Raw genomic sequence first — 57,671 nt, 5'->3', positions numbered from 1 at the left:
ACTGAAAAGTGCCAAAAGGATGGTTATCAAACGGTGTTGGTTGGAACGGCGAACTCAAGTATCGATAATATCGCTTTTTATCAAAAAGCAGGTTTTCGCATGGAAGCTATTGAAAAGGACTTCTTCAGTCATTATCCAGAACCAATTTATGAAAATGGTATTCGTGCATTGGATATGATTTTCTTTTCAAAGCAATTATAAGCAACTTCATAAAAAATACCCGTTCAACAAATGTTGAGCGGGCATTTTTATTTACCGAGCAGTAGAGCCATTAATTTTTCCTTAGAATGAAGGAAATCGTCCAAGGTGTATTGATCTAACACGTTCAAATAGGCTTGCAAAGCTTCATACAGCACACCTTTTAATTGACATTCTGGAGCTATTTTACATAGGTTATTTTCTTTATCGAAACATTCTACAAGATGAAAATCCTCTTCTGTATGACGCACAATTTCACCAATGGTAATGGTTTTTGGATCGATAGCAAGGCGAATACCACCACCGCGTCCACGAATTGTTTCAATGTAACCTAATAACCCAAGCTGGTGTGTCACCTTCATTAAATGGTTTTTCGATATATTATAAGCATCTGAGATCTCTTGAATAGTTGATAATTGACCATCTTCCTTTGCGCCTAAATAGATAAGTGTGCGCAGAGAGTAGTCCGTGTATAAAGTTAAGCGCATCCGAACACCCTACTTTCTATAATTCAAAATAATTATAGCATTTTTACATTGAAGTATAATATCTTCAACCTATTTTTAAAGATGTATTTAAAATACATCAAATATGTCTATTTTGTTAAAGATGTATTTTATATATTGCTTTAAGAGAATGAAAGCGTTATATTGTAATCACGAAAGGATGGTAAGCGATATGTTAAAACAAGAAACAATTCAAATCATTAAAGCAACAGTACCTGTATTAGAAGTTCATGGTGTTGCAATCACAAAGACGTTTTATAAAAATATGTTTCAAGCTCATCCAGAACTACTGAATATTTTTAATCACACGAACCAAGAGCAAGGTCGTCAGCAAACAGCACTAGCTAATACTGTTTATGCTGCAGCAGTTCATATTGAAAACTTAGAAGCAATTTTACCAGCAGTAATGCTTATTGCACATAAACACCGTAGTTTAGGAATTCTACCTGAACATTACCCAATCGTTGGGGAAAACTTATTAAAAGCGATTAAAGAAGTACTTGGTGATGCAGCAACTGATGACATTATTGGTGCATGGGCCGAGGCATATGGCGTTATCGCAGATATTTTCATTCAAGTAGAAGAAGAGTTATACCAAAAAACTGTGAACAATGGTGGGTGGCGTCTATTTAAACCATTAAAAGTGGCGAAAAAAGTTGTGGAAAGTGACTTAGTAACTTCTGTCTATTTTGTAAATGAAGATGGTTCACCTCTACCAACTTATGAACCAGGTCAATACATCTCCATTCGAGTGAAAGTGCCAGGAGAAGAGTATTTAATGAACCGTCAATATACACTTTCACAAGCAAGTGCAGAAGATGGCTATCGTATTTCGGTGAAACGTGAAAGCGATCATACGCCAAATGGTAAAGTGTCGAATTATATTCACGATCACTTACAAGTTGGAGATTTAGTAGATGTAAGTGCTCCAGCTGGATTATTTGTGTTAGAAGAAACGGTTGCACCAATTACATTTGTAAGTGGCGGTATCGGTGTAACACCTTTAAACAGTATGTTGCAATCTTTAAATGATAATGCAGCGAATGAAGTGAACTTTATCCAATGTGCTCGTAATGAGAAAGTTGTAGCGTTCAGTGATGACATTCAAGAGAAAGTAAACGTATTACCGAATGCATCATATACAGCTTTATACTCAGATGAAGACAAGCTTATTACAAAAGAATTACTAGCTGAAAAAGTAGCTGATAATGCAGATGTTTATGTATGTGGCCCTGTAGGCTTTATGGAAGCGGTTATTAAAAATTTACAGGAAATTGGCGTGAAAGATGAAAAAATTCACTATGAATTCTTTGGACCAGCCATGCAATTAGCTAAATAAAAAATGAATTCCCTGCTATGAGTAATAACTCGTAGCAGGGTTTTTTTGTTGAAATAATAAGGAAGCAGATAGACGGGGTTAACGCAATGGGGAGAACATTGTACCCCGGAATTGTAGCACGATAAAAAAGTTTGAAGCTTTCATATTGACAATATACCTATAGGGGTATAATATGAATCTCGTAAGGAAATCCAATCAATCGTTCTGAAAGGGGGCGTAACAGAATGGCATATGGTCCAAACACTGCAAACCGTGTGAAGCGTATGGAAGGTCAAATGCGTGGTATTTTACGCATGATGGAAGAAGGTCAAAGTTGTAAAGATGTGATTACACAGCTATCTGCCGTGCGTTCTGCTGTTGACCGGACGATTGGTGTCATTGTTAGTGAAAATTTATTAGATTGTGTATCGACTGCTGAAGGTAATGCTGAAAAAATGAATGCTGCTATCCAAGAGGCAATGGATTTGGTCGTTAAAAGTCGATAACTTGGATATACCCATAATCGTATAAAAGGAGGACAGATCATATGGAAATATGGATTATTATTGCGCTTATCGCAGCCTTTTTCTTTTGGCGAATGAAGCCAATAAAGGGCGTTCAATCAATTTCTACAGCCCAATTAAAAGATATGCTGGATGATAAGGATAAGCTATTTATCGATGTACGCACGCCTGCTGAGTATAAAGGTCGGCATATCTCCCAATTTAAAAATGTTCCGCTTGGATCGAGCTTTGAAAAACTACCGAAGGATAAAGAAATCATAGTTATTTGTCAAAGTGGCATGCGAAGTAGTCAGGCTTGTAAGCAACTGAAAAAGCAAGGCTTTGAGCGTGTTTCCAATGTTCGTGGTGGAATGAGTGCATACTAGGAGGAGAAAAAATGAAAGAAATTACAGCCAAAGAAGTGCAGCAAACGATGGAGCAAGGAGGGAAGCTGAATCTTATTGATGTGCGAGAGGTAGATGAAGTAGAGGATGGTCACATTCCAGGCGTTCTTCATATCCCGCTAGGTTTAGTAGAGTTTCGGCTACATGAATTAAATAAGAGGGAGTCGTATATTATGGTTTGTCGATCAGGCGGACGAAGTGCTCGGGCTACTCAAATATTAGAAAGTAATGGCTTTAACGTAACTAACATGACTGGTGGTATGTTAGCTTGGGAGGGCAAAGTACAGTTATAGATTATATCTATTTTTTTTTGAATAAAATAATACCTGTGTAGGTATATGAAGGATGTGGGAAGTATGAAGGCGGATTTTCAGCTAGATGCCAAGGGTCTTTCTTGCCCAATGCCGATTGTGAAAACAAAAAAAGCGATGGCTGATTTAGTAGATGGTCAAATTTTAGAAGTAGCTGCGACAGATAAAGGGTCAAAAGCTGATATTGCAGCATGGGCTGAAACTGTAGGTCATCAGTATATTGGTACTTTAGAAGATGATGGTGTGCTAAAACATTATATTCGTAAATGTACAAATGACCAAATAGAAGAAATGACATTTGAACAAACAATTGATCTAGAGCAAATCACAAGTCGTAAAGGATTAATTCTTGATGTACGTGAGGAAGCGGAATTCGCTTTTGGGCATATTGCGGGAGCAAAATCGATACCAATGGGCGAACTGGAAGCACGACTTCCTGAGCTTGATAAAGAGCAGGAGATATACGTTATTTGTCGTACTGGAAAACGCAGTGACATGGCTGCGCAAAAGCTGGCTACACGTGGTTTTACGAAAGTATTTAACGTCTTACCAGGTATGATATCTTGGGCAGGCGATTTAACAAAAAACATTTAAATTGGAGGAATTTTATTATGTCGAACAAAGTAGCAATCATTGCAAGTAACGGTGGTTTATTTGATGCGTACAAGGTGTTCAATATCGCAACAGCTGCAGCAGCTTCTGAGAAAGAGGTAGCTATCTTCTTTACATTTGAAGGCCTGAATCTAATTCATAAGCAAGGTATGCATGCATTACCAATGCCAGCTGGAGCAGAACATTATGCAGAAGGCTTTACAAAAGCAAATGTGCCAGCTATTCCTCAACTAGTGGAGATGGCACAAGAATTAGGTGTGAAATTTATTGCTTGCCAGATGACGATGGATGTAATGGGTTTAACTACTGAAGATTTCATTGAGGGGATTGAAGTGGGAGGAGCTGTAACATTCCTTGAATTCGCGAAAGACGCAGCACCGTCACTTACATTCTAGTGACCTACTTATAAAAGCGGAGAGGACACCCCTCTCTGCTATAAAAAACATAAAAATAATACCGATGGGGGTAAAGAGATGTCAATTCGAAAATGGAGCGCATCACAAGTAGCTAAAAAGGTTATTCACAATGAAGAGTTGTTTATTTTAGATGTTCGTAATGCGGATGCATTCGAAGATTGGAAAATTGATGGACATCGTTTTGAGTACTTAAATATACCGTATTTTGAACTGTTAGATGGTATTGAGTTTATTTTACCGAAAATCCCAGCTGATAAAGAAGTATTAGTGGTTTGTGCTAAAGAGGGGTCATCATTGATGATTGCTGAGATGTTATCAACAGCAGGTCGTGATGTTGCTTACTTAGCTGGAGGTATGAAATCTTGGAGTGAGTATCTAGAGCCGATCAAAGTTGGCGATTTAACAGGTGGAGGCGAGCTTTATCAATTTGTTCGTTTAGGAAAGGGTTGTCTGTCTTATATGGTCCTTTCTGAAGGTGAAGCAGCTATTATTGATGCTGTACGTTTTATAGATGTATTTATAAACTTTGCAGAGCATAAAAACGTCCAAATTAAACATGTTTTTGATACACATTTACATGCTGATCACATTTCGGGTGGTCGCCATATCGCAGAGATGACAGGCGCAACTTATTATTTGCCACCTAAAGACGCTGAGGAAGTTGTGTTCCAATATACTCCGTTAGCTGATGGAACAAATGTTCAAATCGGAGCATCAAAAATAGACGTAGGAGCCATTTATTCTCCGGGCCATACAATTGGCTCTACTTCATTTGTTGTTGACAGCAAATATTTATTAACAGGAGATATTTTATTTATCGATTCAATCGGACGTCCTGATTTAGCTGGCCTTGCTGATGATTGGGTTGGGGATTTACGAGACACTCTTTACAAGCGTTATCGAGAATTGTCTGATGACCTTATTGTCTTACCAGCACATTTTATGATTATTGATGAGCTGAATGAAGATGGAACGGTTGCGAAACGACTAGGGGATTTATTTGTACAAAACCATGGTTTAAATATTCAACATGAAGAAGAATTTAGACGTGTGGTAACAGATGAATTACCTCCACAACCAAATGCCTATCAAGAAATCCGTCAGGTGAATATGGGGAAAATAACACCTGCGTTAGATGAGCAAACAGAGATGGAAATTGGACCAAATCGCTGTGCTGTACGATAAAGCATGCTAAAGTGCAATGAGTATGCATGTATGCTTGTTGCATGTAAATTTCGTGAATTGAAGGCGCTCATCCTTCATGGAGATATAGAACAAGAAGAACCGGCAAAATCGCTTACAACCTTTGCCGAGTCGAAGGAGATTATGATGAAATCAAGTTTACAACTAGATGCAAAAGGCCTTTCATGTCCAATGCCTATTGTGAAGACAAAAAAAGCAATAGATACCCTAATGCCAGGGGAAGTTTTAGAAGTTCAGGTGACGGATAAAGGAGCTTTAGCGGATATTCCTGCTTGGTCAAAAGCTGGAGGCCATATCATTTTAGATCAATCTGAAGAGGCTGGCGTCATTACATTTTTCATTCAGAAAGCATAGAGCTGATTGAGGGTTGTCTATTACAGTAGAACAACCCTTCTTTCCTTTTGTCGAATACAGCCAGAAAGAAGGAAAAATAAATGGATATTGCATGGATCTTAACCATTTTACTTATTGGTTTTCTCGGTTCATTTGTATCAGGGATGTTAGGTATTGGCGGTGCCATCATCAATTTCCCAATGCTACTCTATATACCGCCATTACTAGGATTTGCGGCCTTTTCGGCACATGAAGTGTCAGGGATTAGTGCGATTCAAGTACTTTTTGCTGCTCTTTCTGGTGTTTGGGTCTATCGCAAAGGCGGATATTTAAATAAATCACTTATTATTTATATGGGGAGTGCCATATTAACGGGAAGCTTTATAGGTAGCTTCGGTTCAAAATTTTTATCAGAGTCTGGCATTAACATTGTCTATGGAATTCTTGCGTTAATTGCAGCTGTGATGATGTTCATACCGAAAAAGCAAATTGATGATCAACCGATGCAGGCTGTTACATTTAATAAACCATGGGCGGTCCTATTAGCTTTCATTGTTGGGATCGGTTCCGGGATTGTGGGGGCAGCTGGTGGATTTTTATTAGTACCAATCATGCTTGTTGTCTTAGGCATTCCCACTCGAATGACCATTGCGTCAAGCCTTGCTATTACGTTTATCTCCTCAATAGGAGGTACCGTCGGGAAATTGATGACAGGACAAGTTGAATATTATCCAGCCCTCATTCTAATTGTATCTAGTCTAATAGCGGCTCCTCTAGGTGCGAAAGTAGGGGGCAAGTTAAATACAAAATTCCTACAAATTATTTTAGCCGTTCTTATATTAGCGACGGCTATTAAAATTTGGATGGATATATTATAAGGGGGTATGGTAATGAAAATTGAAGTCTTTTCCGATTTTACATGTCCATATTGTTATATTGGTAAGCGAGAGCTTGAACGGGCAATTGACATTGCAGGCTATACAGGACAAGTGGAAATAGAATATAAAGCATTTCAAATAGGCCTGGATACACCGAAATTGAATGCACCATCCTTTTATGAGGCGATGGCTAAAAAATATGATGTTGCGCTAGAAGAAGTGGAAAATATGGTCAAGGGTATAGCTATGAGAGCAACGGAAGTTGGTTTGCAGTATGATTTTGCTAAGATGACAACAGCGCATACAGAAAAGGCTCATCGTTTAGCGAAGTGGACGCAGCAATTTGGTAAAGCAGCCGCTTATACTGAAGCACTAATGGCTGGTTATTTTAAAGATGGTGAAGATTTAAATAACGATGAATTTTTATTAAATGTTATTGTGCAATTGGATTTGGCTAGAGAAGTTGCGGAGGGAATATTAGCTTCAACTGATTTTAGTGAAGAGCTAGACAAGGATCGCTATGATGCACAGCAACTTGGCGTGCGGAGTGTACCGTTCTTTGTATTTGAAAATCGTTACGGTATTAAAGGTGCTGAGCCGAATGAAGTGTTTGTGCGAACTTTGCATCAAACTGCTGAAATAGCTGGTATTCAGCCAACTGTAACGATAAATGGTAATGGAGAATCGGCATGTGCTAATGGCCAATGTAAACTATAAAAAACTTTAAAAAATGTCGAGTGCATATTTGTACTCGACATTTTTTGATTAGAAATAAATGTATACTGCAAGAGGTATTAAGTCTTGTTTTCTGTGTTATAGAACAAAATTAAATGTATAATTTAACCATTTTTATCATCTGAATGGTTCTATTTTATTGTAGTGTGAGAAAAATCACATCCAATAAATTGTTATGTTGCTAAAATATAAGTGAGAATACAAAGGGGGGTATTATAGATGAAACCTATAGTAGCGGGAGTAGCAGGAACAGTACTGTTAGCAGGCGCCATTTTTGTTGGGACGTTTGTCAGTGACAAAATTTCAGTTGATTCGAATGCGAGTGAGAAAGAAGCGACAGTGCAAACGCATGTACCAACAACAGCAGCTGCTCAGTCAGTGGTCTATGCTCCGCCGAGTATTGATGAAGTACCAGATGGTCCAATGAAAGAAGCAATATTATATGGCTATGAACTTGTTAATAACACGCATGTTGCGGCAGATGAGTATGTAGGAAACCAACTATCCTGCACAAGCTGTCATGCAGGTGCTGGCTATGACGAGCAAGCCTCATCATTAGTAGGTGTAATGGCAAATTATCCACAATACATTGGACGCTCAGGTGGTGTGGTTACAATAGAAGAGCGCATTAATGGCTGTATGGTTCGCAGTATGAATGGTAAAAAATTTGAAATGAATAGTGATGAGCTAGAGGCTATGGTAGCGTATTTCGCGTATATTTCTGAAGGTGTTCCAATTGGCGCAAAACGTGAATGGGCAGGCACTAGTGATATGAAAAATGTCCCGATTCCGAATGTTGCCGACGGTGAGGAGCTTTATGCACAGTCATGTATAGCCTGTCATGCAGCTGATGGCGCTGGTACAGGTGCCAATACTGGTCCAGCTTTATGGGGAGATAATTCCTTTAATGATGGAGCGGGTATGGCACGTATGTCAAAAATGGCTGGTTATATTCAAAATAATATGCCAGTAGGTGCAGCTGGGACTTTAACAGATCAAGAAGCTGCTGATTTAGCTGCCTTTATTTTATTGCAAGATCGTCCAGAGTGGGCAAACCATGAAAAAGACTGGCCAAAAGGCGGGCGTCCAAATGATATCATGAATAAAGAAAAACGCGAACAAATTAAAAATGGTACGATTGATTGGGAAAAAGTACTGTCTACAAATTAACGAAAAGGGATGCTGTGTGAATGGCATCCCTTTTCGCTTAATTAAAATTATAAGCTGTAACAATTTTATCTCTGTTCGTTGTGATATCTGTAAAATATTCATATAAGCAAATGCCAAGGAATGATCCACTTACATTAAAGACATTAGAAAAACCGCTATTCTGAAGGGCCATGACAGCATTATAGCTACGTTGACCGGATCGGCAATGTACATACACTGGTTGATCCTTCGGTATCTCATTCATTCTTTCCCGAAGTTCACTTAAAGGTATATTGTGCGCATTGATAAGATGACCACATTCAAATTCATTCTTTTCGCGTACGTCTAGGATGTAGGCATGATTTTCAATGAGTTTTCTTACTTCATCAACTTTTACCTGTTTGAAGTGTCCGTGTAATAGATTTTGAGCTACAAGAGCTGCCAAATTGACAATATCACGAGCGGTGCTAAACATTGGAGAATAGCTTAACTCTAGCTCCTTCAAATCTTCTAAAGTACCGCCCGTTGTGATGAGGGTAGCTATAACATCAATCCGTTTATCTGCATTACCTTTACCAATAGCTTGGGCTCCAAGGATTTTACCTGTTGGTGTTTCATAAACAAGCTTGAAGTGAAGTGGATTACTATTTGGCATTAAACCTACTTTATCGGGAGCTATCAAATAAACACTGTTTGCCTGGAATCCATTTGCTAGGGCTGTTTTTTCATTCAAACCCGTTGTGGCACATACAAGGTCGAAAATTTGTACACTTGAAGATCCGATGACTCCTTTGTTGTGATGAGGGATGTTATACATATGATTAGCTGCAGCACGTGCTTGTCGTTGAGCGGGACCAGCTAAAGCGAGGCGTGTCTGTTTATGGGTAAGCTGATGGAAAACTTCAATCGCATCTCCAACGGCGTATATGGAAGAATCAGATGTCACGTAATTAGCATCAACTTGAATACCTCCGAGTTCGCCGATTGTTAGCCCGGCCTCTTGAGCTAAGCGGATTTCAGGGCGAACACCAATTGCTAATACAACTGCTTGTGCTTTCAATTGTTTGCCCGAATTCAACGCCACATAATCTGGTGCAACTTTTGCAAGACCGTCATTGACAATGACTTGAACCCCTTTATCGGTCATTTCTTTGTGTAATATTTGAGCCATGTTATAATCAAAAGGGGCCATAATTTGTTGCCCGAATTCAACTAGAGATACATTATAGCCTGCTAGCTTCAAATTTTCCGCTACCTCTACACCAATGAAGCCCCCACCAATCACTGCAATATCTTGTACATTATCTGTTTGTAGATATCGATTTAAACGGTCAATATCCACCACATTTCGAATGGTAAAGACGTGCTTAGAATGAATGCCCTCTAAGTCAGGAACGATAGGACTTGCTCCTGGGGATAGCACTAACGTATCGTAACTTTCCTCATAATCTCTATTCGTTTTTAAATCCTTAATGGTGATGGTTTTTTGCTTTCGATTAATGTGTACAACTTCTTGCTGAACACGAGCCTCAATATTGTATTTTGTTTGAAAGCCTTGAGGTGTCATTAAAATTAATTTGTCGCTATTTTCAACAATCCCGCTTAAATGGAAGGGTAGAGAACAATTAGAGAATGAAACATTCGGCCCTTTTTCGAACATAATAATTTCTGCCTTTTCATCGAGACGGCGAATACGTGCTGCTGTGGAGGCACCACCTGCAACGCCACCAACTACTAAAAATTTTTTACTCAATTGTAAACACTCCTTTTCTTAGTAAATACATAATGGGGTATTTAAAAGCTATTAAATAAGGGTTTTGTTTCAAATTACTAATGAAATATGTAGTTTAATGCTACAAATAAATAATATACCCTTATAGGTATTTTATCAAGGTATAGACTTAATAAATTTTCCGAGGTGTTCCTTGTTAAAGAAAGTTGGTGCACAAATTTGCTATACTAGCGGTAGTAGGAAATGGAAATGGCACAGGGGGTGACACTGTTGATCTTTTTGAAGTTTTTAATCCAAATCCTTGTAGTATCGGGTTTGATTTATATTGTGAGTGGACGATTAATTGGCTCAAATATCAATTTTGTGCGAAGAGTGCTTTCAGTCGTTATTAGCGTGACATTAACCTCTTTTGTTTACTGGTATTCTTATCTGCGCCATACAGATTTTTTGTCAGAAACGATGATGCAAACAGTTACAGAGGTAAGCACACTGATTTGGATTGGAAGTATGCTACTCATTTCGATGTTGCTTTATTTGGTATTTGAGCTTTTTGACCCAAGTGGCATTACAAATGGAGATCGCCGTAACGGCCAAAAATCTTTATTATTGCGATTGCGTAGCTATTGGCGACAGCAGAAACGTCTGCGTCAGGTATTAAAAATTGCTGTTACAAACGGTGTCGTACAAACGATTAAATATGCGAGGCAACGGGAAAATGAAAAAGAGCTTGCGATTGCTTTGCGAGCAACACTAGAACAATGTGGTGGGATTTTTATCAAATTTGGCCAGGTGCTCTCCACACGAAAAGAACTTTTTTCACCTATTTTTATTGATGAGTTAGAAAGGCTTCAACACCGAGTAAAGCCTTTACCGGAGGAGCAAGTGAAACAAATTTTAGAGAGGTCTCTTCCACAATCCATGGACGAAATATTTAGTCAATTTCAAATGGAGCCCATTGCAGCAGCTTCTATTGGCCAGGTGCATAAAGCGCGGCTTAAAAATTATGAAGAGGTGGTAGTCAAGCTATTGCGTCCAGAAGTAAAGGGAATTATGCGCGATGATCTTGAAATTTTAGAGGAATTTGCTAATTGGCTATCTACAAAATCGACCTGGGCAGAATCATTAGGCTTTCGAGAGTTGGCTGGTGGATTTGCAGATGGACTACGTGAGGAGATTCATTTAGATATTGAAGTACGTAATACGCTACAGGTGAAGAATGCGCTAGCGAAAAGTGATTACAAGGTTCGAATTCCTAAAATATTTACGCCTTACAGTAATGAAAATATCATTGTGATGGAGTATATTCGCGGACAAAGTGTGGCAGATGGGGCATCTGAGTTCAATCGTTTGTCTATTGATCGTAGGTCGTTTGCAAGAACAGTACTGTATTCATTTTTTGAGCAAATGTTATTCTCAGGTATTTTTCATGCAGACCCACATCCAGGGAATATCCACATAGATGAAACAGATGGCACGCCAGTCTTGCTTGATTTTGGGGCAGTAGGACGCTTAGGTGCAACACAGCAAGAAGGCTTGAAGTTATTTTTAATGGGCATTCAGCTGAATGATTCAAGCGTTTTATATGATGGTTTAACATTATTAGTGGAAAATGCTGATCATGCAGAACGTGCTAGAATGGAGCAGGCAATCGATCAAATATTACTGAAAATTTCCTATGTTGACCGTATACCTACTGAAGAATTAATTCATGCGCTATTTACAGTGGTAAGAGATTTTGGACTTGCATTTTATCCAGCGGTGGGATTGGCTCTCCGCTCCTTAGTGACGCTAGATGGCACACTACGGGTAATTGATCCACGTTTTGATATTTTTACAGAGGCAAAGGATTTTTCTGCTACATATATGCGTGCCTCTTTCCTAAAGCCATTTAAAGAACCGATGGCAACTAAGGAGCGTCTGCAAGAAGAATTATCCATGCTGATACCAACTTTACGTAAAATGCCTAGAAGAGTCGATCAGCTCATTCAGCGGGTTGAAAGTGGAAAAATCATTTTACATCATGATGTTTTTTCGGATGAACATAATGCCCGTTTTATTACACATTTGTTCTCTCGATTTGTATTGCTGCTGGTGGGGATAACCTTTGGTATTATATCTGTCGCTCTCTTAGCTATTTCACAATTTATCCATGATTCTTATGCGGTATATTTGAACACAGCGGCTTATTTAGGTTTATTTTTATGTGCTATTTTGTTAGTGAGATTATCTATACAAGCATTAAGGTCAATGAAGCAGTAGGTAGGGAAATTTTTCCCCTACCTTTTTTTATTTGATACCATGAAATATTACAAAACCATTACAAACTATTAGCTGGGTCTAATGTCGAATTAGCTAATAGTTTCCTTGTGTAGAAGAAAACAGTGTTTTGTAGAATAATGTAGTTTAAGTGCGAATGTTACAGAAATATTTCGAGTTTTACTAATGTATTAAATAGACATGAAATAGTATAAAAGTTATGTAGAAAATGCTAAACTTTAAAAGGCTAAAATAAATATAAGAACATTTGATTAAAATAGAAATCGTTCAAGTGATTACATAGAATATCGAGAGCGAAATTGATAGATGAAGGGAAATGAAGGTAACGTGGCTAAGCGTAACAAATGGCGTAAGTCGATGGTGCTAGCATTGGCACTAGCTGGCGGCTTATTATTTAATACAATTCAACCAACAGAAGTACAAGCCGAAGAAACTTCTCAACAAATGATTGAGAAAAAGGCTGAGATAGATGCACAAATTAAAAAATTACAAGAAGAACTAACAAAATTACAACAAGAGATCGACGCAAAAGTAAAGGTATTTAAACAAGTGCAAGCTGATATTAAAGAAGTGGATGCTAGTATTGTTGAAACACAAAAACGCATTGAGCAACGTTCAAAAATTTTAAGTGAACGTATGGCTGCATACCAAGCACAAGACAACACTGTAGGTGTTTATTTAAACGTAGTTCTTGAAGCAAAAAGCTTTGCAGATTTAATGGACCGTGTCGTAGCGGTAAAAACATTAATGGATGCTGACCAAGAATTAGTGGATCAACAGGAAGCGGATAAAGCAAGCTTAGAGCAACAAAAAGCTACATTAGATGAAAAACAAAAAGAACTTCAAAAACAATTCCAAGAGCTTCAACAAAAGGAAAGCGAAATGGAAGTGAAGAAAGCTGAAAACGAAGCGAAATCACTTGCATTAAAAGCTGAAATTGCAACGAAACAAGAAGAAGAACGTTTAGAAGCAGAGCGTAAAGCAGCTGAAGAAGAAGCAGCTCGTTTACGTGCTCTTCAAGCAGCTACACCAGTAGTACAAGCAACTCAAAATAATGGTGGTGGCGAACCACAAAAAATTATTGTTGGGTCAGGAGCTGGTACTGTCTCTTCAGGAGATGCCATTTCAACAGCTAAACAATTTTTAGGACGTCCATATGTTTGGGGTGGTAGCAACCCATCAACAGGTTTTGACTGTTCAGGTCTTGTACAGTGGTCTTATAAACAAGCAGGTGTTTCTTTACCACGTACAGCATCACAACAATATTTAGCAACACAACGCGTTTCAGCAAGTGAAGCACGTGTTGGAGATCTAGTATTCTTCAGCTATGGTTCAGGTGTAGCACACGTAGGTATTTATTTAGGTAACAACACGATGATCGATGCTCAAAACAATGGTGTTGTAATTGAATCACTTGATTGGTGGAATCAATACTTAGTAGGCTTTGGTCGTATTCAATAAGCCTCACTATCATATAGACGATTGACATACGGAAAAGGTCATCTTTGTAGAGAAAAATATACAAAGATGACCTTTTTATGTTGATTTTGAAGAGAGACTTTCGAACATATAGATTGCTATCAAATTTTAAAATTTACTTTGATGACACCTGTCTCTTTTAAAGCAATAAAGAATATAATAACAAATGGGCCAACGAGTAAGCCGATAATACCAAATAACTGTAGGCCTATGAACATGGCAATTAATGTCGGCAAAGTAGATAAACCGATATGGTCTCCCATTAATTTAGGCTCGACTACTCGACGAATAATCAGTAAAATAGCAGCTAAGATGAATAATTTTACAGCTATAGATGTGTTTCCCATCAAAAGGTGATAGAGCCCCCATGGCGCTAAAATAATGATGGAGCCTAGGAATGGTACAATATCTATTAACCAGATAATAATCGTCATCGTTACCGCATATTTCGGTTGGATTAATAGCAGTCCAATGAGTGTGACGCCTCCAATGATAAAGCTTACAAATAAGTGCGCCTTCATATAGCCAAATGTTGCATCTTTTAAGCGATTTAAAATAATTTTTATCTTTTTTGCCGTATTTGGCTTTAAATATTTATAAGTGATTTGCTTTAACTTAGGCAAATCAAGCATAAATAGGAATAGAGCAATCATATAAACGAGAAGACTGATAAATAGGCTGGGAATCTCTGAAAAGAATGCTGAAACTTTGCTATAATTAAAGAAGCTTAAAAAGAATTCTTCAACTTTCTTAATGAAATCCATTGTGGTTTTTTGAAGCGAAGTACTTACTTCAGGTGGAAAGTCTTCTGTGTATTTAGAAATATTTTCTTGCATATGAAGCCACATATCTGATAGCTTGGAAATATAATAGGGAGCTTGCTTAGACAGTAAAATTATTTGCGTCATGATTTGTGTAATGGAAAGATAGCAAATAATAGATATAACAATAACACTCACTATGTAAATAAAAGCAACTGCTATTTTCCGTGACATTTTCCATTTCCGCTTAAAGAACATGACAATTGGTTCTAAGAAAAATGCACTAATCCCAGCGAATATTAAAGGCATGGACACAGGGATAACAAAATAGGCAGCTATAAGTAGGGATAAAATCACAATCAACCGAAAAATCAATTTCCTAGCATTAAATTTATTCATAAACTCACCTTCTTTGCGAAAAAAATTAAGTTAAGTGTACCATAAATCAAATTTTATTACGTTCTGAAACAATAAAGGTAGGGATAAATTATGGAAAAAGAGATTCTGCAACTTTTTAATAATCTAACAGAGCATGATCGCGATATTCAATATGAATCTTACGAGGAATTATTGAAGATTATGCAGGAACCCGTAGATTGGACATATGCAGTTTGGGAACAGCTAATAAAAGCACTTACATACAAAAATGGATATTCTCGTGCACGTGCTGCACAAATTTTATGCGCTTTAGCTGCAAAAAGTGATCCAGAAGAAAGGGTATTGGAGGATTTCTTAAAGATTTGGGCTGTGACTTATGACGAACAATCCGTCACAGCAAGGCATGCATTACAAGCAATTTGGAAAATTGGGCAAGCAGGACAGGTACAAAGAGATCTGGTTGTGTCATATCTAGCTAAAAGATTTCAAACATGTATAGATGAAAAGCAGCCATCTCTCATTCGACAGGATATTATTATGTCATTTAAAAAGCTATATGATCAAACAAATGACTCGAAATTATTAGACATTGCCCATCGTTTAATTAATGAAGAGCAAGATGCTAAATATAAAAAGAAGTATAAGTCAGCCATCCGTTCAAAGTAGCGAGATGGTGTTTTTTTGGGCAAATTCTTTGATGATCTGTTGACTAGTCAACTATAATAAACGAAAAACTATAAGGGGTTATGGCATGAGCATTTATAATTATCTAGTACGGAAGCCTAATGGTGAAATTTTATCGATGGAAACATATCGTGGAAAAACAATGTTAATTGTTAACACGGCAAATCAATGCCGATTTACATATCAATTTGAAGATTTACAAAAAATGTATGATAAATATGGGAAAGAAAATTTTGTAGTCCTTGGCTTCCCCTGTGATCAATTTGGTCATCAAAATCCTGAAGATGGGGAGGAAACTAAGCATCTTTGCAAGGTGAACTATGGAGTCACATTCCCGATTTTTGAGCTTGTACAGGTGAATGGTGAGGCTACACATCCACTCTTTAATTATTTAAAGCATGAAGCGAATTTTCGAGAATTTGGTAAGGCAAGTATGCAAGAGAAAATGCTTGCTGAAGCAATTGTTCAACTTGCCCCAAGCTTTTTAGATGGTCGTAATATTCGCTGGAACTTTACAAAGTTTCTAGTAGATGCTGGTGGTAAGACTGTCGCACGCTTTGAGCCAACAGATTCTCAGCTCGATATCGAACAGGCAATTGAAACACTATTATAGTCTATAAATTTTTTTAATAATGTAAAAACTTATAAAATGGTTTTAAATTTTCTCTTAAAGTAGAAATATTGCTGGATGTTTAAAGTTATCCATGCGCAGCACAACTATTTTTTCTGAATCATATATGATAAACTGCTTTACAAATGAATTATTCTTGCAGAATAAAGGTGCTAGTTAGCATAATCGGGAATCCGGTGAAAAACCGGAGCTGTTTCCGCAACTGTAAGTACAGCCATTATAAAGATTTACCACTGTCTCAAAGAAGATGGGAAGGTTCTTTATAACTCATTCGTTTCATGTAATGAACTGTACAAGCCAGGAGACCGACCTTTATTTGAACGTATAAAAACTTCTCGGAAGCTAGGAGGATATACGGCAAAAACATAGGCTAAGTCGAGCTTGATGGCGATCATTATGTTATTTTTGTCGTTCCTTTGCAAAAGGAGCGGCTTTTTTTATGCCTTTCATGTAAGAATTTTTCATTATAGAAAGTAGGGGGGACAGCAAGTGAAAAAAGATGCACGTTATTCTTGTTATCCATTTATGCGTGAGAAAGCTTCAACGGTCGATTTTGAAATTCGAACGGATAGCCTCACAACACATCTAGGAGTTGCATTAGCTGCAGTAAAAAAAGAGGATATTCAAGTTGTTGAAGAGGATTTAATGCTTATTTTACCTATGGCTTATCATGTCAATGGCTCAGTTCGTGGAAAACTAGCAGTAACTGAAGAGGATTTATCTTGGTTAAGTGAGCGTTATGACTTTTACGTTGGTCATGTGAAGGAAGAGATTCAAAGTTTTGTTTTACCTCAAGGAACTGAGGCCGCTGCTGCTTTACATCTTTGCCGCAGTGAAGCAAAAAAATCATATCGTACCTTACACAAAGTATCAGAAGAACGAGCGGTTCCTGCTATTCTTTTCGATTACCTTGGCTTATTAGCTAATGTATGTTTTGTCATGGCTGTTTTTATGAATCAGCAAACAGGAATAGCTGAAATACCATTTATTAGTAAATCATACCCAATGAAAAAGAAAAAGGAGAATAATAATGAAGAAAGTATTTAAATTCCAATGGCTATCAGTGCTCTTACTTGCACTGATGTTAGCAGGCTGTGGCACTGCTGAAGATACAAAAAACAAAGATGCTTCACAGGATACACAACACACAGAGAAAACAAGCTATAAAGTGACAGATGACCGTGGTGTTGAAATAGAATTTAATGAAGTTCCAAAAACAGTTGTATCATTACAACCAAGTAATACTGAAATCTTGTTTGCTCTAGGTGTTGGCGATAAAATTGTAGGGGCAACTGAGTACGATACTTACCCAGAGGAAGCACAAAAAATTGAACGTGTCTCTGATACTACGAATTTTAACAGTGAACGAATTTTAGCGTTAAAGCCAGATGTTGTCATTGCTTATACAATCGGTGATAAGGATGCACTAAAGCCGCTTGAAGATGCAGGAATTAAAGTGTTTGTTATTCAATCTGCGACTACTTTCGATGATGTTTATGGAGATATCGAACAAATTGCTGCTGTGATGGATGTTGCTGATCAAGGAAGTAAATTAAACGAAGAGATTAAAGCGAAAATTGCTGAAGTACAAACGAAGGTGAAAGACGTAAAGACGCCGAAAAATGTTTATTTAGAGGTTAGCCCTAAGCCAGACATTTATACAGCGGGCTCTAGCACTTTCCAACAAGAAATACTAGATGCAGCTAATGTTAATAATGTTTTTTCTGAATTGAATAGTTGGGCGCAAGTTTCTGAGGAAGATGTGATTGCGAAAAACCCAGACGTTATTTTAACGACAGTAAACTATACAGAAGATCCAATAGGAGAAATTCTTGCGCGTGATGGTTGGAATACTGTGACAGCTATTCAAAACAAAGCGGTATTATCTCTTGATACAGATATCTCGAATCGACCTGGTCCACGTATCGGTGAAGCTGTAGAATTAGTAGCGAAGGCTGTATATCCAGAGTTATTTAAATAAGAAATGTTTCCATGCTAGCTGTAAGCCTTTCAGCTAGCATTTTTGATGTGGTTTTAATTATTACCTAGCGTGAAAATTGGAATTAATTTAGTTTGTTCTTTAAAATAAAAGTAAGTATGCTCGATCATTTTAGGAGGTGTAGTGATTGGAACAATTAGAGACAAAGGCGATTCCATTTGAGGCAGTCTATAATTTCCGAGACATGGGTGGGTATAAGACAAGTGATGGACGTAGGGTAAAGAACGGTTTATTTTACCGCTCAGCAGCTCTTGGGAAAATGACACTGGCGGATAAAGAGCTATTTGAAACGTTAGGGATTAAAACCATTTTTGATTATCGTGATAACAGTGAGGCGTATCATAATCCTAACCCTGTGTTCTCACACGCTCAATATATTCAAATTCCAGCGAAGGGCAATCATTCTTTTGAAATGCCTACAAATGCTGGGGGGAGAGATTTCTATAAAGTAGTGAGCCCTGAAATGTTCCGGGATTTTTATGCACAAATGCCGTTTAATAATCCTTCATTTAAAGAGTTAATGCTAACTATTCAAAACCCTGATAATTTAGGACTTGTTCATCATTGTGCAGTCGGAAAAGACCGAACAGGGATAGGAGGGGCCCTTATATTGCTAGCTTTAGATGTCCCTGAGGAGACGATTATGGAAGACTATTTAGATACGAATATACATTTACGTCCAATGGTAGAAAGAATGGTTCAGGCTATTCAGCATCAGTATAATGACCAAGAGCTACAGCAATTTTATGCATTAATGTCCGCTCGCGAAGACTATTTACAAGCAGCATTGGAAGCTATGGATCGCCATTATGGTTCAAAGACTGGGTTTTTAGAGCAGGAGTTTGGCCTAACAATTGAAAAACGAGAGCAATTGCAATCCTATTGCTTAATTTAAAATGGCCCCTTTCACACTTAAGTGAAAGGGATTTTTTACGTGGAAGCGCTGTCTTCCTATAAACCTCTTTACAGTCTGAAAATTTGTGATAAGATACAATAGATTTTTAAGAAAATATAGGAGAAGTGAAAGTATTGGCAGACACAATTAAAGAGACAAATAAGTTAAGTCTATTCCATTTAACATGGCCTATCTTCTTAGAAGTATTTCTATTTATGTTGATGGGACTAGCCGATACTTTTATGCTCAGTGCTTTATCAGATAATGCTGTATCAGGAGTAGGTGCAGCCAATCAATATATCCATATAGCTATCTTGATACTGGAAGTAGTGGGCAATGGTGCATCTATTGTTGTTTCACAGTATTTAGGTTCAAGACGCTTTTTTGAAGCAGCGAAGATATCGGCGTTAGCGGTCACAATGAATTTGGTCGTTGGACTTTTAATGAGTATTTTATTTTTCTTCTTTGCGAGACATTTGATGACGATGATGAACTTGCAGGGAGAAGTACTCCACTATGCACAAAGTTACTTAGTCATCATTGGGAGTTTTATTTTCCTACAGGCAATTATTAATGCACTTGCTGCAATTATTCGTGTTCATGGTTGGACAAAACAAACTATGTACGTATCATTTGGCATGAACGTCTTACATGTTGTGCTAAACTACGGTCTTATATTTGGGAATTTAGGTTTACCAGAGCTTGGTGTGAAAGGAGCGGCTATTTCCTCTGTCATTAGCCGCGCTTTAGCTGTACTAGTATTTTTCTGGTTGCTATATCAGGTAATGGAAGTGCGCGTGAAGTTACAATATTATTTTGAGTATTCAAAGGAATATGTAAGGAAAATACTAAACATTGGTTTACCATCTGCATTTGAGCAGGTACTTTATCAGTTTTGTCAGATCATCTTTTTATATTATGCGACTTACTTAGGCGCAGAAACACTAGCAGCACGACAGTATGCTATGAATATTTCGATGTTTACGTATTTATTTGCAATTGCCATTGGTACAGGAACCGCCATTATTATTGGTCGTCATGTAGGTGCAGGAGAGAAAGATGAGGCGTATCATCAGCTATGGAAAAGTGTTCGTGCAGCATTTGTTTTTACGATTATTATGGTCGCGGTCGTTACGATTTTCCGTAAGCCCCTCATGCAAGTTTTTACTGATAATCCAGAGGTCATTAAGATTGGAGCGTCCGTGTTAGCTCTAAGTATTTTACTAGAGACTGGCCGCACGATGAATATCGTTGTTATTAACTCTTTACGTGCTTCTGGAGATGCCAGATTCCCTGTGAAAATTGGTTTTCTATCGATGGTTTGCATGAGTCTTCCGCTTGGCTATTTATTTGTATTTGTGTTGGATTGGGGCTTGGTCGGAATTTGGCTAGCGATTTCAGCAGATGAATGGGTACGTGCAATTATCGTATACTTTAGATGGAAAAGCCGTAAATGGGAGCGTTATGCTCTCGTTTCACCGAACGACGAGAAGGAGGCATAGAAATGGGCGCATTATCTAAACGTGCTATAGGAGCAGCATTAATGGATCAACATATCACACTTTTTGCTTGTCCTATATGTCAGCAATCAATGCATGTCTATGAGCAGGGGAGATTGGTTTGTTCTTCTAATCATTCTTTTGATATTGCGAAGCAGGGCTATGTCAACATGCTGACACATAACGCTGCTTCTAAATATAGTAAGGGTCTCTTTGAATCCCGCAAGGCTGTTATTGATAGTGGAATTTATGATGCTGTAGAAGCGCGAATCGGTGAGCTTATAACCTCTGCAAAAACGGTGCTAGATACTGGTTGTGGAGAGGGATCACATTTAGCTCGCATTATGAAAGATACAGATCATGGTGTTGGCATTGGTATCGACATAGCAAAGGAGGGTATTTTGGCTGCCGCACGTCATTATCCACAACAAATTTGGTGTGTAGGTGATTTAGCCAAAAGTCCATTTGCTAAAGCAAGCTTTGATGCGATTTTAAATATTTTATCGCCTGCAAATTATGAGGAGTTTAAACGACTTCTTACACCGAATGGCTGTCTTGTAAAGGTTGTACCGCAAAGTGGCTATTTGCAGGAGCTGCGTGCTCAATTATATGCAGATTCAAACAAGGAAACTTACTCCAATGAACAAATTGTGGCTCGTTTTCAGGCTAGCTTTCGGGAGGTAAATGTAGAACGTGTAACTTATACTTTACCGCTTGCAAAAGAACTAGTACCTGCGTTATTAGAGATGACACCAATGGGCTGGCATAAAAAAGAGGAAACAGCCATTGTCTTAAATGAAATTACGATTGATGTGGATCTGTTAGTAGGGAAGGGTTAAGTTGGTCACCTGCAATTGCAGTATACTGGTCTTTTCGATTACAATGGGAATAAACATTGAATAAGGTAGGAATGTAACAGTGTATAAACTAGCAGCAAATGTTGTCAAAGTAATATTAAAATTAATGGGTTCAAAGGCTCGTGTATATGGAGAAGAAAACTTGCCGAAAGAGGGCGGGTTTATTATCGCTTGTACACATACAGGCTATGTTGATATTTTAAACCTTGGTGTAGCCATGTACCCTCGTGAAATTCACTTTATGGCAAAGAAGCAATTATTTGAAATGAAAGGGCTTGGCTGGCTTGTTAAGCATTTAAATGCTTTTCCAGTAGACCGTGATAATCCTGGGCCGAGCGTGATTAAAATTCCTTCACAGTTATTGAAGGAAGGTAAAATTGTAGGGATTTTCCCCTCTGGTACACGCAGCACAGAAGGAACGGATTTAAAGCAAGGAGCCATTACCATTGCACAATTGGCAAAGGCGCAAATCGTTCCAGCTGCTTACGTTGGTGCGCGTAATGCTGGTGATGTGATGAAGCGTGGCAAAGGCTATTTAATTTATGGTGAGCCATTTTATGTAACAGGTAAGGGCAAAGAAGGTCGTGAGCAGTTTACTCAACACCTTGAGCATGAGCTAGTCGCGCTAACAGAAGAATTACAAAAACGTATTCCCGTAAAATAAAAGCAAATGGCACTCAGAATCAAATTGATTTTGAGTGCTTTGTTGTAGGAGGAAAATAAAATGATTCGAGTACTTTTCGTATGTTTAGGTAATATTTGTCGCTCTCCCATGGCAGAGGCGGTCATGCGTGACTTGGTGAAGAAAGAGCATTTAGAAGAAAAAATTGAAGTGGATTCTGCTGCCACTAGCTCATGGCATATCGGTGAACCTCCTCATCGGGGTACACAGGATAAGCTTAAGGAATACGGTATTTCCACAATAGGCATGCAAGGTCGACAATTACTAAAGGCTGATTTTGAAAAGTTCGCTTATATTATTGGTATGGATGAAAGCAATATTCGCAATATCCGAACGATGCTAGGTAACCCTCACTCACCAAAGGTTTTTCGTTTTTTAGATTTAACAGCGCATGGCAAAGATGTCCCTGACCCTTACTATACAGGTGATTTTCAGGAAACCTATGATTTAGTACAAGAAGGCTGTCAGGCATTACTAGCAAAAATTAAACAAGAGCTGTTGTAAGGTGGCGCTAAAAACGTAAATTTTAACAGCGATTTCTTCAGAAAAATGCTACCTTAAACATTGGTATATCTAGCTTTGTAAGCATCATTGTGTTATTATTTGCAGAGTAAAGATACGATAAGTATTTAATTACCATTTACAGATATGCAACTGTGTATCTATTATTTTTATAAATTATCTTTTGAAAGAGAGTGGAAACAATGGGTCGTAAGTGGAACAATATTAAAGAAAAGAAAGCGTCTAAAGATCAAAGCACAAGCCGTATTAATGCAAAATTTGGGCGAGAAATTTATGTGGCAGCTAAATCAGGCGAACCAGATCCAGAGTCAAACCGTGCACTTAAAGTAGTGCTTGAACGCGCAAAAACATACAGTGTTCCAAAACATATTATAGAAAAAGCCATCGATAAAGCAAAAGGTGGCGGTGATGAAAACTTTGATGAATTACGTTATGAAGGCTTTGGACCAGCTGGCACAATGATTATCGTGGATGCTTTAACAAACAATGTAAATCGTACAGCCTCTGATGTACGTGCAGCATTTGGTAAAAATAACGGGAATATGGGTGTTAGTGGATCTGTAGCTTATATGTTCGATTCAACAGCAGTTATCGGCTTAGAAGGTAAAACGGCTGATGAAGTACTAGAGATTTTAATGGAAGCGGATATTGATGCTCGCGATATTCTAGAAGAAGAAGAAGCGGTTATTATTTATGCAGAACCAGATCAATTCTTTGCGACACAAGAAGCATTGAAAGCTGCGGGCGTAGAAGAATTTACAGTAGCAGAGCTTTCTATGCTTCCTCAAACAGAAGTGACTTTAACTGGCGACGATGTAGCGAAGTTTGAAAAACTAATCGATGCATTAGAAGATTTAGAAGATGTACAAAACGTCTTCCACAATGCAGATTTAGGCGAATAAACAGATCAATAACTTGAGTAAACCAGTAGCATTTAAGCTACTGGTTTTTAATTAGGGGAGGAAAGGAAACGATGCAGACTGCTTTAGCTATTATTTTATTTTTAGTTACGTTATTTTTTGTCATAGTGCAACCACGAAAACTATCAATTGGCTGGTCGGCCTGTATAGGAGCAGCTATAGCACTATTAATAGGAGTAGTAACATGGCATGATGTGTTAGAGGTAACTGGAATCGTTTGGAATGCAACGCTATCATTTATTGGCATTATTTTAATTTCACTTATCTTAGATGAAATTGGCTTTTTTGAATGGGCGGCTCTACATATGGCACGACTTGCAAAGGGAAGCGGAATTCGCTTATTTGTTTATATTAGTTGCCTTGGAGCTGTTGTATCGGCTTTGTTTGCTAATGATGGAGGTGCTTTAATACTAACGCCGATCGTTTTAGCGATGGTGAGGAAACTGAACTTGACTGAAAAAATGATCTTTCCATTTATTATTGCAAGTGGTTTTATAGCAGACACAACCTCCTTACCTTTTGTTATTAGCAATTTAACGAATATCGTATCAGCTGATTTTTTTGACATCGGCTTTATAGATTATGCAGTTCATATGGTCGTACCGAATTTCTTTTCGTTAGTGGCAAGTATAGTAGTCCTTTCCATTGTTTTTCGTCGTTCCATTCCACGACACTATTCTCTTGAGGCAGTTGAGCAACCAAAGCTGGCAATCCGAGATCCCAAATTATTTTCGATCGCTTGGTTTGTCATTGCGATTCTGTTAGTGGGATTCGTAGCTGGTGAGATTTTACATATCCCTGTATCCTTTATTTTATGTGGGGTCGCTGCTATTTTCTTAGGGCTTGCACAGCGTAGTTCTGTTGTAGATACAAAGAGGGTTGTAAAAGGAGCGCCATGGAGTATTGTGTTCTTCTCAATTGGCATGTATGTGGTTGTCTATGGCTTGAAAAATGTAGGGATGACAGGATTGCTAGCAAATTTATTAGAGCAAGCTATACAGCAGGGGTTCGTAGTAGCAACGATGACGATGGGTTTTGTTGCTGCCATTTTGTCTGCTGTCATGAACAATTTACCTACTGTTATGATTGATGCATTAGCAATTTCCGAAACAAGTGCAACAGGCATGATGAAAGAGGGATTGATTTATGCCAATGTAATCGGTACGAATTTAGGTCCAAAAATGACACCGATTGGCTCACTGGCAACATTGCTATGGCTGCATATATTAGCCCAGAAAGGCATTAAAATTAGCTGGGGACAGTATTTTAAAATCGGTGTTATTCTTACCATTCCGACACTGTTCGCCACTTTACTTGCGTTAATTATGTGGATTTGCTTCATATCATAGATTGATTGTCGAAATAGTTAAAAAAATAGTACAATATGTACTATTCATGTTGTTGAAAAAAGATGATGTCAACGGCAGAAAAAGCAACTTTGCAAGGTGAGGGGTTGATTTCCGTTCCGCCAACGTCCTTTCCAGGGGGCGTCCGATGAGCCGCTTCACTCACTTCCGTTCGCTCCAGGGTCTCCTCTGTGACGCTAAATCCCCTAGGAGTGACGCTGGCTCCACTCCAATCAACCATGCTGCAAAGTGTCTTTACTTTTTTCATAGCAGCATAGCGATTAAATCGCCCATTAACTGTATTCTTAGAGGGGATGAGCTCTTATTTTCAATGTGAAGAAGTGAAGCGTGACAACACCCCTCTATAAAGAGTAGTAAACACTTTCACTTTATTTGAAAACCTTTGCTAAAAAGTCAGTGGGTTGAAGTGGAAGGCTACTTGACTCCCGTGGGATAGCGAGACAGGCGAAGCCCTGCACGGAGCGGTAGCGGAGGAAGCGATTCGGCGCTCGCCCACAGGAAAGCAAGTAGCCTGCAACGGAAATCCATTTCTACCTTTCAATTGACTGTTTTGTTTTTCAACACTATGAATAGTACAATATGTACTATTAAGATATTAATATATCAGTATATTAAAGGAGGAAAGTATGCGAGCGACAGGCAAATTAAGCAATAGAATAGTGTTAATGTCATTGGTAATGTTAGTGGCTTTGTTAACTTTTTTCATTATAACAACAATTTATACAGCAAAATCATCTGTTAATAAAACAATGGGAACGCAGGCAGTTGCAGTTGCTGAGAATATTGCAAAACATTTAAATGCAGCTGAATATGAGCAACTCTCAAAGGAACCAAAAGAATCTGAGTTATATTGGCGACTTCGGGAAGAGCTCAACGAATTACGTGAAATAAATGGTGTTCTCTATGCCTATACTTTCGCAGTACCACAGGAAGATAAAAAGGTACGGTTTTTAGTGGACGGTATGCCAGTAGATGACCAAGAAAATGCTGGAGCTATAGGAGACGAGTCTTCTTCCACATACTACAAAGATATTGAAAAAGTAAAAAATACAGGAAGTTACTACTCCGATATTTTACATAGTGATTTTGGAGATTATTTATCTGGTACTGTTCCATTAAAGGATGGGGCAGGGAATATCGTTGCCTTTGTTGGGGTTGATATAGACGCAACAGAGGTAAGCAGTGTTGCGAATGCAGTATTAACAGCCATTTTACCTGCTTTAATTGTTGTCATATTAGCTTTAACAGGTATTGTTATGTTTATCCTGTATCGTTATATAAATGGAGCATTAAAACCTTTAGCCCACTTAGGGATTGCAGCGCAAAGTTTTGCTCAAGGGGATATTGCTAAGGCAACGATAGAAGTAGAGAAAATACAGTTAAAAGGAACAAATGAAATTACTATATTTGCACAATCCTTTAGAGAATCACTACAAAAATTAAAAGAAACATTCCATACGATTCAACAACGCACATTTGCCTTACAAAATGTTGTTCAAAAAATTGATGAGACCTCTCAACATGTGGAAGCATCAAACGCTCAAATTGCTGATCGGATTATCGAAATAGCAGCTGGTAGTGAGCAACAGCAGCAAAACAATCAAGAGGTTGTATTGACTATGGATGAGATGTCGATTGGTATTCAACGACTAGCTGATACAACTTCAGAAATTGCAGAGTCATCATCAGCTATGACAGGGTTGGTTGAAACAAGTGTTAGCCATTCTCAAGAAGTTGTCTCTCAAATTCAGAATGTGGAATCTTCTGTTTTACGTACGGCTAATCATGTCGAGGAAATGGGTGAAAAGTTCCGATCGATTGAAGAGATGGTGTCGATCATTACGAGCATTGCGGATCAAACAAACTTACTTGCTTTAAATGCTGCGATTGAAGCAGCAAGAGCAGGAGAAGCTGGAAAAGGATTTGCAGTCGTAGCGGATGAAGTGCGTAAGCTTGCAGAGATGTCTAAAGCATCAGCTGACGAAATACACATGCATTTAGAAAGCTTTAAGAAGATAACTGATCGAGCGTTACAAGAGATGTCTAGCAGTACGATAGATGTACAAGCAGGCAATAAAGCAGTACAACATATAGGTGTAAGTCTAGAGAAAATATTGCAGTCTGTTCTTGAGGTGAATAATAAAATTCAAGATGATTCTGCTGTGATTGAAGAAATGTCAGCAGGCTCTGAGGAAGTATTAGCTACTACCGAGCAGATGAATGCTATTGCGAAGCATAGTGTACTAGGAACAAAGGAAGTAGCAACTGCCTCCGATTTACAAGTATCTATGGTTTCTGAATTAAATGAGGTTGTAACAATATTAGATCAAACAACGAAAGAGGTTATAGAAACGATTAATACATTTAAATTATGATAATCTTAAAACTATTTTTCTATAAGCGTACGCCTTGTGGAAAAATAGTTTTTAAAATTTTTGACCATTAAAATATTACTAGTGGTTAGCATAAAAGTATTGAAATGAACCAGATTAAGGGAAATTAGAAAATAATTTGTGCTTTACCCATTGTGAAAACTTCCAAACCATAACATAATATAAAGTAATATATTGTTGAACGAAGAAAATAAGGGGGTTAAAGTATGAGGTTTTTACGTTCAATACAGGGGAAATTGATTATTATATCATTAGCACTACTAATTATTCCAAGTTTGATTATTGGTATAGTTAGTTATAGTAAGGCGAAGAATGGTATGGAGGATATAGGGGAGCAGGTTCTTTACAATAGTGTTGAATCCGCTTTGCAATTAATCGAGCTTGCAAATGAGAGTGTTGAAAAAGGTGACGTTCCTTTAGCAGTTGCACAGGAACGAGTACGTGAAGCGTTTCTTGGTCCGAAAGGTAGTGATGGAAAACGGCCTATTAATTATCCTGGTGATTTAGGGGAATATGGCTATATCTACGTATTGGATGATAAGGGAACATTAACAACACATCCAACCCGAGAAGGGGATAATCTTTGGAACGATCAAGATAGTAGTGGGAATTACTTTATTCGAGAAGTAACTGAAAAGGCACTTGATGGTGGTGGTTTTACACAATATGAATTTGAACTACCAGGTCAGGATGTCTTAGCAGATAAAATTATTTATTCTGAGAAAGATCCACACTGGGGATGGATTATTGCATCAGGTACATACATGCAGGATTTTAATGCAGAGGCAAATTCTTTATTGTTAGTAATTGGTCTGACATTAGTCGGTGCCATCATTATTGGAACGATTGTTGTCATTCTAGTATCAAGACATCTGGCATTACCAGTTCAGAAATTATCAAAACGCGTGCGTGAAGTAGCGAAGGGAAATTTAACAGTAGATATTGAGCACTTACAGCGTTCAGATGAAATTGGACAGTTAAATGAGGGCTTTAATGAAATGGTAAATCAACTTAAAACGCTCATTTCAGATGTGGAGGAAGCAATTGTAGAAATACAATCGACATCAGCGAATTTAACTGCAGTAGCTGAAGAGACAAATGCCTATGGTGATGAAATCGTCAAAGCAATTAATGAAGTATCCAAAGGTGCAGTCAAGCAAGCATCTGATGCAGAGGATACAAACCGAACAGCTATCGAGTTTGCGCAGCAAATTGAAGGTTTGCATGATAAAAATGAATTAATGTCGGATGCATCACAGCATATGAAAAAATCAAATGAAGAAGGCCTAGTTAATCTAGACAGCTTAAAGGATAAATCACGGGAGTCTTCAAATCTTATTCAGAATATTCAGTCTGTGTTTGGTAGCTTAATTGTCAAGGTGCGTGAAATTGAAGGCATCGTGGGGACAATTACGGAGATTTCAGATCAAACGAATTTACTTGCACTTAACGCCTCTATTGAAGCAGCAAGAGCGGGTGAGCATGGTAAGGGATTCGCAGTTGTTGCGGAAGAAGTACGTAAACTTGCTGATCAAACATCTGTAGCGACTGAGCTAGTACGCACGACGCTAAAGGGCATTGAAAGTGAAACAAACTTAGTCAATGATGAGATGCAGAAAACCCATATCATTGTACGTCAACAAAACGATTCTGTCGTGGTAACAGAATCATCCTTTAAAGAAATTAAATTGGCTGTTGAAAAAATAATAGCCATCATAGGAGATACGACAGAGAGTGTTGAATATTTAAATAGCTCCAAAAATGATATTATGCAATCGATTGAAAGCATTGCGATGATTAGTGAAAAGAATGCTGCTGCGTCTGAAGAGGTAACAGCATCTGTAGATGAGCAACAGCGAGCGATTCAACTCGTTAGCGAATCTTCCAATGATTTAACCGATGAAATATCAGCCTTACAGGAGTCTATTAAACGGTTTATATTGAGATAATCGTTCAGGGTGCTTGGTCAACAAGCATCCTTTTCTTTTTATCATCGTTAATAAAAGGTAAAGGAGGAATGATTTGTGAGAAGATGGTTGATGACAGTTGGTGTTATTCTAGTCGGTATAGGAATCGTTCTTTATATTTGGTTGGGAAAAGAAATAGATCAGGGTGTAGAACCTAATGCCAACGGTTCAGCTGATTATTTGATTATATTGGGGGCAAAAGTAAAGCCAGGTGGGGTGCCATCGCTTTCATTAAAAAGTAGATTAGAGGTGGCTGTTCCATACTTAACAAAATACCCACATGTTAAGGTCATTGTGTCAGGTGGACAAGGCCCTGATGAAGATCGAACAGAGGCATCTGTAATGCAAGACTATTTGGAACAGCATGGCATCGATGCTACAAGAATTATCATAGAGGATCAATCTACATCTACTTATGAAAATTTAGTATTCTCTAAAGAATTATTACCAAAAGAGACAAAGAAAATTACCATCGTTTCTAATGACTTTCATTTGAAACGTGCAAAATATCTTGCTGAAACTTTAAAGTTTGAAGTAGATGTCCTATCAGCAAAAACACCAAAATCAGTAGAAGCGAAATTAAGAATAAGAGAAAGAGCTGCGTTATTAAAAACATATATTGTGGGCTATTAAAACAATAACGCCTTTGATTAAGGAACAGCTTCTTTCTCACAAAAAAATCATCACAACAGAATAGAGATAATTGTTTCTTAATAGATTCCATTTGGCATATAATAGAAATATTACGGGGTATAGGACAGAAAGAGGGGACTTTAATGACAACGTTTAAAGAATATGAATACAGCCGTCCAAATGTGGCATCGATGAAAGAGCAACAATTAGCACTCATTGAGCAATTTAAACAAGCACAGTCGATGGACGAGCAAAGTAATATCATTGAAAAGCACAATGCAATTAGTAATGACTTTGCGACAATGGCTAATTTAGTATACATTCGTGCTTCAATCGATACGAACGATGAATTTTATCAAGCAGAACGTGATTATTTCGATGAAGTAGGTCCTGAGCTAGAAGAAGTCACGACAGAATACTATAAAGCATTAATTGATTCACCGTTCCGTGAACAATTAGAAGAAAAATGGGGCCAACAATTATTTGATCTAGCAACTTATCAAATTAAAGGCTTCTCACCGGCAGTTATTGATCTGATGCAAAAAGAAAACAGACTTGTTTCTGAGTACAATAAGCTTGTTGCTTCTGCACAAATTGACTTTAATGGGGAGACATTAACGCTTGCTCAACTTGGTCCGTTTGCAGAGTCAACTGATCGAGAAACACGTAAGGCAGCAACGGATGCTCGTTTTGGCTTCTTTGCAAAACATGAAGATGAATTCGATCGTTTATATGACGAACTTGTCAAGGTGCGCCATGAAATTGCGATTAAACTTGGCTATAACAACTATGTTGAACTAGGCTATATTCGTATGAATCGTATTGATTACAATGCTGATATGGTTAAAAAATTCCGTGATCAGGTTCGTGATTTAATTGTACCTGTTGCAACAAAGCTATACGAGCGTCAGGCAAAGCGAATTGGCATTGAAGATTTTAAATTTTATGATGAAGCACTTAACTTCTTATCAGGTAATGCTACACCCAAAGGGAATCCAGAGTGGATTGTAGCAAACGGTAAAAAAATGTATGAGGAGCTCTCACCTGAAACAGGAGAATTCTTCAATTTTATGATTGATCATGACTTAATGGATCTAGTAGCGAAGAAAGGGAAAGAAAGTGGCGGTTATTGTACGTTTATTGAAAACTATCATTCCCCATTCATTTTCTCAAACTTTAATGGTACTTCAGGTGACATCGATGTATTAACACATGAAGCTGGACATGCTTTCCAAGTTTATTCAAGCCGTGACATTGGCATTCCTGAGTATTTATGGCCAACCTACGAATCTTGTGAAATTCACTCGATGAGTATGGAATTCTTCACATGGCCTTGGATGGAGCTGTTCTTTGAAGGTGATACAGAGAAATATAAATTTACACATTTAAGTAGCGGTCTTCTATTCTTACCATATGGTGTGGCAGTAGATGAGTTCCAGCATGTTATTTATGAAAATCCAACAATGACACCTGCTGAACGTAAAGCTGCATGGAAAAAAATTGAGGAAACATATTTACCACACCGTGACTATGATCATAACAGCTACTTAGAGGCTGGGGGCATTTGGCAACGTCAAGCTCACATTTATGCAAGCCCGTTCTACTATATCGATTACACGTTAGCACAAATCTGTGCCTTCCAGTTCTGGAAACGTTCACGTGAAGAATTTGAAGCGGCTTGGAAAGACTATATCCACCTTTGTGGTTTAGGTGGCTCCATGTCCTTTACAAAGCTTGTAAAAGAGGCAGGCTTAATCTCACCATTTGAGGACGGCTGTGTTGAATCGGTTATTGGAGAAATTGAGGCATTCTTAAATTCAATAGATGATTCTTCTCTATAATGGATTACTTAAATTCGTTTCACTTCCACGATAACTATTTTGGAAGTGAGCGAATTTTTTAGTTTGTCAGAGGAGTTCTGTAAAAAAATACTAGGATACTTGCGAAATGGTTAATATATCAGTAGTATTTTCAGTAACTGCAATTAAAGGAAGTGAATGAAAGTGACGAGGAAAGTTTGGTTTCAAGTAGGGGTAGGGATACTACTTACACTACTAATCATTAAATATTTTATAGAAATTCATTGGATTTTTTCACCACTTGTCATCATATTAAAAGCCATTTTTGTGCCTTTACTACTTGGTGGTGTTCTCTATTATGTGACTGAGCCGATTCAGAGGTTTTTAGAAAAACGTAGGTTTCCTAGATGGGGAAGTATATTGACGATTTTGTTCGGACTAATAGCAATGGTAGGCGTTTTTGGCTGGATTATTGGTAACCCGATTGCCGAGCAGGTCAATAAATTAGTGAAGAATGCCCCTATGATTAGTACAAGTATTAGTACGAGCATTCAGCAACTAACAGACTATGTAACGCAAAATAAGGATAACTTCCCCCAGCAATTAAATGATGTTATCAAAAAAATGGCGAATTCGGTACAAGATATTGCAGTAGTGACGAGTAAAGGATTTGTGGCCTTTTTACAATCCATTGTATCTGTGTCGTTATTAGCCATTTTAATCCCATTCTTCTTTATTTTTATGCTGAAGGATCATGAGAAGTTTGCTCCATCCATCTATAAATACTTCAGTGGTGAACGTCAGCAATGGGTAAAGAAAACGTTAAGTGAAATTGATGATGTATTACGTACTTATATTCAGGGCCAACTGCAAATTAGTTTTTTATTAGCACTTATAATGTATGTAGGCTATTTAATTATCGGATTGGACTATTCGTTATTGCTAGTGATTTTTGCATTCTTTATGAATATGATTCCGTTTATCGGGCCTTGGATTGCCTTTGCGCCAGCTCTGATTGTGGCCGTTATTCAAGATCCGATTTTAGTGGTTTGGGTATCCGTTGTGACGCTAGTTGCGCAGCAAATAGACAGCAACTTTATTACACCTAATGTCATGGGGAAATCACTTGATATTCATCCGCTTACCGTTATTACAATTATTTTAGCGGCAGGTAATATAGCAGGTTTTATTGGTATTATTATCGCTGTGCCATTTTATGCAGTCTTAAAGGTTATCGTATCCAATATTTATGATCAACGTAATGCGATTAAGAAAAAAGCGACGAAGTCAGTATAGGAGTCGAAACAATGGAACAAGAAATTGTAAAGGTATTTAATGAACAGCATGAGCAAATTGGGACAGCTACGAGAGCAGAAGTGCATGAAAAAGGGTTTTGGCATGAGACTTTCCATTGCTGGTTTGTCAATGAGGACTATATTTATTTTCAAGTACGCAGTTCACAGAAAAAGGATTATCCGGGGTTACTCGATATTACGGCAGCAGGACATCTTTTAGCGATTGAGACAGTAGAGTCAGGTATTCGAGAAGTGAAAGAAGAATTGGGCCTCGATATTGATGTCCATGAAGTTGTTAAAATGGGCATGACCTCTTGTAGTATCGTTTCTGAAAATATGATCGACAATGAATTTTGCCATGTCTACATATACCCTTTCAAGCATGATTGGGATTCCTTTGCTTTACAGTATGAGGAAGTATCAGGTGTAGTAAGAGCGAGGCTAAATGAGGCGGAGGCTTTCTTTTTAGGAGAAACGACGACACTGAATATTGAAGGGTATGAATATTTCCCTGATGGTCAACGTGTGAGAATTGTCAGACCAGTTGGTACCGCACAATTTGTTCCTTATCGGGAATTGTATGTAGCACAGGTGATAAAATTCACACGTGAAAAAATATTTAATCAAACCTCATAAGCTTAAATAGGATAAGCTATAATATTAGCTTGTCCTATTTTCTTGCGCAAAAATGATTTAGAAACGACACGATATAATAGGAAAAAATGAGTTATACTGTTAGATAGATTGTAAAGAAAAGGAGCATTTTTTATATGCTAACATTTGAACAAAAACAAGCGATTATTGAATCGTTTTCTGAGCTAACAAAAAAGGAAATTTCTTTAAAGCGCCTAAATTATCACTATATGGATAGTCTTTACGAAAAGACGATTGTAGTTGAAAAATTACACCCAAATGGCAATGGCTTTGTCTTTGTTGGAGATTTATTGCGCTACGAGAACGAGGCTAATGATAAAGGATTAGTAAATATCCGTGATTATGATGAACAACAACTTCGTGAAATTATTGAAGACGCTATGCAATATTTATCTGAAGAAGTAGAAGAGCAGGAGCCGATTGTAGAGATTTGGCATAGCCGAGATGGTAGTCAATTACAGCTAGCTTTTGAGCAACGTTCTTGGAATGTGTATCATGGAGACAATCTTGAAGAGGCATTTGGTACGTATGAGGCTGCGAAGGAATATTTACTCGAAGAAGGCTTTCGTACAAAGAAATAAGAAATACGGGGGATCATGATAGATGAACGGAAAAAAATTAGTGGGAATTGTTATTGTTGTTGTGATTGCGGCATGTTTATTTTCAGTTTATACCATTACTAATTTTTATAAAAACCACGAAGAGCAGCCAAATAGTGAAAATCGTGAAATTAATAAGTCAAAGAGCTTGAATTTAATTTTGCCACAGGCTACAATTATCTCGAATTCAAGATAATTGAGAGGTGACTGTCAGTGCAACATATTTATTATAAAGGAACAGACGAAACGAAACCGACATTATTATTGCTACATGGTACAGGTGGTAATGAAGAAAGTCTTATTGGACTGGCAAAAGAAATAGATGAAACAGCTAATATTTTAAGTGTTCGTGGGAATGTACTTGAGCATGGAATGCCACGATTTTTCCGCCGATTAGCGGAAGGTGTCTTTGATATTGAAGATTTAATCTTTCGTACAAAGGAGCTTCATGAATTTTTACAGACGTCAGCACAGCAATATGGTTTTGATCGCCAACGAGTTGTAGCAATAGGTTATTCGAATGGTGCTAATATTGCAGCAAGCTTATTATTCCATTATGACGATGCGTTAGCAGGAGCTATTTTACACCATCCAATGGTACCAAGACGTGGTATCGAATTACCGCAACTTTCTTCAACACCTGTGTTTATCGGTGCGGGCTCGAATGATCCGATGTGTACAGCACAGGAATCTGAGGATTTAGAAACACTTTTAAGTTCGGCAGGCGCAACGGTAACGACGAAATGGTTTAATTTTGGTCATCAACTAACAATGCCTGAAGTACAAGCAGCAAAAGAATGGTATAACAGCATCTACGCTTAATTGAAATATCCGCTTCCTTTTATCAAGGAGGCGGATTTTCATTATGTTATTTACTTTTCTTTGAGAATGGTAGCCACCAGTTCCAATCGCCAAATAGCTTCATAAGACTAGGTACAAGCATAAGACGAATAATCGTTGCATCAATAGCAACAGCAATGGCGATACCCACACCAATTTGCTTCACAGGCATCACATCAGTAAAGGCAAATGCACCTGTAATAACAATCATGATAAGCGCTGCCGATGTAATAATACGGCTTGTGGAGGTCAGTCCATCAATTGTTGCGCGCGTATTGTCGGAGCCCTTTAAATATTCCTCTTGGATACGAGAAATTAAAAAGACTTCGTAGTCCATACTTAAGCCAAATACAAGACAAAAAACAATAACTGGAATGATCAGTACAATGGAGCCTGCTTCTATACCAAAATGTCCATATTGGAAAATATAAACGAGTATACCGAATGCAGATGAAAGCCCAATAATGTTCATAATGATCGCCTTTAACGGAATTAAGATAGAACGGAATGCCAACATTAAAATAAAGAATGTGGATACGATAATAATCGCTATAGCCAAAACAATTTTATTAGCAATTTCATCAAAGATTTCTTGGTTGAATTTAGCTGGCCCTCCAAGTGCAAAATCCACGCCTAGGTCTTTGTCCATCCATGTTCGAGCAAATTTTTGAGCTGTAGAGGAAGAACCTGCTGCATCAATTGTGATTGGGACAAATAGCTGGGTATCCTTCGAGAAGGAATTAATAACAGGTTCTAATTGTTCTGCAACCTGTGGAATAGCTAAAGAAGCAGAAAGCTCCTCAGGTGTTTGAATGTTAGCAGCTGTATATATAGTTGAAACATTAGTCACTAACGGGTCCTTTAATAGCTTTTCTTGAATAGAATAAATTAGCTCTCTACCTTCAGTATCCTCCCAGCCATCTTTTCGTTCAGCCAATAAATATAATGTAGAGGATTCACCTAGTCCAAATGTTTCATCTAATTTATCGTATGCTGCACGTGCATCATATTTCGTTGGTAAGGAGTCCACCTGTGGAATCGTTAATTGAATATCCTTTAAAGGAATCATGCCAATGCCAAGTAACAATAATGCTGAAATCACTATAGCTACCGGATGTTTCATGACAAAACCTGCAAAGCCGCGCCAACGATTTTCACCACCTGGTTTAACACGGATTAAGCGCCATTTATTAAGTCTATCTCCTAACAGCATCATTGTGGCAGGAAGTAATGTTAAGCCAGAAAGAACGGCTAATAGGACGACTATAGTGCCTCCTAGGGCGATATTATGAAAAATTTCTACATCAATGACAATCATCGCACCTAAGCCAATCATGACACAGACTGCGGAGAAAATGATAGAACGTCCTGCTGTCTGTATAGCAGTTTGAATGGCTTGTGCAATAGAAGTATGAGCGCGTTCTTCTCGGTAACGATTGATAAACAGCAACGCAAAATCAATGCTTAAAGCCAGCCCAAGCATTGGGACAATATTTAAGACGAAAATAGATAAATTTACATTCGCACTAAGTAGCGTCATGATACCAAAGGCGGTAACCACTGTTACAACACCAATGATAATGGGTAAAATAGAAGCTACAACTGTACCAAAAGCTAATAAGAGAATCACTATGGCAATGGGCAATCCAATGGCTTCAGCTGATGCTAAATCCTTTTGACTGGCTGTATTTATGTCAGAAGAAATAACAGGCCCTCCGGTAATACTAACACCGTCTTTTTCAATTAATGAACGGAATTCCTCAACAATATCAGGGAGGTTCTCCACGTCATTTTTTAAATGAACCATAGCATAGGCAATGCCATCTTTCTGTAAAGAGGAGTCTTCTAAGGGTGATTGGATTGAATGGATCTCTTTTATGCTATCTAATTTTTTTAACGTGTCTTCAATTTTCTGATCATTAGCTGGATCAAAGACAACCAAAATCGTATCAGATGGTAGATCAAATTTTTCTGCTAGCTCATTGGTAACATAGGTATGATCGGCTTCAACAAAAAAACCATCACCTTGAAGTTTGCCTGGAAGCTGTAAAGCAAAGTACGCCATCGCTAGAAAAATAATAAGCCATATGGCTACGATTGCTTTCGCATGTGCTGTAATAAAAGCTGAAAAAGTTTTCATAGTTGTTTATACATCCCCCTTTTCAATTAGTGTAAAGGATGTGTCACATTTTGTCGTGTGACAAAGTAAAGACTCCCATCCATTTTGTGGACGGGAGTCTTGTTGTTAAAAGAATAATGATAATACAAAATAAATAACAGATGCCATAACGGCTGAAATGGGCATTGTAATAACCCAAGTAGTAACAATCTTACGAGCCATACCCCAGTTTACACCACGTACACGCTGTGCTGAACCAACACCCATAATGGATGAAGAAATAACATGTGTTGTTGATACTGGTAAGTGAATTAATGTAGCGCCAAAAATAACAGTAGCTGATGCTAAATCTGCCGCAACACCATTAACAGGACGGATTTTCATAATCTTACCGCCAACCGTTTTAATGATTTTATAACCACCAATTGAGGTACCTAGACCCATTGCTGTTGCTGCCGCAGCACGTACCCAGAAAGGTATTTCATCCCCAGTATGCAAGCCACCAGCGATTAAAGCCATCGTCATAATTCCCATTGCTTTTTGCGCATCATTTGTACCATGAGTGAAAGATTGGATGGCAGCAGTGAAAATTTGCATTGTGCGGAAACCTTTATTTGTTCGATATAAATTTAAATTTTTAAACCATATTTTAAAAAGTGTCATCATAATAAAACCTGCACAAATAGCAAGTAAAGGTGAAAACACTAACGCCATAATGATTTTAGTAAAGCCGCCATAGTTTAACACATTGAAACCAGCTGACGCGATAGCAGCACCAGCAATAGACCCAATCAATGTGTGTGAAGAGCTGGAGGGAATACCGAAATACCATGTCAGTAAATTCCAAATGATAGCGGAAATTAATGCAGCTAAAATAACGACTGAGCCTGTCGTGTCACCTTCAAAAGCATTTAAAGCAAAAGGGTCTACAATATCTTTTGTTAGAGCTTTCGCAACCCCAACAAAGGTGATAGCACCGATAAAGTTCATAGTTGCGGCCATGATGATTGCCGTGCGAGGCGGCAATGCTCTAGTAGAAACCGAAGTTGCGATAGCATTTGCTGTATCATGGAAGCCATTGATAAAGTCAAATGTTAGGGCAAAGATGACGACCAGTACGGTTAATATAATGATTGTGTTCATTGTAAAGTGCCCATCTCCTAATTATGCGTTACGCATGATAATTGTTTCCATAGTATTTGCTACGTTTTGACAATGATCAGCGATATCTTCAAGTTGTTCATAAATATCCTTAAATTTAATGAGGCGGATTGGATCCTTTTCATTTAAAAATAACTTCTTAATAGAAGTACGTTGTACCTCATCACATTCACGTTCATAGTCTTTAATAAGAATTGCGTGCGGACGCATGCCAATTAGATTCTTTTTCTTTAACTCTTCTGTCGCTTTGACTATTTCATCAGCACTTTTTGAAATAAATCCTAAGAAAATGCGCATAGATTCATCAATCTCAGTGAGCGAAAACATTTCAAAGTGCGCAATACAGTGTTCTGTACCATCTAAAACATCATCCATACGAATGGCAAGCTCTAAAATATCCTCACGTTCAATAGGTGTCATGAATGATTTGTTTAACATTACAATCAGTTCATGAATAAGCTTATCACCAGCGGTTTCGTAATTTTTCATTGTAATGCTAATCTCTTTTAGGTCAGCCACACTGTTAATACGAAAATCATTTGCGTAATGTACAGCCTCTCTCATATTTTCAGCAATTTTATGCAATGTAATAAAGAAAGGGTCTTGTTTTTTTGAGTTAAGCATGTGAATCGAATCCTCCTGGATATAAATAAATTAATCGACCTCTAAACTTTACTATCATAACAAAATCTTTAATTTATCTACATAAAAATTTTATATTCGACACGAAAATTTACATTCCTGTAATATACAATTCGTTCACAAAAAGTGAGATGGTCAAGCTGTATTTATTTTTATAGGTACAGATAAAACCTTGTTATAATGGGCAATTTTTCTATAAAGGTGGCTTATTAGTACAGATAAAGCCACAAAAAATGATAAATAAAAATAAAAATAGCGAGTTTGAATTGTAAAGGTAATGTAAATTCGTTTGGAGACCAAAAGAGTACCTTCTTATTCTTAAGAATATCTTCATTTTTATCCTCTCTCTTTATTAAGAATTGTTTTCTACAATGGAAAATGAATGAGAAAGGAGCGTTTATTAACTAATGATTCAAGTTGAAAACTTACAGCATACATTTTTAATTGGAAAACGAGGGAAGGAAAAGCAAGTGCCAGTATTGAAAGGTGTGAACTTTGAGGTCAATAAAGGAGAAATTGTTGCCATTGTAGGTAAAAGTGGCTCAGGAAAATCGACTTTATTACAAGTTTTAGCTGGTTTTATGAAAGCTGAACAGGGCTCTATTAAAGTAAATGGAAAGGAAACAGCCCATCTAACTGAAACAGAAAGTGCTGCCTTCCGTTTACGTCAATTCGGTTTTATTTTTCAAAACTTTCAATTGATGCCTGGTTTAACGGCATTCGAAAATATTGAATTACCTTTAAAGCTACAGGGTTTGCGTAAGGCTATGCGCAAAGAAAAAGTAAAAAAATTAATGGACAAGGTTGGTTTGACAGAAGTAGCAGACCATTATCCAAATGAATTGTCAGGTGGACAGCAACAGCGTGTCAGCATTGCACGAGCCCTTATTACAAATCCTCCCATATTACTTGCAGATGAGCCAACAGGGAGTCTCGATTCAGAAACCGAGCAGGATATCTTACTGCTCATTCAAAGTTTAAATCGTGAATTAGGGCTAACTTTTGTCATTATAACGCACGATGAAGAAGTAGCTACTATCGCACATAAACGCTTCCGCATGTACGATGGAGAACTTGTAAAGGAGGAAGCTTAACATGTTATTTAAGGATCAACTAGGTTTTGTAACACAGCATATCAAGAAAAACAAGCTGCGTGTGTTTATGACGATACTAGCTGCAACGATGGGCTGTGCCTTTCTAATCGTGCTAGCATCCGTTGGTTTTGGCTTACAGGAGTCTTTACGCAATGAAATTCTGTCAAACGAAACCGTTACGAAAATTCAAGTATATGGCGATAAGCAATTAACTGAAGAACAAGTACAAGAAATTAAAAAAATGGAGCATGTAGAAACAGTGCTTGAAACAATTAGTGTCAATGCTTCCGCGCAATCATTTTTTGAGGATCGTGATACAACTTCTAATTTAATATTGTCAAATATGCAGGACTTTGAGCAGGTAAATGGAAAGCTTGCAAAAGGGCACTATCCAACAAAATCCAATGAAATTGTTGTAGGCTATCATTTTGCTCAAACATTATTAAATGAAACAGAACGCAATCTCATTGCGGAAAAGAGTAAAAAGGCTGAAGCAGAGGGCACTTACTATGATGGCAGTGAAGAAGGCTATAAGGAATCATTGATTGGAAAAAATATTGACCTGTCTTTAGTTCCTCACACTGGCACAAATGATGAAACGCAAAAAATGAGCTATACAATTGTTGGCATAATGGAGAAACCTTCTTATGATTGGATGGTTGATAATGCTATTCATATGGATAAGGCACAAAAGGCAGTATTAGCTGAAAATTTATCTACAAGTAATAACATAGCAGAGGATGAGCTATTTTACTCCGAATTTAACATTTATGCGGATACTTTAGAAAATGTAAAGCCGATTTTAGAGAAATTAAAAGATAGAGGCTATAGCGTATATTCAGTAACTGAGCAATTAGATCAAATGAATGTATTTTTCCTTGTATTAAAAATTGGCTTAATCTTTGTAGGTACGATTGCTGTGTTGATTGCTTCCATTGGTATTTTCAATACAATGACAATGGCTGTCACAGAGCGTACTCGTGAAATTGGTGTGTTAAAGGCAATTGGGGCAAGTCCAAAGCTTATTCAACGGCTGTTTTTAATGGAAAGTACATTTATCGGTATTTTTGGTACGCTAATTGCAGTTATTATCTCATATGCCATCAGTTTTGCGGCTAATGCAGCATTACCATTGATTCTTAAGGCGGCAACTGGGGAAGAAGCATTCGCAACAAATGATATTACATTTTCTCTGATTCCATGGCAACTAGTTATTATTGCAGCGGCCATTAGTGTTGGTGTAGCGATGATTTCAGGCTACCGTCCAGCACGTAAAGCAACTAAAATCGATGTTATTCAAGCTTTGCGACAAGAGCTATAATAAAAAGGCGGTCCAATCAACATTGGATCGCCTTTTATTTTGATAGAAGTGCATTATAAGTACTCTTTTAACTCATTAGCTAAAAATGGTGTTGCATTGAGTAATTTTAAGAAGGCATCATAGCTGGCACGTTGCTCTTCATTTGGTTTTTTACCTGTTTGATATGCTCGAATTAAAATATTTTTAGGTGTATTCTCCATATCAATAAACTCTAAAAGCTGTGCCTCGTAGCCAACAAGAGATAAAATTTCAGCTCGAATAGCATCTGTGGCAAGTGCCGCAAAACGTTCTCGAACAAGACCGTGTTGCAACATAATATCGAGAGCAGGGGTATTTAGTTGACGATTTAACTCATGCTGACAGCAAGGAACACTTAGAATGACACTTGCGCCCCATTTCACAGCACGAGCCAAGGCCATATCTGTGGCTACATCGCATGCATGGAGTGTCACCACCATGTCTACAGTGCTTTCATCATTATAATCAATGATATCTCCTACAAGAAATTCTAGCTGGTCATAGCCTAAATCCTGTGCTATTCTCGAGCATTCTTCAATAACCTCTTTTTTTAAATCTAAACCAGTAACACGAATGTCTAAGCCTTTTTCGATTTTTAAATAATGATACAAAGCAAAGGTTAAGTAGGATTTACCTGAACCAAAATCTAAAATCCGCACCTGTCGATCCTGTGGTAAGTATGTTAAGGCGTCATCAATAAATTCAATGAAGCGGTTAATTTGTTTAAACTTATCATACTTTTGTTTTTTTACCTTTCCTTCTTCTGTTTGAACCCCTAGTCGAATTAAAAATGGATAGGGTTGGTCATCTGAAAGTAAATGATTTTTTTTACGATTATGGGCTAAATTGACTTGTTTAGGTGAAGTCGTTTTATCTGATTTCCAAAGGACTTTATTCTTTTTGGATAATTGCACATGTACCGTTTCATCTACGAAATCGATATGGGCTTGACGATACTCCTCAAATAAGGCGTCAAGCTTGGAAGGAAAATGAGCCAATAGAATATTTTCATGTTTTAAAATGCGTTCATATTGGTATTCAATTTGTATATGGTACTGATTCTTTAGCATTAATGGTTTTAATTTTACACGTTTTACTTCGTTTGATTTCATACGTGGTTGACTGATTGTAGCAGTCACAAGCTGTTGTTGCAAAATTTGCTCAGTGAGCAGAGTTTTCATTTCTTCAAATGTCATACATTTTCGCCTACTTTATTGTGTAATAGATGGCACTAGTTTAACACATTTTATAATAGACAATGTCTACTTTGGCATTCGGAAATAATTTAATAAAAATTCCGAGTATTTATAGGTAGAATTGTATATTCATGGTATCTTAAATATAGTAATTCTTTTTGAATTGGTGATACTAAGTATTAAAAGGAGGAGAAAATATGTCGGATAACATGTATCAATTATTAGCAATTATTATTTATATGGTCGCCATGCTAGCAATTGGCTGGTATGCATTTGTTAAAACATCGAATTTAACAGATTATATGCTTGGCGGTCGTTCTTTGGGTCCAGCGGTTACGGCGCTAAGTGCGGGTGCTGCGGATATGTCTGGCTGGCTCCTAATGGGCTTACCAGGTGCAATATTTTTATCAGGTCTTGTGGAAGCTTGGATTGCGATTGGACTCACAATAGGGGCTTACCTAAACTGGCTACTTGTTGCACCACGTTTACGGGTATACACACAGGTTACGAATGATTCCATTACCATTCCAAGTTATTTGGATAACCGATTACGGGATAATACGAAGCTAATTAGGATTGCTTCTGGTATCATCATCCTATTATTTTTCACGTTTTATGTATCGTCAGGGATGGTAGCAGGAGGCAAGTTTTTCGAGAGTTCATTTGGTTATGATTATCACACAGGGTTATTAATCGTTTCAGGTGTAACAGTTGCCTATACATTATTCGGTGGATTTTTAGCTGTAAGTTATACAGACTTTTTACAAGGACTTATTATGTTTTTAGCACTTATTACTGTACCGCTATTTGGTTTATTTGCAACAGGTGGAATAGGAGAAACGATTTCATCTATTAAATCCGTTAATCCAGATCTTCTCAATTTATTACCAGCCACTGCTACAGCAGCAGGGATTATTTCTTCAGTTGCTTGGGGGCTAGGTTATTTTGGACAGCCTCATATCATTGTCCGCTTTATGGCGATTAGTTCTGTGAAAGAAACGAAGCAAGCACGACGCATTGGTATTGGCTGGATGGTGTTAAGCTTATTTGGAGCTATTGGAACTGCCTTGGTGGGTGTAGCTTATTATCAGCAAAATGCTGGTGAGCTAAAAGACGCTGAAACAGTATTCATTGTACTTGGACAGATTTTATTCCATCCGTTTATAGCAGGTATTATGCTGGCGGCTATTTTAGCAGCTGTTATGAGTACAATTTCATCCCAATTAATCGTAACATCTTCAGCGCTTGTAGAGGATATTTATAAAGCATTATTTAATAAAACAGCAGACGATAAACATTATGTTTTTGTTGGACGTATGGCTGTATTAGTTGTTGCAATTATTGCAGCAATCCTAGCATGGAATCCAGATAGCTCCATCTTAAGCTTGGTTGGCTTTGCATGGGCAGGATTCGGTGCCGCTTTCGGACCAATTATTTTGCTTTCTTTATATTGGAGAAAGTTAACGAACTATGGAGCACTTAGCGGAATGGTGACAGGGGCTGTAACCGCGTTTATTTGGGGTAAAGTAGATGCTTTATCAAGTGCGTTGTACGAAATTGTTCCGGGCTTCCTTGTTTGTTTAATTGTTGCGGTTGTGGTCAGTATGCTGACATATAAACCAAATAAAGAAATTGAAGAAGAGTTCACACGCTCAGAAGCATTGCTAAAAGAAGAAAGAAAATAGTTGAGATGCGCCTTTCCTTGAGGCGCATTTTTTTAGAAAAGTGAATGATGTTCTTCAGATACGAAAAAGGGTATTTTATGGTAAGATGAAGAAAATTTGTCGTAGGGACACCAGGCTTTGGTGGGAGGTTTCTAATGGATAGAATTAAGGAAGTTGATGTATTAATTGAAAAGGCCATACTCGTTGGCGTAAATTTACGAAACGATGAGCATTTTGACTATTCTATGGAAGAGTTACAAAATTTAGCTGAGGCTTTGCATGTAGAAGTGGTAGGGATTGTCACGCAAAATTTGGAACGTGTCACACCTTCCCATTATGTAGGTACAGGTAAAATAGAAGAAATCAAAAATTTTTATGAAGAAGCACAAGCAAATCTTGTTATTTTTAACGATGAATTGTCTCCTTCGCAAATCCGTAATTTAGAGCGTGATTTAGCAACGAAGGTCATTGATCGAACAATGCTTATTTTAGATATTTTTGGAAGACGCGCAAAAACACGTGAAGCACAAATGCAGGTGGAGTTAGCACAGCTTCAATACATGCTACCTCGCTTAGTAGGTTTGCATGCCTCTCTAAGTCGTCAGGGTGGAGGAACTGGAGGTGGCTTTAAAAACCGAGGTGCTGGTGAAACAAAGCTGGAACTGGATCGACGAAAGATTGAAGATCAAATTGCTAAAATTAAAAAGGATCTTGAGCACGTTAAGGAGCAACGAGAAACGCAGCGTAAACAGCGTCGTAAAAATGCACTTCCAGTTGTATCGATTGTCGGCTATACAAATGCAGGTAAATCAACAATTATGAATCAACTGCTCACACAAATAGGACAAGAAGAGCACAAGCAAGTCTTTGAGAAGGATATGCTTTTTGCTACCCTTGAAACTTCTGTTCGTCAGATTGAACTACCTGATAAGAAGACATTTTTACTGACAGACACAGTAGGTTTCGTTAGTAAATTACCTCACCATTTAGTGAAGGCATTTCGCTCTACTTTGGAAGAGGCACGAGATGCTGATCTTTTACTTCATGTGGTGGATGTTTCAAATGCTGAGCATGGATTTATGATGAATGTGACAAATGAAACGCTTAAAGCAGTTGGTGTTGAGGACATTCCAACAATCTATGTATACAATAAGGCAGATATAGCGGATGTTCCTTATCCTGTAGTAAGTGGAGATAATATTTGGATTTCAGCAAAGCAGGGGATTGGTTTAGAGGAATTAGTACAGTTAATTCGTCAACACATCTTCTCGCATTATGTAAAGTGTGACATGTTAATACCTTATGACCAAGGAAACGTTGTTTCTTATTTAAATGAACAAGCCTCTGTTTTTAATACTGCCTATGAAGAAGACGGGACATTATTGTCTCTTGAAGTAAAAGCAGCAGACTATGCAAAGTATCAACACTATGTTGTTAATTAAAAAATGGATTTCCCAAAGCATGCCAAAAAAATTTTGGCATGCTTTTTGTGATTAGAGGGAATAGTAGAATCTAGAACAAAGTGAAAGGTGTACCGTAGGTTGTAAATAAAATAGTATAAATTTGTAAATAAAGTAATAAATCTGAATTTTAAATATTTTAGAATAATTCAATGAGTATGTACTAATTTTTTGAAAAGAAAGTGTGAGAAAACTTAGATATATCAAAGGATTTAATATTTTCGCTAATAATCAATCAGAATTTATAGAAAAATGACAAATTTTCAACATTTTTTAAAACTCTTGCTAAAGTTTATAAAACGCTTTAGTATGATGAAACAAAGTTTTTTTATCCTTATTTTAGGGTAATGATATTTTTAGAGAATAATTTTTAATTGGGAGAGGGTATTGTATGTCTAGTAAAGATGAAGTTGTAAAATCTGTCCCTCAAAATGGCTTTGTTGGACACCCTAAAGGGCTCTTTACTTTGTTTTTCACAGAATTTTGGGAACGTTTCTCGTACTATGGTATGCGAGCAATTCTCATCTTCTTTATGTATTATGAATTACATGAGGGAGGCTTAGGTCTAGACCGCGGAACAGCAAACTCTATTATGGCCATCTATGGCTCACTTGTTTATATGTCTGGTATTATAGGTGGATGGATTGCCGACCGAGTTTTAGGAACACGAAGAACCATTTTTTATGGTGGCGTGTTAATTATGATTGGTCACTTACTGCTAGCATTGCCTGGTGGTGTAAGCATGTTATTTGCTTCAATGGCATTTATCGTCATGGGTACTGGTTTATTAAAACCAAACGTTTCAAGTATTGTTGGGGACATTTATGCTGAAACAGATAGCCGCCGTGATGCAGGTTTTTCTATTTTCTATATGGGTATTAATATGGGAGCATTCATTGCACCATTTATTGTCGGAACAATTGGACAAAAGTATAGCTTCCACCTTGGCTTTGGTTTAGCTGGTCTGGGTATGCTAATTGGTTTAATTGTCTATAAATTAACAGAGAAAAAATATTTAGGCTTAGCGGGCTTACAAGTAAATAACCCATTAAAGCCTGAAGAACGTAAAAAAGTCTTTTTACAATTTGGAATTGCAGCTTTACTTATTATCATTTTAGGTGCTATTGGTATTAAAACAGGTACATTAACAATGAATGTATTCAGTTTTATCATTACGGCCCTAGGTGTATTAATTCCAACTGCATTCTTTATTTATATGTATCGCAGTAAAAAAACAACGAAGGATGAAAAGTCTCGTCTACTTGCTTATATTCCTTTATTTTTATCAGCGGTCATGTTCTGGGCTATCCAAGAACAAGGGGCAACAATTTTAGCGACATATGCAGATGAGCGTACACAGCTAAGTATTGGTGGTATTCAGCTTCAATCTTCATGGTTCCAGTCATTGAACCCATTATTTGTTATCACGATGGCACCATTATTTGCGATGCTATGGCTTAAATGGGGAGACAAGCAACCAACTACACCACGTAAGTTCTCATACGCATTGTTCTTTGCAGGTTTATCATTCTTAGTGATGATGATTCCCGCACACCTATCTGGTGGAGAAACATTAGTGAGTCCTTTATGGTTAGTATTGTCATTCTTCTTAGTGGTTGTTGGGGAGTTATTATTATCACCAGTTGGTCTATCTGCTACAACGAAATTGGCACCACAGGCCTTCGCAGCACAAACGATGTCTTTATGGTTTTTAACAAGTGCGGCAGCACAAGCAATTAATGCTCAATTAGTTAAGGTCTATGAAGTTGTAAGCGAATTCACATACTTTGGCTTCTTAGGTACCTTATCTATTGTAGTCGGAATTATTATATTAGTACTTTCACCGATTATTTCGAAAGCGATGAAAGGTATTAATTAAATGAAAGATGCAAGTACAGTTTTATTAATAGCTGTACTTGCATCTTTTTTTGCTATCTAAATAAAAGTCTATCTAAGAAGTTGAGAGCGAAATATATTATCGTAAGTAGTTATTTTGCTGAATGTGGGTATAAGTTTCTATGTAGATAATTATCATTTTCGTTATAATAATTTTAATAATATGAAAATTTAAGGGGTTGGAAGCCATGAAAGAAGAGTTAGATCATTTGAGGCCAAGATTAATGGAGATTTTTACGTATTTACATGCGAATCCAGAAATCAGCTGGCATGAAGTAGAAACAACCAATTATATAGTGGAGCTATTAACGCAGGAAGGCTTTTCTCCTATACGATTTAAAAACTCCACAGGGTTATATGTGGATGTAGGCAACGGAGATCCGAAAGTAGGATTAAGAACAGATATAGATGCTTTATGGCAAGAAGTTGATGGCCATTTCCGTGCGAATCATTCATGTGGACATGACGGACATATGACGATGGCCATTGGTACGCTATTACTTTTAAAAGAACTACAGCAATCATTTAATGGCACAATCCGTGTTATTTTCCAACCTGCTGAAGAAAAAGGAACGGGAGCGTTATCCGTTTTAGAAGAAGGCGTTATTGATGACTTAGATTATTTATTTGGTGTCCATGTAAGACCTGTTCATGAGCTAGAGGACGGCACTTATTGTGCAGCCCTATACCATGGTGCCTCTCGCTTACTTGAAGGTGAAATTATTGGGGAGGATGCTCATGCTGCAAGGCCACACCTTGGCACTAATGCGATTGAAGTAGGTGCAACAATTATCGAAGATTTGCGAACCATTCATACAGATCCTATGGTTCCTGTATCTGTAAAGATGACGAAATTCCATGCCGGGGGAGATTCAGGCAATATTATTCCAGGTAATGCATCGTTCACGATTGATATACGTGCACAGCAAAACAAGGTAATGGATGATTTAGCACAAGGAGTAAAGCGTGTAATAGATTCCTCTAAATTGTTGCATAAGGTACAGATTGAATTACGTACGGTTGCTAATATCGTAGCTGCTGAAGTTGATACAAGTGCACAATATTTGATGGAGCAGGCAATTATACAGGCTACTGGGTTATCAAATTTAAGAAAGCCAGTTCATACACCTGGTGGAGAGGATTTTCACCATTATGCTGTGAAACGGCCACATTTAAAAACGACCATGCTAGGCTTGGGTTGTGGATTAACTCCCGGGTTGCATCATCCGAAAATGAAATTTAAACAAGCAAGACTTGTCACAGGAGTTGAGATTCTTACAAGAGCAGTTTTATTAGCTTTGGAATCAGGGCATAAAAAGGAGGCGTCAGCGTAATGTTAGAGCAAGTGCGAATTCATAAAGTAATGACACCGAAAGAAATTGCAGAGATCCAAAAATTGAATGCTGAAATATGGGGCAGCCAAGCAATACCCTCCCATCAATTATTAGCTGCTGTACAAAATGGGGGAATCGTATTAGGAGCGTATTTAGACGAAAAGCTAATTGGCTTTAATTATTGCTTTGTTGGTTATCAAGATAGAGAAATGTACTTGCATTCGCACATGATTGGTGTAGAAAAAGCATATCGTGAACAAGGTGTGGCTGAATTATTGAAGCATGCCCAACAAGAATATGCAAAAGAGCATGGTTTTCAACTTGTCCGCTGGTTAATTGAACCGTTAGAAGCACGTTTAGCTAATTTAGCATTTCTAAAATTGAACGCCACTAGCTATCAATATGAAAATGATTACTATGGTCCGCTCCGAGACGATTTTAATGAAGGGCTCCCATCAGATAGGCTAGTTGTTGAATGGTGGATTGAGCGTGATCAAATGGCAGATAGCCTTGATGAATTAGAAGAGCTAGCGCAGGAAATTGTACCTTGGACATTAACCGTCGACGGATTGCCAGTTCTAGATGTAGAAAATACATTTCAGTTGGAACAATCCTTTTACAAGGACGCCTATCTCTTACCGATCCCTCAATCTCTACAGAAGATGAAAGTGGAAAGTCCAAAACTTGCAGAGGACTGGCGTTATAAAATTCGTACAATCTTAACGACATTATTTAATCAAGATTATGCTGTTGTACGCATGAAGAAACATCCAGAATATGTTCATAGCTATCTGTTAGTCAGACGCTCCTTATTAGCCTTATAATAATGCTAGGGAGTGAATATTGTGAGATTAGAAAAGATTACATTAAGGCACTTGAAAATGCCTATGAAAGCACCATTTACAACGAGCTTTGGCACAGTTGATGAAAAGGAATTATTATTAATAGAAGCAAAAGATGAATCAGGGATTACGGGATGGGGAGAAACGGTTGCTTTTGTAGCACCTTGGTATACAGAAGAAACATTAAAGACAACATGGCATATGCTGCAAGATTTTTTGATACCCATCTTGTTACATAAAGAGATCGGGCATCCAGATGAGGTGACTTCCTTATTTGCGCCTATTCGTCGAAACTGCATGGCGAAAGCTTCAATTGAAGGTGCTGTATGGGATATCTACGCCCAACAAACGAAGCAATCACTTGCACAGGCATTAGGCGGTCAAAAACAACGTATTGAAGTGGGAGTCAGCGTGGGAATTCAACCCTCTATCACTCAGTTAATAGCTTTAATAAAAGGTCATATTGAAAAAGGCTATAAAAGAGTGAAAATAAAAATAAAGCCTGGAGAGGATGTCGAGGTAGTACGAGCAATTCGCGCGGAACTGCCAAATTTACCTTTGATGGTAGATGCGAACTCTGCTTATACATTAGACGATATAGAAATACTACAGCAGCTTGATGACTTTGATTTATTAATGATTGAACAACCACTAGCTACTGATGATATTGTCGATCATGCAACATTGCAGAAAAAGTTAAAAACGCCTATTTGTTTAGATGAAAGCATCACATCCTATGAGGATGCCAGACGAGCAATTGAACTTGGAAGCTGTGGTGTCATAAACATTAAGATTGGACGAGTAGGTGGTTTAACGGAAGCGAAACGAATCCATGACCTATGTAAAGCAAACGATATTCCAGTTTGGTGTGGTGGTATGTTAGAGGCAGGAATTGGACGAGCACATAATATTGCCTTAACATCTCTTAGTCACTTTATTTTACCCGGCGATACAGCAGGATCTAGTCATTATTGGTATGAGGACGTAATTGATCCTGAAGTAAAAGTCAAAGATGGCTATATTGAGGTACCCCAGTCAGTCGGTATTGGTTATACGCCTAATATGGCTGTTATTGATAAATTAACGATTAGTAAAGAAATCTATCAATAAAGCATTACTTAGTCAATCATCTGGTATAAAGGAAAAACGAGGAGAGAACTGATTGAAAAAAAGCTTGCAAATCGGTGGTGCCTATGTAGGGATTATCGTTGGAGCAGGATTTGCATCGGGGCAGGAAATTGTCCTCTATTTTACAAGCTATGGCTTTAAAGGAATATATGGTGCACTGTTAGCTATGGTTGGTTTCTCGATTGTTGGAATGTGCATTGCTCAAGTGAGCTCAAGACTTCGCACAGCCTCCCATAAGGATTTGATTTATCAAATTTCAGGGAATACTATTGGCTTTGTATTGGATTTAGTCCTATCCCTCTTTTTATTTGGTGTAGCCGTAATTATGTTTGCTGGTGCTGGTGCAACATTTCAACAAATGTTTGGATTTCCTATCTGGCTAGGGAGTATTTGCATGATCTTGCTTACAATAGCTACAGTTATGATGGATGTGAAAAGTATCATTAATATCATCGCGCTTGCCACTCCCTATCTACTAACCATTGTGTCCATCATCGCTATCTATGCTATAGCTACGATGGACCTTACCTTTGTAGAGCAGGCTGTTATTGCTCAACAGGCTCAAATAAGTGAGAAAAGCTGGTGGGTGACGGCTTTACTATATATGTCATTCAATGTAGGGGTTAGTTTTTCTTTATTAACGGTGATGTGTGGATCTATACGTAATCATAGGGTAGCTGGAATGGGTGGTATAATTGGTGGAATTTTGTTAGGTGCTTTAATTTTACTTGTGAATTTCTCTCTTCTAGCAAAAATGAATATCATTGTTGGACTAGACATTCCGATGTTAGCATTAGCTAATGAAATTCATCCAATTGTTGGGCTATTAATGACTATTTCTCTTTTGGGAATGATTTATAATACGGCGGTAGGGATGCTATATTCCTTCATGGTTAGGTTTTTCGAACCCAATAGAGCAAGCTTTAGGGTTGCAGTCATATTTATAGGTGGTCTCGGATTTCTAGCAAGTCTTGTGGGATTCACAACACTAGTAGCTAAACTGTATGCGGTTATGGGCTATGTAGGTTTAGTATTAATCATATTCATTATTTCAGCATGGTTAAGAGGCATTAAGAAAATTATTTAATAAAAAATGGTAATTGAGAGATAGATTTTATTCTCAATTACCTTTTTATTTGGATAAAAAAATTGTAGAAATAGTGAATTATTTCTGTTGAAAAGATGAGCGATTATGCTGATATTTCGTTAATTAGGCATATTTTTTAGTTAATCTTCAATAAAGCGAGAATAATTCTCATTTGTAGGTTGACTGAGAATAAAATCATGATTATAATGGGAATCGTGAGTAATGATAATCATTTTCACTAAAAAGTGAGTTACACACAAAAATGAAATCTACCGGGGATTACTATGAAAATAAGATATCTTTTAACAGCAACTGTTGTGCTGTCTATTGTGTCGCTATTTATCGGAGTAGTAGATATTAAGCCTAGCGACCTATTAGACTTCCAATCAGAAGAAGCTAGACTATTTTTAATTAGTCGTGTACCTAGACTTGTTGCAATCTTGCTAGCAGGTGCAGGTATGAGTATTGCTGGTTTAATTATGCAAAGCTTAAGTAGGAATAAATTCGTATCACCAACAACAGCTGGTACATTAGATGCCACACGGTTGGGCGTATTGATTTCAATGATGTTCTTTACGAACGTCACATATTTCCAAAAAATTTCCTTCGCTTTCATATTTGCTTTAGCCGGCACATTACTATTCATGCAAATATTAAACCGAATTAAGTTTAAAGATGCGATTTTTATACCGCTTATTGGCTTAATGTTTGGGAATATATTGTCCTCTGTGACAACGTTCTTTGCATACAAGGCAAATATTATCCAGAACATTTCAGCATGGTTACAAGGAGATTTCTCATTAATCATGAAAGGCCGTTATGAACTGTTATACGTAAGTGTACCGATACTCATTTTAGCTTACATTTACGCAAATCGTTTTACAGTAGCTGGGATGGGAGAGGATTTTGCAAAAAACCTTGGTCTATCCTATAAATTTGTGGTCAATTTAGGCTTAGTGTTGGTAGCTCTTATCTCCACGACAGTGGTGCTAACAGTCGGTATCATTCCCTTCCTTGGTTTGATTATTCCGAACATTATTTCACTGTTCAAAGGTGATAATTTGGCGAAAACCTTGCCGCATACAGCCTTACTTGGTATGTCATTCTTATTATTCTGCGATATTTTAGGACGAGTACTGATTTTCCCTTATGAAATACCAATTAGTATGACTGTTGGTGTAATTGGAAGTGCCATCTTCCTATTCATGTTGTTTAGGGGGAGAGCATATGCGTAATCGTACAAAAATGTTCATTTTACTAGGTCTCGCTGTTATAGCAATTGTTCTATATTTGTTTTGGGAATTAAATGGTAATTATCATTATGCTTTTCCACGTCGTGTCATAAAAGTAGTAGCAATGGCATTAACAGGTATAGCTATTGCCTATTCCACAGTAGTTTTCCAAACAATTACACATAATCGTATTTTAACGCCAAGTGTCATGGGTTTAGATGCTTTGTATATGTTAATTCAAACATGCATCTACTTTTTCTTTGGCTCTACATCCATATTAGTTATTAATATCTACTATAATTTTACGCTTGCGATTGGGGCGATGATTCTATTCGCTTTAATTTTTTACCGAGTATTGTTTAAAGAAGGAAAGCGCCCGATTTATTTTTTACTGCTTGTTGGCATGATTGTCGGTACGTTTTTAGGAAGTATTACTACGTTCTTCCAAGTATTAATAGATCCGAATGAGTTTTTAGGCTTACAAAGTAAAATGTTTGCAAGTTTCAATAATGTTAATTCAGATTTAGTTTGGCTAGCAGGCGTTATCATTTTAATAACGTTTTTCTATGGTGCTCGTCATATGAATCAATTAGACGTTATGTCCTTGGGACGAGATACAGCTATAAATTTAGGTGTACCTTACGATAAGTTGGTACAACGTATGTTAATTTTAGCTTCGATCTTGATAGCCGTTTCGACGGCGCTCGTTGGTCCGATCACATTCTTTGGTTTAATCGTTGCAAATTTATCGTATCAGTATTTCAGAACATACAAGCATTCGATCTTAATTACTGGCTCTTGTGTAATGAGTATTGTTGCTTTAGTCGGTGGACAATGGATGGTTGAACGTTTATTTAGTTTCACTACTACACTTAGTGTCATTATTAATTTTGTGGGTGGGGTCTACTTCATCTACTTATTATTAAGAGAAAGTAGGTCAGCAGGATGATACAAGTCAAAGAAATTACGAAGTTTTTTGGAAAAAAACCTGTCGTTCAAGATGTAAGTGTTGATATTGTTTCCGGAAAAATCACATCGTTTATTGGACCGAATGGTGCAGGGAAGTCCACGCTACTTTCAATGGTGAGTCGTTTACTGAATGCAGATACTGGCGAAGTACTACTCGATAAGGCAGATGTACGAAGCTGGAAATCAGATGATTTCGCTAAACGCGTATCGATTTTAAAGCAATCTAACTTTATGAATGTTCGTCTAACAATCCGTGAGCTTGTATCCTTTGGCCGTTTCCCTTACTCAAAAGGGCATTTAAAGCCTGAAGATGAAGAAAAAGTTGACGAAGCTATTCGTTATATGAATTTAGAAGATATGCAACAAAATTATTTAGATGAACTGTCAGGTGGTCAACGTCAGCGTGCTTTTATCGCAATGGTTATTGCACAGGACACTGAATATATCTTACTGGACGAACCATTGAATAATTTAGATATGAAGCATTCTGTACAGATTATGAAGATTTTACGTAAGCTGGTTGATGAGCTAGGCAAAACGGTGGTTATCGTTTTACACGATATTAATTTTGCTTCCGTTTACTCTGACTATATTGTTGCATTAAAAGATGGTCGTGTTGTTAAAAACGGTCCTACAAATGACATTATTAACTCACATGCCTTGAAGGAAATTTATGATATGGATATCCCTGTTCAAGAACAGGATGGCTGTCGAATTTGTGTTTATTTTAATTCGTAAAAATAGTTTCAGATGGATAAACCATCTAACTATCAAATAAATTAATTAAAGGAGAAATTTCACAATGAAGAAATGGAAGTTACTTACGGTATTAATGGCAATGATGTTATTAGTATTGGCTGCTTGCGGTTCAAAAGACGAAGCAAAAGAAGAAGATAAAGGTACTTCAACTGACAAACCAGCTGAGGAACAAAATGAAGAATCATCACTTTACCCACTAACAATTCCAGGTAGCACAGTTGAAGGTCGCGATGGTAATAGTACTACATTTGAAGAAATAACACTTGATAAAATGCCAGAAAAAGTTGTCGTTTTTGATAATGGTTTCCTAGATACTTTAGATGCTTTAGGCGTTAATCCTACTGCAGTAGTACAAGATTCATTACCAGCATACTTAAGCAAGTTTAAAGATAGCACTTATGTAAATGCAGGTACATTATTCGAGCCTGATTATGAAAAATTATCTGAAATTAACCCAGATATTATTTTCATCTCTGGTCGTGCGTCAGCAGCTTATGCTGAATTATCTAAAATTGCTCCTACAGTATACATTGGTGTAGATAATAATAACTTCTTAGAGTCATTCAAAGCTAATACAGAATTAGCAGGTAAAATCTTTGGTAAAGAAAAAGAAGCTGCAGATGCAATGGCTGCCTATGAAGCAAAAGTAGAAGAAGTAAAAGCAAAAGCTACTGCAACAGAAGAAAAAGCATTAATCGTTTTAGGTAGTGAAGGTTCATTATCAGTATTTGGTCCTGGTTCACGTTTCGGTGTGATTCATGATGTGTATGGTGTAAAAGCTGTAGCTGAAGCTAGTGGCTTCAAAATCGAGTCACATGGTGATAATGCAAGCTTTGAATTCGTACGTGAGAAAAACCCAGATATCTTATTCGTTGTTGACCGTGACGCTGTTGTAAATGAAAACGGTGAATCAGGTACAAAAGCTGCAATTGAAAACGAAATCGTAAGTGCAACAAACGCTGTGAAAAACGGTAAAGTATTCTACCTAGATCCAGAAGTTTGGTACCTTTCAGGTGGCGGTTTACAATCAGAAACACAAAAAGCTGAAGATGTGTTAAAGGCGTTTAACTAATATGTTTGTACAAATTAAACGTATTGTTGTGACGGAAGGGAATTCGGATAAGGTTGTGGAACGTTTTGGTGCTAAATCAAACGGTCCTTCATTACTTGAACAACAGCCTGGTTACATTGATAAGCAGGTACTTGTAAAGAAAGTTCGCCGTGGAGATGAAGAAGTGCTAGTGATGGTTCGTTGGGAATCAGAAGAAGCATGGAAAAATTGGGAGAAGAGTCCTGAGCATATTGCCGGCCATAAGGCAAGCGCAGGGAAACCAAAGCCTGATCATATCATTGAAAGCGGACAAGAAGTTTATTATGTAAAAGGTTAATCATCTAAAGGTGTCTCAAGAGATTGAGACACCTTTTCATATTGTTGAAAAAAGATCATGTCACTAGTAGAAAAAGACCTTTTAGCAAGGTGAGGGGTTGATTTCCGTTCCGCCAGCGTCCTTTCCAGGGGGCGTCCGATGAGCCGCTTCACTCACTAACGTTCGCTCCAGGGTCTCCTCTGTGACGCTAAATCCCCTAGGAGTGACGCTGGCTCCACTCCAATCAACCATTCTGCAAAGTGTCTTTACTTTTTTCATAGCAGCATAGCGATTAAATCGCCCATTATCTGTATTCTTAGAGGGGATAAACTCTTATTTTCAATGTGGAGAAGTGATGCGTGACAACACCTCTTCCTAAAGAGTAGTGAACACCTTCACTTTAGCTGAAAACCTTTGCTAAAAGTTAAATATTTATGGGTTGGAGTGGAAGGCTACTTGACTCCCGTGGGATAGCGAGACAGGCGAGCCCCTGCACGGAGCGGGAGCGGAGGAAGCGGCTCGGCGCTCGCCCACAGGAAAGCAAGTAGCCTGCAACGGAAACCATTTTCACCTTTTATAAAAATTCTATTGATGGTTTTGTTTTTCAACACTATGAAAGGTGTCTCAAGAGAGATTGAGACACCTTTTTTATTACACAAAAAGCAGGTCACAATCATTGTGACCTGCTTAGCTAGGTGTATAGGTTAATGTGTAATAGATGGTTTTCTCCATTTACTAAATGTCGAATCCATATTAAAGGATATGGTGTTCTCGTTAATGGACAACCCAGAGATACTTGTATTACACAGCCCATCCATACTATCTGGATTATTGTTATAATTAGATGCATTTGTCGCCATTACTAGCCCTCTAGCATTAATGATTGTGTACTGTGGTGTTACATAAACTATAGGGGAATCTATATTTAATCCAAACGTGAAAGGATTGACTAA

At 37.6% G+C, this 57,671-nt stretch carries 56 protein-coding genes and 1 riboswitch (2 of these 57 cut by a window edge); of the genes, 48 read left to right on the top strand and 8 right to left on the bottom strand.

What is annotated here, in order from left to right:
- Positions 1-201, top strand: the 3' end of a protein-coding gene (locus MHB65_RS23135; RefSeq protein ID WP_342441864.1) for a GNAT family N-acetyltransferase. 780 nt of this gene lie to the left of the window's left edge; 201 of the gene's 981 nt are visible here — the last part of the coding sequence; its start codon lies off the left edge, out of view; its stop codon occupies positions 199-201.
- Between the two features lie 47 nt (positions 202-248).
- Here MHB65_RS23135 and MHB65_RS23130 read toward each other — a convergent pair whose 3' ends face one another.
- Positions 249-686, bottom strand: coding sequence for an Rrf2 family transcriptional regulator (locus tag MHB65_RS23130; RefSeq protein ID WP_004231845.1), 438 nt, complete (start codon positions 684-686; stop codon positions 249-251).
- Positions 687-876: 190 nt separating this feature from the next.
- On the opposite strand from MHB65_RS23130, the gene hmpA reads away from it, so the two are divergent.
- From hmpA to MHB65_RS23075, 11 genes are all read left to right on the top strand, one after another.
- Positions 877-2,043 carry an NO-inducible flavohemoprotein gene (gene hmpA / locus MHB65_RS23125; RefSeq protein WP_205445981.1) on the top strand — a complete coding sequence of 389 codons (1,167 nt, stop codon included), beginning with the start codon at positions 877-879 and terminating at the stop codon, positions 2,041-2,043.
- A 224-nt stretch (positions 2,044-2,267) separates the two neighbouring features.
- The gene (locus tag MHB65_RS23120; RefSeq protein WP_016992895.1) at positions 2,268-2,528 is read left to right on the top strand and encodes a metal-sensitive transcriptional regulator; all 261 of its coding nucleotides are present in this window, start codon (positions 2,268-2,270) and stop codon (positions 2,526-2,528) included.
- Between the two features lie 41 nt (positions 2,529-2,569).
- The gene (locus tag MHB65_RS23115) at positions 2,570-2,911 is read left to right on the top strand and encodes a rhodanese-like domain-containing protein (RefSeq protein ID WP_342441863.1); all 342 of its coding nucleotides are present in this window, start codon (positions 2,570-2,572) and stop codon (positions 2,909-2,911) included.
- 11 nt (positions 2,912-2,922) lie between these two features.
- The gene (locus MHB65_RS23110) at positions 2,923-3,222 is read left to right on the top strand and encodes a rhodanese-like domain-containing protein (protein ID WP_342441862.1); all 300 of its coding nucleotides are present in this window, start codon (positions 2,923-2,925) and stop codon (positions 3,220-3,222) included.
- 63 nt (positions 3,223-3,285) lie between these two features.
- Positions 3,286-3,834 (top strand): sulfurtransferase TusA family protein, encoded by a 549-nt coding sequence (locus tag MHB65_RS23105; protein ID WP_342441861.1) that lies wholly within the window; start codon positions 3,286-3,288, stop codon positions 3,832-3,834.
- 17 nt (positions 3,835-3,851) lie between these two features.
- Positions 3,852-4,247, top strand: coding sequence for a DsrE/DsrF/DrsH-like family protein (locus MHB65_RS23100; RefSeq protein ID WP_048394137.1), 396 nt, complete (start codon positions 3,852-3,854; stop codon positions 4,245-4,247).
- A gap of 78 nt (positions 4,248-4,325) precedes the next feature.
- Complete coding sequence (locus MHB65_RS23095) at positions 4,326-5,453, top strand: MBL fold metallo-hydrolase (protein ID WP_342441860.1); 1,128 nt, start codon at positions 4,326-4,328, stop codon at positions 5,451-5,453.
- 141 nt (positions 5,454-5,594) lie between these two features.
- Positions 5,595-5,825 carry a sulfurtransferase TusA family protein gene (locus tag MHB65_RS23090; protein ID WP_205447170.1) on the top strand — a complete coding sequence of 77 codons (231 nt, stop codon included), beginning with the start codon at positions 5,595-5,597 and terminating at the stop codon, positions 5,823-5,825.
- An 80-nt stretch (positions 5,826-5,905) separates the two neighbouring features.
- The gene (locus MHB65_RS23085; RefSeq protein WP_342441859.1) at positions 5,906-6,682 is read left to right on the top strand and encodes a sulfite exporter TauE/SafE family protein; all 777 of its coding nucleotides are present in this window, start codon (positions 5,906-5,908) and stop codon (positions 6,680-6,682) included.
- 12 nt (positions 6,683-6,694) lie between these two features.
- Positions 6,695-7,399, top strand: coding sequence for a DsbA family oxidoreductase (locus MHB65_RS23080; protein WP_342441858.1), 705 nt, complete (start codon positions 6,695-6,697; stop codon positions 7,397-7,399).
- 237 nt (positions 7,400-7,636) lie between these two features.
- Positions 7,637-8,587, top strand: a complete 951-nt coding sequence (locus tag MHB65_RS23075) for a c-type cytochrome (RefSeq protein WP_342441857.1) — start codon at positions 7,637-7,639, stop codon at positions 8,585-8,587.
- Positions 8,588-8,624: 37 nt separating this feature from the next.
- On the opposite strand, the gene MHB65_RS23070 is transcribed toward MHB65_RS23075, so the two are convergent.
- Entirely contained in the window at positions 8,625-10,319 is a 1,695-nt protein-coding gene (locus MHB65_RS23070) for an FAD-dependent oxidoreductase (RefSeq protein WP_342441856.1), read from the bottom strand.
- 249 nt (positions 10,320-10,568) lie between these two features.
- Between MHB65_RS23070 and MHB65_RS23065 the strand changes: the two genes are divergently transcribed.
- Positions 10,569-12,557: an AarF/UbiB family protein gene (locus MHB65_RS23065; RefSeq protein WP_342443782.1), complete on the top strand. Its 1,989-nt coding sequence runs from the start codon at positions 10,569-10,571 to the stop codon at positions 12,555-12,557.
- A gap of 324 nt (positions 12,558-12,881) precedes the next feature.
- On the top strand, positions 12,882-14,036 hold the full coding sequence (locus MHB65_RS23060; protein ID WP_342441855.1) for an NlpC/P60 family protein: 1,155 nt from the start codon (positions 12,882-12,884) through the stop codon (positions 14,034-14,036).
- Between the two features lie 119 nt (positions 14,037-14,155).
- On the opposite strand, the gene ytvI is transcribed toward MHB65_RS23060, so the two are convergent.
- On the bottom strand, positions 14,156-15,214 hold the full coding sequence (ytvI, locus tag MHB65_RS23055) for a sporulation integral membrane protein YtvI (protein WP_342441854.1): 1,059 nt from the start codon (positions 15,212-15,214) through the stop codon (positions 14,156-14,158).
- Positions 15,215-15,304: 90 nt separating this feature from the next.
- Between ytvI and MHB65_RS23050 the strand changes: the two genes are divergently transcribed.
- The 20 genes from MHB65_RS23050 (at position 15,305) to MHB65_RS22955 (ending at position 35,411) form a co-directional block, all read left to right on the top strand.
- Complete coding sequence (locus tag MHB65_RS23050) at positions 15,305-15,859, top strand: hypothetical protein (protein ID WP_205445970.1); 555 nt, start codon at positions 15,305-15,307, stop codon at positions 15,857-15,859.
- A gap of 85 nt (positions 15,860-15,944) precedes the next feature.
- The gene (locus MHB65_RS23045) at positions 15,945-16,490 is read left to right on the top strand and encodes a glutathione peroxidase (protein ID WP_342441853.1); all 546 of its coding nucleotides are present in this window, start codon (positions 15,945-15,947) and stop codon (positions 16,488-16,490) included.
- Between the two features lie 148 nt (positions 16,491-16,638).
- Positions 16,639-16,837: riboswitch (cobalamin riboswitch) on the top strand.
- Between the two features lie 160 nt (positions 16,838-16,997).
- Positions 16,998-17,555 (top strand): hypothetical protein, encoded by a 558-nt coding sequence (locus tag MHB65_RS23040; RefSeq protein ID WP_342441852.1) that lies wholly within the window; start codon positions 16,998-17,000, stop codon positions 17,553-17,555.
- Positions 17,539-18,489 carry a cobalamin-binding protein gene (locus MHB65_RS23035; RefSeq protein ID WP_342441851.1) on the top strand — a complete coding sequence of 317 codons (951 nt, stop codon included), beginning with the start codon at positions 17,539-17,541 and terminating at the stop codon, positions 18,487-18,489. The genes MHB65_RS23040 and MHB65_RS23035 overlap by 17 nt, the downstream gene beginning before the upstream one ends.
- Positions 18,490-18,634: 145 nt before the next feature.
- The gene (locus tag MHB65_RS23030; protein WP_342441850.1) at positions 18,635-19,402 is read left to right on the top strand and encodes a tyrosine-protein phosphatase; all 768 of its coding nucleotides are present in this window, start codon (positions 18,635-18,637) and stop codon (positions 19,400-19,402) included.
- 134 nt (positions 19,403-19,536) lie between these two features.
- The gene (locus tag MHB65_RS23025; RefSeq protein WP_205445965.1) at positions 19,537-20,904 is read left to right on the top strand and encodes an MATE family efflux transporter; all 1,368 of its coding nucleotides are present in this window, start codon (positions 19,537-19,539) and stop codon (positions 20,902-20,904) included.
- A 2-nt stretch (positions 20,905-20,906) separates the two neighbouring features.
- A complete protein-coding gene (locus tag MHB65_RS23020; RefSeq protein WP_342441849.1) occupies positions 20,907-21,740 on the top strand; it encodes a putative RNA methyltransferase in 834 nt (277 codons plus the stop codon).
- Between the two features lie 79 nt (positions 21,741-21,819).
- The gene (locus MHB65_RS23015) at positions 21,820-22,422 is read left to right on the top strand and encodes a 1-acyl-sn-glycerol-3-phosphate acyltransferase (protein WP_205445963.1); all 603 of its coding nucleotides are present in this window, start codon (positions 21,820-21,822) and stop codon (positions 22,420-22,422) included.
- A 60-nt stretch (positions 22,423-22,482) separates the two neighbouring features.
- Positions 22,483-22,944 (top strand): low molecular weight protein-tyrosine-phosphatase, encoded by a 462-nt coding sequence (locus tag MHB65_RS23010; RefSeq protein ID WP_342441848.1) that lies wholly within the window; start codon positions 22,483-22,485, stop codon positions 22,942-22,944.
- 200 nt (positions 22,945-23,144) lie between these two features.
- On the top strand, positions 23,145-23,864 hold the full coding sequence (locus MHB65_RS23005) for a YebC/PmpR family DNA-binding transcriptional regulator (protein ID WP_016992915.1): 720 nt from the start codon (positions 23,145-23,147) through the stop codon (positions 23,862-23,864).
- A 71-nt stretch (positions 23,865-23,935) separates the two neighbouring features.
- Positions 23,936-25,231, top strand: a complete 1,296-nt coding sequence (locus tag MHB65_RS23000; RefSeq protein ID WP_342441847.1) for an arsenic transporter — start codon at positions 23,936-23,938, stop codon at positions 25,229-25,231.
- Positions 25,232-25,875: 644 nt separating this feature from the next.
- The gene (locus MHB65_RS22995; protein WP_342441846.1) at positions 25,876-27,624 is read left to right on the top strand and encodes a methyl-accepting chemotaxis protein; all 1,749 of its coding nucleotides are present in this window, start codon (positions 25,876-25,878) and stop codon (positions 27,622-27,624) included.
- A 224-nt stretch (positions 27,625-27,848) separates the two neighbouring features.
- Entirely contained in the window at positions 27,849-29,591 is a 1,743-nt protein-coding gene (locus MHB65_RS22990; protein ID WP_342441845.1) for a methyl-accepting chemotaxis protein, read from the top strand.
- Between the two features lie 90 nt (positions 29,592-29,681).
- Positions 29,682-30,242: a YdcF family protein gene (locus MHB65_RS22985; protein ID WP_205447166.1), complete on the top strand. Its 561-nt coding sequence runs from the start codon at positions 29,682-29,684 to the stop codon at positions 30,240-30,242.
- 143 nt (positions 30,243-30,385) lie between these two features.
- Positions 30,386-32,083 carry a M3 family oligoendopeptidase gene (locus MHB65_RS22980; protein WP_342441844.1) on the top strand — a complete coding sequence of 566 codons (1,698 nt, stop codon included), beginning with the start codon at positions 30,386-30,388 and terminating at the stop codon, positions 32,081-32,083.
- Between the two features lie 156 nt (positions 32,084-32,239).
- Positions 32,240-33,337, top strand: coding sequence for an AI-2E family transporter (locus MHB65_RS22975; protein ID WP_205445957.1), 1,098 nt, complete (start codon positions 32,240-32,242; stop codon positions 33,335-33,337).
- Between the two features lie 11 nt (positions 33,338-33,348).
- Complete coding sequence (locus tag MHB65_RS22970) at positions 33,349-33,972, top strand: NUDIX domain-containing protein (RefSeq protein ID WP_342441843.1); 624 nt, start codon at positions 33,349-33,351, stop codon at positions 33,970-33,972.
- 134 nt (positions 33,973-34,106) lie between these two features.
- Positions 34,107-34,571: a hypothetical protein gene (locus MHB65_RS22965; RefSeq protein ID WP_205445956.1), complete on the top strand. Its 465-nt coding sequence runs from the start codon at positions 34,107-34,109 to the stop codon at positions 34,569-34,571.
- Positions 34,572-34,593: 22 nt separating this feature from the next.
- On the top strand, positions 34,594-34,785 hold the full coding sequence (locus tag MHB65_RS22960) for a hypothetical protein (protein ID WP_205445955.1): 192 nt from the start codon (positions 34,594-34,596) through the stop codon (positions 34,783-34,785).
- Between the two features lie 17 nt (positions 34,786-34,802).
- Complete coding sequence (locus tag MHB65_RS22955; protein ID WP_342441842.1) at positions 34,803-35,411, top strand: alpha/beta hydrolase; 609 nt, start codon at positions 34,803-34,805, stop codon at positions 35,409-35,411.
- Positions 35,412-35,457: 46 nt separating this feature from the next.
- Here the strand turns inward: MHB65_RS22955 and MHB65_RS22950 are convergent, their stop codons facing one another.
- From MHB65_RS22950 to MHB65_RS22940, 3 genes are all read right to left on the bottom strand, one after another.
- The gene (locus MHB65_RS22950; RefSeq protein WP_342441841.1) at positions 35,458-37,569 is read right to left on the bottom strand and encodes an MMPL family transporter; all 2,112 of its coding nucleotides are present in this window, start codon (positions 37,567-37,569) and stop codon (positions 35,458-35,460) included.
- Between the two features lie 105 nt (positions 37,570-37,674).
- Complete coding sequence (locus MHB65_RS22945) at positions 37,675-38,691, bottom strand: inorganic phosphate transporter (protein ID WP_205445952.1); 1,017 nt, start codon at positions 38,689-38,691, stop codon at positions 37,675-37,677.
- A gap of 21 nt (positions 38,692-38,712) precedes the next feature.
- Positions 38,713-39,333: a DUF47 domain-containing protein gene (locus MHB65_RS22940; RefSeq protein WP_205445951.1), complete on the bottom strand. Its 621-nt coding sequence runs from the start codon at positions 39,331-39,333 to the stop codon at positions 38,713-38,715.
- 425 nt (positions 39,334-39,758) lie between these two features.
- Here MHB65_RS22940 and MHB65_RS22935 point away from each other — a divergent pair, with 425 nt between their 5' ends.
- The gene (locus MHB65_RS22935) at positions 39,759-40,445 is read left to right on the top strand and encodes an ABC transporter ATP-binding protein (protein WP_342441840.1); all 687 of its coding nucleotides are present in this window, start codon (positions 39,759-39,761) and stop codon (positions 40,443-40,445) included.
- Position 40,446: 1 nt separating this feature from the next.
- Positions 40,447-41,766: an FtsX-like permease family protein gene (locus MHB65_RS22930; RefSeq protein WP_342441839.1), complete on the top strand. Its 1,320-nt coding sequence runs from the start codon at positions 40,447-40,449 to the stop codon at positions 41,764-41,766.
- A 53-nt stretch (positions 41,767-41,819) separates the two neighbouring features.
- Here the strand turns inward: MHB65_RS22930 and MHB65_RS22925 are convergent, their stop codons facing one another.
- On the bottom strand, positions 41,820-42,980 hold the full coding sequence (locus MHB65_RS22925; protein WP_342441838.1) for an SAM-dependent methyltransferase: 1,161 nt from the start codon (positions 42,978-42,980) through the stop codon (positions 41,820-41,822).
- A gap of 197 nt (positions 42,981-43,177) precedes the next feature.
- Between MHB65_RS22925 and putP the strand changes: the two genes are divergently transcribed.
- The 12 genes from putP (at position 43,178) to MHB65_RS22865 (ending at position 56,739) form a co-directional block, all read left to right on the top strand.
- The gene (putP, locus tag MHB65_RS22920; RefSeq protein WP_342441837.1) at positions 43,178-44,665 is read left to right on the top strand and encodes a sodium/proline symporter PutP; all 1,488 of its coding nucleotides are present in this window, start codon (positions 43,178-43,180) and stop codon (positions 44,663-44,665) included.
- 134 nt (positions 44,666-44,799) lie between these two features.
- Positions 44,800-46,086 carry a GTPase HflX gene (gene hflX, locus MHB65_RS22915; protein ID WP_342441836.1) on the top strand — a complete coding sequence of 429 codons (1,287 nt, stop codon included), beginning with the start codon at positions 44,800-44,802 and terminating at the stop codon, positions 46,084-46,086.
- A 409-nt stretch (positions 46,087-46,495) separates the two neighbouring features.
- On the top strand, positions 46,496-47,983 hold the full coding sequence (locus MHB65_RS22910; protein ID WP_205445945.1) for a peptide MFS transporter: 1,488 nt from the start codon (positions 46,496-46,498) through the stop codon (positions 47,981-47,983).
- A gap of 205 nt (positions 47,984-48,188) precedes the next feature.
- Entirely contained in the window at positions 48,189-49,334 is a 1,146-nt protein-coding gene (locus MHB65_RS22905) for a M20 peptidase aminoacylase family protein (RefSeq protein WP_205445944.1), read from the top strand.
- Positions 49,334-50,158: a GNAT family N-acetyltransferase gene (locus tag MHB65_RS22900; protein WP_205445943.1), complete on the top strand. Its 825-nt coding sequence runs from the start codon at positions 49,334-49,336 to the stop codon at positions 50,156-50,158. The genes MHB65_RS22905 and MHB65_RS22900 overlap by 1 nt, the downstream gene beginning before the upstream one ends.
- A 21-nt stretch (positions 50,159-50,179) precedes the next feature.
- On the top strand, positions 50,180-51,286 hold the full coding sequence (gene menC / locus MHB65_RS22895) for an o-succinylbenzoate synthase (protein ID WP_205445942.1): 1,107 nt from the start codon (positions 50,180-50,182) through the stop codon (positions 51,284-51,286).
- A gap of 52 nt (positions 51,287-51,338) precedes the next feature.
- Complete coding sequence (locus MHB65_RS22890) at positions 51,339-52,391, top strand: hypothetical protein (protein WP_342441835.1); 1,053 nt, start codon at positions 51,339-51,341, stop codon at positions 52,389-52,391.
- Positions 52,392-52,675: 284 nt separating this feature from the next.
- On the top strand, positions 52,676-53,626 hold the full coding sequence (locus MHB65_RS22885) for an ABC transporter permease (RefSeq protein WP_004231947.1): 951 nt from the start codon (positions 52,676-52,678) through the stop codon (positions 53,624-53,626).
- The gene (locus tag MHB65_RS22880; RefSeq protein WP_205445940.1) at positions 53,619-54,572 is read left to right on the top strand and encodes an iron chelate uptake ABC transporter family permease subunit; all 954 of its coding nucleotides are present in this window, start codon (positions 53,619-53,621) and stop codon (positions 54,570-54,572) included. The genes MHB65_RS22885 and MHB65_RS22880 overlap by 8 nt, the downstream gene beginning before the upstream one ends.
- The gene (locus tag MHB65_RS22875) at positions 54,569-55,330 is read left to right on the top strand and encodes an ABC transporter ATP-binding protein (protein WP_205445939.1); all 762 of its coding nucleotides are present in this window, start codon (positions 54,569-54,571) and stop codon (positions 55,328-55,330) included. Before MHB65_RS22880 ends, MHB65_RS22875 begins: the two co-directional genes overlap by 4 nt.
- 64 nt (positions 55,331-55,394) lie before the next feature.
- On the top strand, positions 55,395-56,423 hold the full coding sequence (locus MHB65_RS22870; protein WP_205445938.1) for a siderophore ABC transporter substrate-binding protein: 1,029 nt from the start codon (positions 55,395-55,397) through the stop codon (positions 56,421-56,423).
- Position 56,424: 1 nt separating this feature from the next.
- Positions 56,425-56,739, top strand: a complete 315-nt coding sequence (locus MHB65_RS22865) for an antibiotic biosynthesis monooxygenase (protein ID WP_205445937.1) — start codon at positions 56,425-56,427, stop codon at positions 56,737-56,739.
- A 683-nt stretch (positions 56,740-57,422) separates the two neighbouring features.
- On the opposite strand, the gene MHB65_RS22860 is transcribed toward MHB65_RS22865, so the two are convergent.
- Positions 57,423-57,671 carry the 3' end of a hypothetical protein gene (locus tag MHB65_RS22860; protein WP_342441834.1) on the bottom strand. It continues 297 nt past the right edge of the window, so only the last 249 of its 546 coding nucleotides appear in the window; its start codon lies off the right edge, out of view — the gene reads right to left on this strand; it ends in the stop codon at positions 57,423-57,425.

Origin of the sequence: Lysinibacillus sp. FSL K6-0075, assembly GCF_038592945.1 — a bacterium.
Lineage (GTDB): Bacteria > Bacillota > Bacilli > Bacillales_A > Planococcaceae > Lysinibacillus > Lysinibacillus fusiformis_F.
This window is presented reverse-complemented; position numbering and strand designations above follow the sequence as displayed.

Bases quoted from the DNA above. Each gene is read 5' to 3' on its own strand.
- MHB65_RS23100 (WP_048394137.1), top strand. From the start codon at position 3,852: ATGTCGAACAAAGTAGCAATCATTGCAAGTAACGGTGGTTTATTTGAT.
- MHB65_RS22885 (WP_004231947.1), top strand. From the start codon at position 52,676: ATGAAAATAAGATATCTTTTAACAGCAACTGTTGTGCTGTCTATTGTG.
- MHB65_RS23075 (WP_342441857.1), top strand. From the start codon at position 7,637: ATGAAACCTATAGTAGCGGGAGTAGCAGGAACAGTACTGTTAGCAGGC.
- MHB65_RS22945 (WP_205445952.1), bottom strand. From the start codon at position 38,691: ATGAACACAATCATTATATTAACCGTACTGGTCGTCATCTTTGCCCTA.
- ytvI (WP_342441854.1), bottom strand. From the start codon at position 15,214: ATGAATAAATTTAATGCTAGGAAATTGATTTTTCGGTTGATTGTGATT.
- MHB65_RS22975 (WP_205445957.1), top strand. From the start codon at position 32,240: ATGAAAGTGACGAGGAAAGTTTGGTTTCAAGTAGGGGTAGGGATACTA.
- MHB65_RS22930 (WP_342441839.1), top strand. From the start codon at position 40,447: ATGTTATTTAAGGATCAACTAGGTTTTGTAACACAGCATATCAAGAAA.
- MHB65_RS22985 (WP_205447166.1), top strand. From the start codon at position 29,682: ATGACAGTTGGTGTTATTCTAGTCGGTATAGGAATCGTTCTTTATATT.
- putP (WP_342441837.1), top strand. From the start codon at position 43,178: ATGTCGGATAACATGTATCAATTATTAGCAATTATTATTTATATGGTC.
- MHB65_RS23005 (WP_016992915.1), top strand. From the start codon at position 23,145: ATGGGTCGTAAGTGGAACAATATTAAAGAAAAGAAAGCGTCTAAAGAT.
- MHB65_RS23080 (WP_342441858.1), top strand. From the start codon at position 6,695: ATGAAAATTGAAGTCTTTTCCGATTTTACATGTCCATATTGTTATATT.
- MHB65_RS22865 (WP_205445937.1), top strand. From the start codon at position 56,425: ATGTTTGTACAAATTAAACGTATTGTTGTGACGGAAGGGAATTCGGAT.
- MHB65_RS23000 (WP_342441847.1), top strand. From the start codon at position 23,936: ATGCAGACTGCTTTAGCTATTATTTTATTTTTAGTTACGTTATTTTTT.
- MHB65_RS22995 (WP_342441846.1), top strand. From the start codon at position 25,876: ATGCGAGCGACAGGCAAATTAAGCAATAGAATAGTGTTAATGTCATTG.
- MHB65_RS23050 (WP_205445970.1), top strand. From the start codon at position 15,305: ATGGAAAAAGAGATTCTGCAACTTTTTAATAATCTAACAGAGCATGAT.
- MHB65_RS22870 (WP_205445938.1), top strand. From the start codon at position 55,395: ATGAAGAAATGGAAGTTACTTACGGTATTAATGGCAATGATGTTATTA.
- MHB65_RS22935 (WP_342441840.1), top strand. From the start codon at position 39,759: ATGATTCAAGTTGAAAACTTACAGCATACATTTTTAATTGGAAAACGA.
- MHB65_RS23035 (WP_342441851.1), top strand. From the start codon at position 17,539: ATGAAGAAAGTATTTAAATTCCAATGGCTATCAGTGCTCTTACTTGCA.
- MHB65_RS23115 (WP_342441863.1), top strand. From the start codon at position 2,570: ATGGAAATATGGATTATTATTGCGCTTATCGCAGCCTTTTTCTTTTGG.
- MHB65_RS22960 (WP_205445955.1), top strand. From the start codon at position 34,594: ATGAACGGAAAAAAATTAGTGGGAATTGTTATTGTTGTTGTGATTGCG.
- MHB65_RS22950 (WP_342441841.1), bottom strand. From the start codon at position 37,569: ATGAAAACTTTTTCAGCTTTTATTACAGCACATGCGAAAGCAATCGTA.
- MHB65_RS23105 (WP_342441861.1), top strand. From the start codon at position 3,286: ATGAAGGCGGATTTTCAGCTAGATGCCAAGGGTCTTTCTTGCCCAATG.
- hmpA (WP_205445981.1), top strand. From the start codon at position 877: ATGTTAAAACAAGAAACAATTCAAATCATTAAAGCAACAGTACCTGTA.
- MHB65_RS22910 (WP_205445945.1), top strand. From the start codon at position 46,496: ATGTCTAGTAAAGATGAAGTTGTAAAATCTGTCCCTCAAAATGGCTTT.
- MHB65_RS22970 (WP_342441843.1), top strand. From the start codon at position 33,349: ATGGAACAAGAAATTGTAAAGGTATTTAATGAACAGCATGAGCAAATT.
- MHB65_RS22980 (WP_342441844.1), top strand. From the start codon at position 30,386: ATGACAACGTTTAAAGAATATGAATACAGCCGTCCAAATGTGGCATCG.
- MHB65_RS23085 (WP_342441859.1), top strand. From the start codon at position 5,906: ATGGATATTGCATGGATCTTAACCATTTTACTTATTGGTTTTCTCGGT.
- MHB65_RS23060 (WP_342441855.1), top strand. From the start codon at position 12,882: ATGAAGGGAAATGAAGGTAACGTGGCTAAGCGTAACAAATGGCGTAAG.
- MHB65_RS23095 (WP_342441860.1), top strand. From the start codon at position 4,326: ATGTCAATTCGAAAATGGAGCGCATCACAAGTAGCTAAAAAGGTTATT.
- MHB65_RS22990 (WP_342441845.1), top strand. From the start codon at position 27,849: ATGAGGTTTTTACGTTCAATACAGGGGAAATTGATTATTATATCATTA.
- MHB65_RS23120 (WP_016992895.1), top strand. From the start codon at position 2,268: ATGGCATATGGTCCAAACACTGCAAACCGTGTGAAGCGTATGGAAGGT.
- MHB65_RS23130 (WP_004231845.1), bottom strand. From the start codon at position 686: ATGCGCTTAACTTTATACACGGACTACTCTCTGCGCACACTTATCTAT.
- MHB65_RS23045 (WP_342441853.1), top strand. From the start codon at position 15,945: ATGAGCATTTATAATTATCTAGTACGGAAGCCTAATGGTGAAATTTTA.
- MHB65_RS22925 (WP_342441838.1), bottom strand. From the start codon at position 42,980: ATGACATTTGAAGAAATGAAAACTCTGCTCACTGAGCAAATTTTGCAA.
- MHB65_RS22900 (WP_205445943.1), top strand. From the start codon at position 49,334: ATGTTAGAGCAAGTGCGAATTCATAAAGTAATGACACCGAAAGAAATT.
- MHB65_RS23090 (WP_205447170.1), top strand. From the start codon at position 5,595: ATGATGAAATCAAGTTTACAACTAGATGCAAAAGGCCTTTCATGTCCA.
- MHB65_RS22880 (WP_205445940.1), top strand. From the start codon at position 53,619: ATGCGTAATCGTACAAAAATGTTCATTTTACTAGGTCTCGCTGTTATA.
- MHB65_RS22875 (WP_205445939.1), top strand. From the start codon at position 54,569: ATGATACAAGTCAAAGAAATTACGAAGTTTTTTGGAAAAAAACCTGTC.
- MHB65_RS22965 (WP_205445956.1), top strand. From the start codon at position 34,107: ATGCTAACATTTGAACAAAAACAAGCGATTATTGAATCGTTTTCTGAG.
- hflX (WP_342441836.1), top strand. From the start codon at position 44,800: ATGGATAGAATTAAGGAAGTTGATGTATTAATTGAAAAGGCCATACTC.
- MHB65_RS22940 (WP_205445951.1), bottom strand. From the start codon at position 39,333: ATGCTTAACTCAAAAAAACAAGACCCTTTCTTTATTACATTGCATAAA.
- MHB65_RS23110 (WP_342441862.1), top strand. From the start codon at position 2,923: ATGAAAGAAATTACAGCCAAAGAAGTGCAGCAAACGATGGAGCAAGGA.
- MHB65_RS23010 (WP_342441848.1), top strand. From the start codon at position 22,483: ATGATTCGAGTACTTTTCGTATGTTTAGGTAATATTTGTCGCTCTCCC.
- MHB65_RS23020 (WP_342441849.1), top strand. From the start codon at position 20,907: ATGGGCGCATTATCTAAACGTGCTATAGGAGCAGCATTAATGGATCAA.
- MHB65_RS22905 (WP_205445944.1), top strand. From the start codon at position 48,189: ATGAAAGAAGAGTTAGATCATTTGAGGCCAAGATTAATGGAGATTTTT.